The 57,671-nt window shown below is 67.0% G+C and carries 36 protein-coding genes and 1 pseudogene (1 of these 37 running past the window's edge); 18 read left to right on the top strand and 19 right to left on the bottom strand.

The annotated features are described in order from the left end of the window. The 6 genes from AC5P9N_RS10660 to baeS form a co-directional block, all read right to left on the bottom strand. Positions 1–244, bottom strand: the start of a protein-coding gene (locus AC5P9N_RS10660; protein WP_005414812.1) for a stage II sporulation protein M. 749 nt of this gene lie to the left of the window's left edge; the window shows 244 of its 993 coding nt (coding positions 1–244); it begins with the start codon at positions 242–244; its stop codon lies beyond the left edge, outside the window. Further along, positions 241–930: an RDD family protein gene (locus AC5P9N_RS10655; protein ID WP_005414811.1), complete on the bottom strand. Its 690-nt coding sequence runs from the start codon at positions 928–930 to the stop codon at positions 241–243. The genes AC5P9N_RS10660 and AC5P9N_RS10655 overlap by 4 nt, the downstream gene beginning before the upstream one ends. A 123-nt stretch (positions 931–1,053) precedes the next feature. Beyond that, a complete protein-coding gene (locus tag AC5P9N_RS10650) occupies positions 1,054–1,584 on the bottom strand; it encodes a gamma carbonic anhydrase family protein (RefSeq protein WP_099485122.1) in 531 nt (176 codons plus the stop codon). A gap of 140 nt (positions 1,585–1,724) precedes the next feature. Next, positions 1,725–2,546 carry a nucleotidyltransferase domain-containing protein gene (locus tag AC5P9N_RS10645; RefSeq protein ID WP_005414810.1) on the bottom strand — a complete coding sequence of 274 codons (822 nt, stop codon included), beginning with the start codon at positions 2,544–2,546 and terminating at the stop codon, positions 1,725–1,727. A gap of 88 nt (positions 2,547–2,634) precedes the next feature. Continuing rightward, positions 2,635–3,324 carry a response regulator gene (locus AC5P9N_RS10640; protein ID WP_005414809.1) on the bottom strand — a complete coding sequence of 230 codons (690 nt, stop codon included), beginning with the start codon at positions 3,322–3,324 and terminating at the stop codon, positions 2,635–2,637. Then, positions 3,321–4,724 carry a sensor histidine kinase efflux regulator BaeS gene (gene baeS, locus AC5P9N_RS10635; protein WP_099485121.1) on the bottom strand — a complete coding sequence of 468 codons (1,404 nt, stop codon included), beginning with the start codon at positions 4,722–4,724 and terminating at the stop codon, positions 3,321–3,323. The genes AC5P9N_RS10640 and baeS overlap by 4 nt, the downstream gene beginning before the upstream one ends. 117 nt (positions 4,725–4,841) lie before the next feature. Between baeS and smeA the strand changes: the two genes are divergently transcribed. The 3 genes from smeA to smeC are packed head-to-tail and all read left to right on the top strand — an operon-like array spanning position 4,842 to position 10,612. Next, a complete protein-coding gene (gene smeA, locus AC5P9N_RS10630) occupies positions 4,842–6,038 on the top strand; it encodes a multidrug efflux RND transporter periplasmic adaptor subunit SmeA (RefSeq protein ID WP_099485120.1) in 1,197 nt (398 codons plus the stop codon). A gap of 12 nt (positions 6,039–6,050) precedes the next feature. Beyond that, positions 6,051–9,200 carry a multidrug efflux RND transporter permease subunit SmeB gene (gene smeB, locus AC5P9N_RS10625; RefSeq protein WP_099485119.1) on the top strand — a complete coding sequence of 1,050 codons (3,150 nt, stop codon included), beginning with the start codon at positions 6,051–6,053 and terminating at the stop codon, positions 9,198–9,200. Beyond that, entirely contained in the window at positions 9,197–10,612 is a 1,416-nt protein-coding gene (gene smeC / locus AC5P9N_RS10620; RefSeq protein WP_099485118.1) for a multidrug efflux transporter outer membrane subunit SmeC, read from the top strand. Before smeB ends, smeC begins: the two co-directional genes overlap by 4 nt. A 132-nt stretch (positions 10,613–10,744) precedes the next feature. On the opposite strand, the gene mnmG is transcribed toward smeC, so the two are convergent. Together mnmG and AC5P9N_RS10610 are read right to left on the bottom strand one after the other, a co-directional pair. After that, complete coding sequence (gene mnmG / locus AC5P9N_RS10615) at positions 10,745–12,634, bottom strand: tRNA uridine-5-carboxymethylaminomethyl(34) synthesis enzyme MnmG (protein WP_099485117.1); 1,890 nt, start codon at positions 12,632–12,634, stop codon at positions 10,745–10,747. A 548-nt stretch (positions 12,635–13,182) separates the two neighbouring features. After that, positions 13,183–13,671 (bottom strand): hypothetical protein, encoded by a 489-nt coding sequence (locus AC5P9N_RS10610; RefSeq protein WP_024958802.1) that lies wholly within the window; start codon positions 13,669–13,671, stop codon positions 13,183–13,185. Between the two features lie 159 nt (positions 13,672–13,830). Here AC5P9N_RS10610 and AC5P9N_RS10605 point away from each other — a divergent pair, with 159 nt between their 5' ends. Beyond that, positions 13,831–14,793: a pyridoxal-phosphate dependent enzyme gene (locus tag AC5P9N_RS10605; RefSeq protein WP_099485115.1), complete on the top strand. Its 963-nt coding sequence runs from the start codon at positions 13,831–13,833 to the stop codon at positions 14,791–14,793. Further along, a complete protein-coding gene (locus tag AC5P9N_RS10600; protein ID WP_024958800.1) occupies positions 14,778–15,422 on the top strand; it encodes a YdcF family protein in 645 nt (214 codons plus the stop codon). Before AC5P9N_RS10605 ends, AC5P9N_RS10600 begins: the two co-directional genes overlap by 16 nt. A gap of 348 nt (positions 15,423–15,770) precedes the next feature. Here AC5P9N_RS10600 and bioC read toward each other — a convergent pair whose 3' ends face one another. The 5 genes from bioC to bioB all read right to left on the bottom strand — a co-directional run bounded on the left by bioC (position 15,771) and on the right by bioB (position 20,608). Next, positions 15,771–16,655 carry a malonyl-ACP O-methyltransferase BioC gene (gene bioC, locus AC5P9N_RS10595; RefSeq protein WP_005411519.1) on the bottom strand — a complete coding sequence of 295 codons (885 nt, stop codon included), beginning with the start codon at positions 16,653–16,655 and terminating at the stop codon, positions 15,771–15,773. A 12-nt stretch (positions 16,656–16,667) separates the two neighbouring features. After that, positions 16,668–17,447, bottom strand: coding sequence for an SDR family oxidoreductase (locus AC5P9N_RS10590; RefSeq protein ID WP_099485114.1), 780 nt, complete (start codon positions 17,445–17,447; stop codon positions 16,668–16,670). Between the two features lie 29 nt (positions 17,448–17,476). Then, entirely contained in the window at positions 17,477–18,256 is a 780-nt protein-coding gene (gene bioH / locus AC5P9N_RS10585) for a pimeloyl-ACP methyl ester esterase BioH (protein ID WP_012481536.1), read from the bottom strand. Between the two features lie 17 nt (positions 18,257–18,273). Further along, complete coding sequence (gene bioF / locus AC5P9N_RS10580; protein ID WP_024958354.1) at positions 18,274–19,497, bottom strand: 8-amino-7-oxononanoate synthase; 1,224 nt, start codon at positions 19,495–19,497, stop codon at positions 18,274–18,276. Between the two features lie 67 nt (positions 19,498–19,564). Continuing rightward, positions 19,565–20,608: a biotin synthase BioB gene (bioB, locus tag AC5P9N_RS10575; protein WP_164212724.1), complete on the bottom strand. Its 1,044-nt coding sequence runs from the start codon at positions 20,606–20,608 to the stop codon at positions 19,565–19,567. Positions 20,609–20,812: 204 nt separating this feature from the next. On the opposite strand from bioB, the gene AC5P9N_RS10570 reads away from it, so the two are divergent. From AC5P9N_RS10570 to AC5P9N_RS10530, 9 genes and pseudogenes are all read left to right on the top strand, one after another. Beyond that, on the top strand, positions 20,813–22,138 hold the full coding sequence (locus AC5P9N_RS10570; RefSeq protein ID WP_148239671.1) for a chloride channel protein: 1,326 nt from the start codon (positions 20,813–20,815) through the stop codon (positions 22,136–22,138). A gap of 149 nt (positions 22,139–22,287) precedes the next feature. Further along, a complete protein-coding gene (locus AC5P9N_RS10565; RefSeq protein WP_005411512.1) occupies positions 22,288–23,457 on the top strand; it encodes an L-dopachrome tautomerase-related protein in 1,170 nt (389 codons plus the stop codon). Between the two features lie 88 nt (positions 23,458–23,545). Beyond that, positions 23,546–24,235, top strand: a complete 690-nt coding sequence (locus AC5P9N_RS10560; RefSeq protein ID WP_099485111.1) for a ComF family protein — start codon at positions 23,546–23,548, stop codon at positions 24,233–24,235. A gap of 256 nt (positions 24,236–24,491) precedes the next feature. After that, entirely contained in the window at positions 24,492–26,174 is a 1,683-nt protein-coding gene (locus AC5P9N_RS10555; protein WP_239498940.1) for a ShlB/FhaC/HecB family hemolysin secretion/activation protein, read from the top strand. Positions 26,175–26,260: 86 nt separating this feature from the next. Continuing rightward, a complete protein-coding gene (locus AC5P9N_RS10550; RefSeq protein WP_099485109.1) occupies positions 26,261–36,550 on the top strand; it encodes a hemagglutinin repeat-containing protein in 10,290 nt (3,429 codons plus the stop codon). A gap of 3 nt (positions 36,551–36,553) precedes the next feature. Next, positions 36,554–36,946 carry a hypothetical protein gene (locus tag AC5P9N_RS10545; protein ID WP_143569551.1) on the top strand — a complete coding sequence of 131 codons (393 nt, stop codon included), beginning with the start codon at positions 36,554–36,556 and terminating at the stop codon, positions 36,944–36,946. Between the two features lie 169 nt (positions 36,947–37,115). Then, positions 37,116–37,355, top strand: a pseudogene (locus AC5P9N_RS10540) (hypothetical protein); the annotation flags it as partial. Between the two features lie 693 nt (positions 37,356–38,048). After that, positions 38,049–38,600: an HdeD family acid-resistance protein gene (locus AC5P9N_RS10535; protein WP_005414787.1), complete on the top strand. Its 552-nt coding sequence runs from the start codon at positions 38,049–38,051 to the stop codon at positions 38,598–38,600. Continuing rightward, complete coding sequence (locus tag AC5P9N_RS10530; RefSeq protein WP_062605438.1) at positions 38,597–39,067, top strand: SecDF P1 head subdomain-containing protein; 471 nt, start codon at positions 38,597–38,599, stop codon at positions 39,065–39,067. Before AC5P9N_RS10535 ends, AC5P9N_RS10530 begins: the two co-directional genes overlap by 4 nt. A 377-nt stretch (positions 39,068–39,444) precedes the next feature. On the opposite strand, the gene AC5P9N_RS10525 is transcribed toward AC5P9N_RS10530, so the two are convergent. From AC5P9N_RS10525 to AC5P9N_RS10500, 6 genes are all read right to left on the bottom strand, one after another. Further along, positions 39,445–41,232, bottom strand: a complete 1,788-nt coding sequence (locus AC5P9N_RS10525) for an MFS transporter (RefSeq protein WP_099485107.1) — start codon at positions 41,230–41,232, stop codon at positions 39,445–39,447. Positions 41,233–41,313: 81 nt separating this feature from the next. Further along, positions 41,314–42,441 (bottom strand): N-acetylglucosamine-6-phosphate deacetylase, encoded by a 1,128-nt coding sequence (gene nagA / locus AC5P9N_RS10520; protein WP_099485106.1) that lies wholly within the window; start codon positions 42,439–42,441, stop codon positions 41,314–41,316. Next, positions 42,438–43,214, bottom strand: a complete 777-nt coding sequence (locus AC5P9N_RS10515; protein WP_033833750.1) for a DeoR family transcriptional regulator — start codon at positions 43,212–43,214, stop codon at positions 42,438–42,440. Before AC5P9N_RS10515 ends, nagA begins: the two co-directional genes overlap by 4 nt. Positions 43,215–43,247: 33 nt before the next feature. Further along, positions 43,248–44,582 carry a D-tagatose-bisphosphate aldolase, class II, non-catalytic subunit gene (locus tag AC5P9N_RS10510; RefSeq protein WP_012481525.1) on the bottom strand — a complete coding sequence of 445 codons (1,335 nt, stop codon included), beginning with the start codon at positions 44,580–44,582 and terminating at the stop codon, positions 43,248–43,250. A gap of 16 nt (positions 44,583–44,598) precedes the next feature. Then, complete coding sequence (locus tag AC5P9N_RS10505) at positions 44,599–45,537, bottom strand: ROK family protein (RefSeq protein WP_495223829.1); 939 nt, start codon at positions 45,535–45,537, stop codon at positions 44,599–44,601. Further along, positions 45,530–46,684, bottom strand: a complete 1,155-nt coding sequence (locus AC5P9N_RS10500) for an SIS domain-containing protein (RefSeq protein ID WP_005411499.1) — start codon at positions 46,682–46,684, stop codon at positions 45,530–45,532. Before AC5P9N_RS10500 ends, AC5P9N_RS10505 begins: the two co-directional genes overlap by 8 nt. Positions 46,685–47,006: 322 nt before the next feature. Here AC5P9N_RS10500 and AC5P9N_RS10495 point away from each other — a divergent pair, with 322 nt between their 5' ends. The 4 genes from AC5P9N_RS10495 to AC5P9N_RS10480 all read left to right on the top strand — a co-directional run. Beyond that, positions 47,007–50,366, top strand: a complete 3,360-nt coding sequence (locus tag AC5P9N_RS10495; RefSeq protein WP_099485105.1) for a TIM-barrel domain-containing protein — start codon at positions 47,007–47,009, stop codon at positions 50,364–50,366. A 133-nt stretch (positions 50,367–50,499) separates the two neighbouring features. Further along, positions 50,500–53,475: a TonB-dependent receptor gene (locus AC5P9N_RS10490; RefSeq protein ID WP_005414779.1), complete on the top strand. Its 2,976-nt coding sequence runs from the start codon at positions 50,500–50,502 to the stop codon at positions 53,473–53,475. A 65-nt stretch (positions 53,476–53,540) separates the two neighbouring features. Continuing rightward, positions 53,541–54,896, top strand: coding sequence for a Gfo/Idh/MocA family protein (locus AC5P9N_RS10485; protein WP_099484140.1), 1,356 nt, complete (start codon positions 53,541–53,543; stop codon positions 54,894–54,896). A 312-nt stretch (positions 54,897–55,208) separates the two neighbouring features. After that, positions 55,209–57,671: DUF6531 domain-containing protein (locus AC5P9N_RS10480; RefSeq protein ID WP_495223828.1), on the top strand; the 2,463-nt coding region annotated here is incomplete at its 3' end.

Here is a 57,671-nt window from a genome sequence, read left to right as displayed (position 1 = left end):
CACTGTGGCCCTGCTGCATAAGCTGCTGCAGGCGCTGGACCAGCTGCGGGCTGTAACCGCGCTCGCGGGCCAGCGCCAGCTGCTGGCACAGGCGCCGGTAGCGCTGCGGGACGGCGGTATCGTCCAGTGCCAGGCCGCTGGCCTTGCGGCGCGCGCGGCGCGAGGCGCCGGCACGCAGCAGCAGCCACTGTTCCAGCTCCTGCCATTCCTGCTGGTAGCGGGCGACGAACTGTTCCTGTTTCATCGCCGCCCCAGCAGCCAGTTGGCCATGGCGTACAGGCGCAGCACGGCGACCTGGCCGTGGGTGCCGGTCAGGGGCTCGGCAATGCCGGCCAGCTCCTGCTGGCGTGCCGCCGACAGCCGTGGCGCGCGCTCGGCGAAGGCCATCAGCGCGGCCTGTTCCTCCGGTCGCAGTGGTTGCGGCGGGGCCAGCACGCTGTCGATGGTGGGTGGCGGCGGCAGGTACAGCACAGGCGCGTGCACCACCACGGTGCCGGCCACCAGGTCGCCGAGGCGGCGGCCGTGGGGATCGAACAGGCTGCTGACCAGGCCCAGTGCATAGCCGAACGGCAGCATGTCCACCGTGCGCAGCAGGTTGCGGGTGATCGCCGCCATCCAGCCCACGGGCGCGCCATCGCGGGACAGCACGCGCAGGCCCAGCGCGCGCTTGCCCAGTGTGCGGCCCCACAGCGCCTCGCACACGATCGGGTAGACCCAGTAGACCAGGAACATCAGCACCAGGTTGAGGCCGGAGCCGAATTCGTCCAGCACCGCCAGCGGAATCGCCATCAGCACCAGTACCGCGATGCGCACGCCAAGATCGACCAGCCAGGCCATGGCCCGCGGCAGCGGTCCGGCTACCGGCAACTGGAGCAGCACACCCTCCGGCGTCACCACCTCACGGTAGGTATCGAGCATCGGTGCGGCCATCAGCGCGGTGGCCTTCGTTGTGGGCGCCGGAGTCCTCTCCGGCTGGCAACCACAGGCATGGGGGTCTCGACAGGTCCTGGTCGGGCCCAGACTTTAGCAGAGCCGCGCGGCAGCGTTGGCTGCTCAGCCCCGGTATTCGTCCTTCAGCCGCACGTAGTGGTCGGCCGAGTAGTGCAGCGACTCGATCTCCTTGTCGCTCAGGGTGCGTGCCGGCCGGGCCGGATTGCCGACCCACAGCTCGCCTTCGCCCACCACCTTGCCGGGGCCGATCACCGCACCGGCGCCGACGAAGCCATGGCGCTCCACGCGGGCACCGTCGAGGATGCAGGCGCCCATGCCGATCAGGCTGTAATCGCTGATCGTGCAGGCGTGGATGATGCAGCCGTGGCCGACGGTCACGCCTTCGCCGATCAGGGTCGGGTAGCCGGCCTTGTTGTACGGGCTGTGGTGGCTGACGTGGATGATGGTGCCGTCCTGCACGTTGGTGCGTGCACCGATGCGTACGTAATTGACGTCACCGCGGATGACCGTGCCCGGCCACACCGACACGTCGTCGCCCAGTTCCACGTCGCCGATGATCGTGCACGACGGGTCGATGTACACGCGCTCGCCGAGGATGGGCATCTTGTCGCGGAAGGGGCGCAGCGGGTTCATCGGGGTCTCCGGAAATCAGGGCGTTCGCGACGATGATACCCGTGTGGTAGTGCCGGCCGCTGGCCGGCAACCGCGCGGCACGCCTGGATTTCCGTGGTTGCCGGCCAGCGGCCGGCACTACCAGCGGCAGGTGCGGCTCTTCATTCAGGCGCGTGCTCGGCCAGCATCTGCCGGAACAGCTCATCCAGCCACGCAGCATCACCTCGTCCGGCGGGCAGCTGTGGCGCCTGCGCAGTCCGGATGGCCAGTTCACGATCGATGTAGTCGCTGATCGCCGCAATGCGCGGCCCGGCGGCGACCTCGGCGCTGGCCCGCTTGACCGCCAGCAGGGCATCGATGACTTCACGCACCGCACCGTCTGGCAGCAGCCGGTCCAGCAGATCCTCGAAGGCCATCGGCGGGGGTGTCTGTTCGTGCTCTATCCACTGGCAGGCCAGCAGTGGGCGCAGCACGTACAGGTACTTCTTGGTGCGCACCGTTTCGCCACGCAGGTAGCCGCGATGGTTCGAGCGCGCCATGTTGAAGTAGTGCCACCAGGTGCCCAGCGGTGAATGGAACGCTTTCGCTGCTTCCCACAACTGTGACACCGCCGCCTGATCCTGCTGGTAGACGATCGGCGAGCGCAGCCACTCGATCAGGGTCGGATTGGATTTTGAAACCAGTCGCAGTGCCTTGCGCAGGTCCCAGCCGCTCACGTCGAGCTCATCGTCGATCGGCAGTTCGATCACATCGCGCTGCGCTTCGCCGGGACCGGTGCTCTCGTTGACGCTGAGATACCAAGGCTGGCGATGCACGTAGATGAAGCGCGCGTCGTAGTCGCTGTCGGGCGAGGAAAAGCCCCAGCCGCGGCTGCCCGACTCGCAGGCCAGCAGCACGCGTACGTCGTAGCGCTGTTCGATGTCAGCCAGGGTGGAAAGGATGGCGGCGCGCTTGTCCGGCGCGATCGGGTGGATGTCGTCCATGCCGTCGTGATTCGTTGATGTCGAGCGTTCTCGACTGTAGCGCAGATCGAACACGCTGCGTCTGCCGGGCCAAGCCCGGGGAACGCGATCAGGGCTCGTAGCTGTAGCCCATGCCGTACACCGAACGGATCGGCTCGCCTTCCATGCCGGCGTCGGCCAGCTTGCGGCGCAGGTTGCGCACATGGCTGTCGACGGTGCGGTCGACCACCACGCGATGGTCCAGGTACAGCCGGTCGAGCAGTTCATCGCGCGCCCAGATCCGGCCTGGGGTGGCCAGCAGCGTGCGCAGCAGGCGGTACTCCACCGGCGTCAGGTCCAGGCCCTTGCCGTTCCAGGTGGCGCGTGCGGCCGGCTCGTCGATGTGCAGGCCACCGTTGGCGCGCGCACCCGGGTCCGGGCGGTAGCGGCGCAGCACCGCCATTACCCGCGCGACCACTTCGCGCGGACTGAACGGCTTGCAGATGTAGTCGTCGGCGCCGATCTCCAGGCCCAGCAGGCGGTCGATCTCTTCCACCCGTGCGGTGACCATGATGACCGGTACATCGCTGCTGGCACGCAGTTCGCGGCACAGGTCCACGCCGTCGCGCTGCGGCAGCATCAGGTCCAGCAGCACCAGGTCGGGCTGGTAGCGCGCGAATGCGTCGATCACCTGGCCACCGTCGTCCACCCACTCGCTGGCCATGCCGGCGGCGGCCAGGTAGTCGCGCAGTACCGAGGCCAGGCGTGGCTCGTCCTCGACGATCAGGATCTTCGTGGACGTGGCGGGCGACGTGCTCATGCAGGCTCCGGCAGGGTGATGACCACGCGCAGCCCGCCCAGCGGCGAGGGCGCGGCGTGGATGACGCCGTGGTGGGCGAGGATGATGTTGTGGCTGATGGCCAGGCCCAGCCCGCTGCCGCCACTGGCGCGGTTGCGCGAACTTTCCACGCGGTAGAAGCGTTCGAACACCAGTGCACACTTGTCGGGCGGAACGCCCGGCGCGGTGTCTTCCACGACCAGCTGCACGCCGGCAGGCACGCGCGCCGCCTGCACGCGTACGCGGCCACCGGCATGGGTGTAGCGCAGTGCGTTTTCCAGCAGGTTGGCCAGCACCTGCTGCAGGCGCCGCTCGTCACCGGACACCTGCAACGGCGTGGCGGGCAGGTCTTCTTCCAACGCCAGGCCTGCATTGGCGAAGCGCACGCGCATGCCATTGAGTTCGCTGCGCAGCAGCGCCACCAGGTCCAGTGGCGCGAAGCGGTACGCCAGGCCGCCGGACTGGGTCATCGACAGGTCGTGCAGGTCGTCGATCAGCTTGCCCAGCTGGCGGATCTCGCCCTGCAGGCCCACCAGGTTGGCCCGGTCCAGCGGACGGATGCCATCTTCGATCGCCTCCAGCTCGGCCCGCACCACGGCCAATGGCGTGCGCAGCTCATGCGAGATGTCGGCAATGAAGGCGCGGCGGTTGCGTTCGGTATCGTCCAGCGCCTGCGCCATCCGGTTGAAGTCGTTGACCAGCGCGTCCAGCTCATCGTCACTGGTGCGCTCGATGCGGGTGGCGTAGTCACCGGCGGCCAACCGGTGGGTGGCAGCGGCCAGCTTGGCAAGGCGCTGGCGCAGCGCACGCGATACCAGCCAGGCCAGCAGTACCGTCACCAGCAGTAGCGCGATGCCGATCACCCACCAGGCGCGCACCTGGGTGTTGTAGAAATTCAGGTCGTTGGTGGCGATGACGGTCTGGAACGGCACCATGCCCAGCCAACCGACGGTCTGCCCGTCCACCTGCACCGCATGCGGCTCGTCATCGCTGGTGGCGTCGGGGTTGCCGGCCACGAAACGGTGCTGCGCGTCGAACAGGCCCAGGCGCGACGGCACGCCGGTCTGGTCGGACAGCGACGGCACCGGTCCTTCGTGCCCATGGGCCAGGTCCGGGCGCAGCAGCCGCGCCCAGCGGTCGCCATCACCGTGCAGATGCTCCCAGCCACCGTGCTCGCGGTACTCGCGCTGCAGGTGTGGCATCAGCCGCTGCATGCGCAGGTCGCCCTGGTCGTTGAGGTAGTCCAGGAAGCCGGTCTGGAAGGCCACGCGGCTGGCAATACCGTTCACTGCCAGCACCAGCAGGCAGGCGGTGAAGATCGCGAGGAAGGTCTTCGCGGTCAGGCCGAATTTGAGTTGGAACTTCGCCATCGCGAAGGCCATTAGCGGCGCATGCGGCGCCGAAAGCAAGCGCCAGCTGAGCCCGTCGCACAATCTCCATATTCTCTGCACAGTTTCACGGCAGCGTGCACGGGTCAACGCAAGGCCCCCACGCCCCCCATGTCTCTCCTGCGCCCGCTGTCCCGTTCCCCGCGTCCCCTGCTGTTGCCCCTGCTGCTGGCCCTGGCGGCCTGTTCGGCGGACAGGACCGACGCCCCGGCCATGCCCGAAGTGGGCGTCATCATCGCCAGCGCGCAGCCGCTGGCACTCCAGCAGACCTTGCCCGGCCGTGCCGTGCCGTTCGAGATCTCCGAGGTGCGGCCGCAGATCGGCGGCCTGATCCGCCAGCGGTTGTTCACCGAAGGCCAGCAGGTCAAGGCAGGGCAGCTGCTGTACCAGGTCGACCCGGCACCGTACCAGGCGGCCTTCGATACCGCCCGCGGGCAGCTGGCGCAGGCCGAGGCCACCGTGTTGTCGGCACAGCCGAAGGCCGAGCGTACCCGCGCGCTGGTGAGCATGGATGCAGCCAGCAAGCAGGACGCCGACGATGCCACCTCGGCGTTGAAGCAGGCGCAGGCCAACGTGATTGCCGCGCGCGCTGCATTGCAGGCTGCCCGCATCAACCTCGACTACACCCGGGTGACCGCCCCCATCGACGGTCGCATCGGCACCTCCAGCGTCACCGCCGGCGCGCTGGTCGCGGCCGGCCAGGATACGGCGTTGACCACCATCCAGCGGCTGGACCCGGTGTACCTGGATGTCACCCAGTCCAGCACGCAGATGCTGGCGCTGCGCAAGCGGCTCGATGCGGGCCTAGTGAAGGCCATCGATGGCAAGGCACAGGTTAAGGTGCTGCTGGAGGACGGCAGCACCTACGCGCATGAAGGCACGTTGGAGTTCGTCGGCAGCGCAGTGGATCCGGGCACCGGAAACGTGAAGCTGCGCGCGGTCATTCCGAACCCGGACGGCCTGCTGTTGCCGGGCATGTACCTGAAGGCGGTGCTGCCGATGGCCACCGACGCGCGTGCCCTGCTGGTGCCGCAGAAGGCAGTGGTGCGCAACGAACGCGGCGAACCGCTGCTGCGCCTGCTCGACGCCAAGGATCATGTGGTCGAGCGCCGCGTCAGCACCGGCCAGGTGGTCGGTAACCAGTGGCAGATCACCAGCGGCCTCAAGGCTGGCGAACGGGTGATCGTCAGCAACGGCAGCGCGGTATCGCTCGGTCAGCAGGTGAAAGCGGTGGCGGCCACGACGGCGCAGTTGGCGGCGATGCCGGCGGTCGATCCGAACGGCAACACCGACGAAAAGTCGCACTGAGGCCTGGCCCACATGGTTCGTTTCTTCATCGACCGGCCGATCTTCGCCTGGGTGATCGCCATCGCGGTCAGCCTGCTCGGCCTGCTCGCGATCCTGATCCTGCCGGTGGACCGCTACCCGCAGATCGCCCCGCCCACCATCACCATCCGCGCCACCTACACCGGCGCCTCGTCGCAGACCGTGGAAAACGCGGTCACCCAGGTCATCGAGCAGTCCCAGCAAAGCCTCGATCACCTGATGTACATGACCTCGACCAGTGCCTCCGACGGCTCGGCGCAGGTCAACCTGGTGTTCGCCACCGGTACCAATCCGGATACCGCGCAGGTGCAGGTGCAGAACCAGCTGCAGGCCGCCATGGCCACGCTGCCGCAGGCGGTGCAGCAGAACGGCCTGACCATCACCAAGTCCAGTGGTTCGATCTTCGAGGTGCTGTCGTTCACCAGCGAAGACGGCAGCATGGACAACTTCGATGTCGCCAACTTCATGGAAGCGCGCATCGATGACCAGATCAGCCGCGTCAGCGGTGTCGGCAACATCCAGCCGATCGGCCAGGAATACGCCATGCGCATCTGGCTGGATCCGGAGAAGATGCGCCAGTACGCGCTGATGCCCTCGGACATCGAGACCGCATTGCAGGCACAGAACACCGATGTCTCCGCCGGTGAGCTGGGTGGCCAGCCGGCGCTGAAGGGCCAGCAGCTCGACGCCACGGTAACCGCGCGCAGCCGCCTGCACACGCCCGAGCAGTTCGCGCAGGTGGTGCTCAAGGCCGATGCCAACGGCAGCGTGGTGCGTCTGGGCGACGTGGCAAAGATCGGCCTCGGGCCGGAAAGCTACGACAGCATCAGCACCTTCAATGGCAAGCCGTCGGCGTCGCTGGGCATTGAACTCAATGCCGGTGCCAACGCGATCGCCGTCTCCAAGGCCATCGATGCACGGCTTCAGCAGCTGCAGAAGTACTGGCCGCATGGCTACACCGCCCACGTGGCCTTCACCACCACCCCATTCGTGACCATTTCGCTGAAGGAAGTGGTGATCACCCTGATCGAAGCGATCATCCTGGTGGTGCTGGTGATGTACCTGTTCCTGCAGAACTGGCGCGCCACGCTGATCCCGACCATCGCGGTGCCGGTGGTGCTGCTGGGCACGTTCGGCGTGCTGGCTGCATTCGGGTATTCGATCAACACCCTGACCATGTTCGCACTGGTGCTGGCCATCGGCCTGCTGGTGGACGATGCCATCGTGGTGGTGGAGAACGTAGAGCGGGTGATGACCTTCGAAGGGCTGGCGCCGAAGCCGGCCACGCTGAAGGCGATGGGCCAGATCACCGGCGCGCTGGTCGGCATCGTGCTGGTGCTGACCGCGGTGTTCCTGCCGATGGCGTTCTTCAGCGGTGTAACCGGGGTGATCTATCGCCAGTTCTCGGTGACGATCGCCGCCGCGATGATCCTGTCGGTGCTGGTGGCGATGACCATCACCCCGGCACTGTGTGGCAGCATCCTGCACCAGATTCCCAAGGGCGGCCATCCGCATGGCGACCACGGTGGCGAGCCGAGCCTGCTGGGCAAGTTCTTCATCTGGTTCAACCACCGCTTCGAGCGCACCTCCAACGGCCTGCGCCATCGCGTGGATCGTTTCCTCGGCCGCCGCACGCTCGGCGTGCTGTTCTACCTGGTGCTGAGCGTGGCCACCGGCCTGTTGCTGTGGCACCTGCCGGGCGCGTTCCTGCCCGATGAAGACCAGGGCATGCTCAACGCGCTGGTGAAGCTGCCGGCCGGTTCCACGCTGGAGCAGACGCGGGCGGTGATGGATCGTCTGAGTGCCGTCGCGGTGAAGGACGACGGCGTGCTCTCGATCCAGGCCACCGCCGGTTTCAGTGTTACCGGCAGCGGCCAGAACGTCGGCCAGGCCTTCATCCGGCTGAAGGACTGGGATGACCGCAAGGACGACGCCGATACCATCGCCGCACGCTTGACGCGGGCGATGGCCAGCGTGCCCGATGCGCAGGTGTTCATCACCTCGCCACCGGCCATCCTGGGCCTCGGCGATGCGGGTGGCTTCACCCTGGAACTGCAGGACGAAGGCGGTGCAGGCCATGCCGCCGCCGTGGCCGCGCGCAACACGCTGCTGAAGGAAGCCGCCAAGGACCCGAAGCTGGTCAACGTGCGCTACGCCAGCCTGGAAGACGCGCCGGTATACGCGGTGAAGGTGGACGACGCCAAGGCGCAGGCGATGGGCGTGAACCCGCAGGACGTCAATGACACCTTGAACGCGGCGTTGGGCGGCGACTTCGTCAACAACTTCATCTACAAGGGCCGCATCAAGAAGGTGTTCATCCAGGGCACCGCCGAAGCACGCATGCAGCCGCAGGACATCGAGCGCTGGAGCGTGCGCAACCAGGCCGGGCAGATGGTGCCGCTGTCGTCGTTGATCAGCACGCATTGGACCAGCGCGCCGGCCGCAGTGCAGCGCTACAACGGCATCTCGGCGATGGAAATCACCGGCCAGCCGGCACCGGGCGTCAGCTCCGGCGAGGCGATGGCCGAGATCGCGCGCCTGGCCGACACGCTGCCGGAAGGCTTCAGCCATGCCTGGTCGGACATGGCCTACCAGGAACAGCTGTCGGGCAACCAGGCGCCGATGCTGTACGCCATCTCGCTGCTGTTCGTGTTCCTGTGCCTGGCCGCGCTGTATGAAAGCTGGGCGGTGCCGTTCGCGGTGATGCTGGCGGTGCCGGTGGGCATGTTCGGCGCCGTGCTGATGATGAACCTGCGTGGCCTCAACAACGACGTGTACTTCCAGGTCGGCCTGCTGACCACGATTGGTCTGGCAGCGAAGAACGGCATCCTGATCGTCGAGTTCGCGCGCATCCTCGAACAGCAGGGCAAGAGCACCCGCGAAGCGATCCTGCAGGCGGTCTACCTGCGGCTGCGGCCGATCGTAATGACCTCGCTGGCGTTCCTGATGGGCGTACTGCCGCTGGTGTTCGCCACCGGCGCCGGTTCGGCTGCGCGCCGTTCGCTGGGTACCGGCGTGGCCGGTGGTACGGTTGCCTCGATGGTGCTGGGCATGTTCTTCGTGCCGTTGTTCTACCTGCTGGTGCGCCGCCTGTTCCCGGGCCGCGCGCCGGCCGACGCCACTGTCCCGGAGACAAGCCCATGAAGCCGATGCTGCTGCGCGCCCTGGCGGCCGCAACGATGACCACCGTGCTGGGCGGCTGCGTGAGCATGGCCCCGCACTACCAGCGTCCCGAGGCACCGGTGCCGGCGCAGTTCGGCAATGCTGCCATCGGCGCGGCCGAACCGGCACTGGCGATGCCGGCCTGGCGCGACGTGTTCCTGGAACCGCGCCTGCAGCAGGTCATCGCGCTGGCGCTGCAGAACAACCGCGATCTGCGCGTGGCGGTGCTGCAGGTGGAGAAGGAGCGCGCGCAGTACCGCATCCAGCGCGCGGCACTGCTGCCGTCGGTGGATGCCAGCGGCAGTGTCACCCGTTCGCGGGTGAGCGATGCCAACAGCGAGACCGGCGTCACCCAGGTGACCGAATCCGATGCCGTGCAGGTGGGCATCAGCAGCTGGGAGCTGGACCTGTTCGGGCGTATCCGCAGCTTGAAGAACGAGGCGCTGCAGAACTGGCTGGCCAGCGCCGAGAACCAGCGCGCCGTGCGCACCAGCCTGGTGGCTGAAGTGGCGACGGCGTGGCTGGCGCTGGCGGCCGACGAGCAGTCGCTGGCATTCACGCAACAGACGCTGGACAGCCAGCAGCAGACCCTGCAGCGCACCGAGGCCCGCCATGCACAGGGGCTGGCCTCGGGCCTGGACCTGTCGCAGGTGCAGACCAGCGTGGAAGCCGCGCGCGGGGCGCTGGCGAAGCTGCAGGCCCAGCAGGCGCAGGATCGCGATGCATTGCAGCTGTTGGTGGGGGCACCGCTGGATCCGGCCCTGCTGCCAACCGCGCAGGCGCTGGATGGCAGCGTCGCATTGGCGCCGCTGCCCGCCAACCTGCCGTCCAGCGTGTTGCTGCAGCGCCCGGACGTGCTGTCCGCCGAGCATGCATTGCAGGCAGCCAACGCCGATATCGGTGCCGCGCGCGCCGCATTCTTTCCGACGCTGGCGTTGACCGCCAACTACGGCCACAGTTCCACCGCGTTGTCGACGCTGTTCTCGGCCGGCACCCGTGGCTGGTCGTTCGCGCCCAGCATCACCGCGCCGATCTTCCATGCCGGTGCACTGAAGGCCTCGCTGGATGCCTCGAAGATCGGCAAGGACATCGGCATCGCGCAGTACGAGAAGGCGATCCAGCAGGCCTTCAGTGAGGTGGCCGATGCGCTGGCCACGCGCGATCACCTGACCGCGCAGCTGGACGCGCAACGCGCGTTGGTGGCTGACAGCCAGCGCAGCTACACCTTGGCCGATGCGCGCTACCGCACCGGACTGGATGGCTACCTGCAGTCGTTGGATGCGCAGCGCAGCCTGTATGCCGCGCAGCAGGACCTGATCGCCCTGCAGCAGCAGGAGGCGGGCAACCGGGTGACGTTGTTCAAGGTGCTGGGTGGTGGCGCGGACGCGCGGTAACGCGCCCGCCAATGTGGGTGTGTCTTCCGCTCCGGTAGGTGCCGACCTTGGTCGGCACAAATGCATGCAGCATCGCGATCTGATGATTCGTGCCGACCCAGGTCGGCACCCACCAGAAGCAGGTGCGACCGCTTACGCCACGCGGCCGCGGCGCGCCCGCTCCAGGTGCACCAGCAGCAGCGAGATCGCCGCCGGGGTCATGCCCGGGATACGCTGCGCCTGGCCTATGGTCTGCGGGCGCACACGTTCCAGTTTCTGCAGTGCCTCAGCCGACAGCCCGCGCACGGTCGCATAGTCGAACGCCTCGGCGATCGGCGTGGCCTCATGCCGCTGCTGGCGCTCGATTTCCTCGCGCTGGCGATCCAGGTAGCCGGCGTACTTCACGCCGATCTCCACCTGCTCGGCCACCTTGACGTCGGCCACGGCCGGGCCCAGCGACGGCACCTGCATCAGCTGCGCGTAATCCAGCTCGGGGCGCTTGATCAGGTCCAGCACATTGGTTTCGCGGCTGACCGCCACGCCCAGCGTGTCCTGTACCTCGCGGCCCAGCGCATTGGCCGGGGTCGCCCACAGTGCGCCTAGGCGCGCGCGCTCGGCGGCGACGGCGGCCTGCTTGGTCTCGAACGCGCTCCAGCGATGGTCATCCACCAGGCCCATTTCGCGGCCGGCGGGGGTCAGGCGCTGGTCGGCATTGTCCTCGCGCAGCTGCAGGCGGTATTCGGCGCGGCTGGTGAACATGCGGTAGGGCTCGTTGGTGCCGTGGGTGATCAGGTCATCCACCAGCACGCCCAGGTACGCCTCGTCGCGGCGCGGGCACCAGCCATCCAGTCCACGTACCTGGCGTGCGGCGTTGAGGCCGGCCAGCAGGCCCTGCGCGGCCGCTTCTTCATAGCCGGTGGTGCCGTTGATCTGGCCGGCGAAGAACAGGCCGTTGATCAGCTTGGTTTCCAGGGAGGCCTTCAGCCCGCGCGGATCGAAGAAGTCGTACTCGATCGCGTAGCCGGGGCGGGTGATGTGCGCGTTCTCGAAACCACGGATGCTGCGCACCATCTCCAGCTGCACGTCGAACGGCAGCGAGGTGGAGATGCCGTTGGGGTAGATCTCGACGATGCCCAGGCCTTCGGGTTCGACGAAGATCTGGTGGCTGGCCTTCTCGGCGAAGCGCACCACCTTGTCTTCGATGGACGGGCAGTAGCGCGGACCGATGCCCTCGATCTGGCCGCTGTACAGCGGCGAGCGATGCAGCGCGTCGCGGATGATCTGGTGGGTCTGTTCGGTGGTGTGGGTGATCCAGCAGCTGACCTGCTGCGGATGCTCGTCCACCGAGCCGAGGAAGGACATCACCGGGCGCGGCGAATCACCGGGCTGTTCGTCCATCACGCTGTAGTCCAGCGAGCGGCCATCGATGCGCGGCGGCGTGCCGGTCTTCAGGCGGTCCACCTGGAACGGGCGCTCGCGCAGGCGCGCGGCCAGCGTGGTGGCCGGCGGGTCGCCCATGCGGCCGGCGGCGTACTGGGTGGGGCCCACATGGATCTTGCCGGCGAGGAAGGTACCGGCCGTCAGCACCACGGCCCCGGCGTCGAAACGCAGGCCGGTCTGGGTGATGACCCCTCGCACGGCGTCGCCTTCGATGACCAGGTCATCGACCGCAGCCTGGAACACGGTCAGGTTGTCCTGCCCTTCGACGATGGCGCGGATCGCCATGCGGTACAGGTTGCGATCGGCCTGGCAACGGGTGGCACGCACGGCCGGGCCCTTGGAGGCGTTCAACGTGCGCCACTGGATGCCGGCGCGGTCGGCGGCATGCGCCATCGCACCGCCCAGGGCGTCGATCTCCTTGACCAGGTGGCCCTTGCCGATGCCGCCGATGGCCGGGTTGCAGCTCATCGCGCCCACCGTTTCGATGTTGTGGGTCAGCAGCAGGGTGCGCACGCCGGTGCGGGCCGCGGCCAGCGCGGCTTCGGTGCCAGCGTGGCCACCGCCGATGACGATGACGTCGTAACGATGGAAGGACGGATTCATGGGGCTGTTCAGCTGGGGGCGGGCGCGGCCGGGGGGCGGCGCCGGGGTGGCGATTTTAGCGCCATTCGGGGCCGGGACGTCGGTACCGGCCGGCCGGCGCCGAAATCAGCCCTAAAGTTGGCAGGATTTTTGCAGATAACCCAATAGCACCCACCGTGGCTGGCGCCGTAGGCGCCCGTGACCGGAATTGGAACAGGGGCCGGTACAGGCGCACGGTGGGGGAGCAGAGGGCCGGCAGTCGGGGGACTGTCCGGCCCTGTTTTTTTGGGGTGCCGGGAAAGGCCCCGTCCACGCATGGCGTGGATCTACTGACGCTGGGGCTCTCGCCGGTTGGCGGCCCGGCAAAACAAACGGCCCCGCATTGCGGGGCCGTCTGCCTTCAGAGGTGCCGACATCCGACAGGGCCGGAACAGGGGGGATCCAGATGTTCCTGTCGGATATCGACGTAGAGCTTCTTGCGGCGGCTCGTGTCGTTTTTGTCACTTTGTGACGCGGGCCGTCACTGTCCGCGTAGATTGCGGCTTAGACCGTGTGAAATGCAAGACGGTTCAGCGCTCAACTGTGCGCTGCGTCGCACGATCCATGTTGCGCCAGGGGGAACCGTTCATCCTCGGCGCACTCGGTGCCGGGGCCGGGCGGGCCTGCGGTGCGGGCGCCGGCGGCTGCATGTTCGACTGCGGCGGGCGACGCATCGAATCCATGTTCCGCCACGGGGAACCGCCGTTGTACGACGGCCTCGGCGGCGGCGGACGGTTCTCGCCACCGTTGCCGGGCGGGCGCGGCGGCGGGCGGTGGTTGTGCGGCGGGCGGTAGATCGGGCGCGAGTAGTACGGGTTGCCATAGCCGCCGTAATAGCCGCCATAGCCACCGTAGTACGGGTAGCCGTAGTTGTAGGGATAGCCGGCCGGGTAGCGGTACTCCACCGACGGCGCGCCGTGGTAGTAGCCGCCACCGCGGCCACCGCCTACATAGTCGTAGGTGGTGCAGCCAGTCAGGCCCAACAACAGGCCACCGGCAAGCAACAGGCGCATTTTCATGGTGGGTCCCCCCAGAGGACGGATGTGCAGCCAGCTTCGTGCGCGGGCATTGAATCGGCCCTTAATTCGGCTGGCCAGGATGAATGGAGGCGTAGGCCTGCATGCTGGCATGACCTGTGCCCCGGTCGCCAGCGCGGGGGCATACGTTAATCTTGCGTCATGAGCGATTCACTGTTGCCCCGCGCCGATGATGTCCTGCTTGCTGCTGCGAGGATTGCCCCGCATGCCAGCGTGACCCCGGTGCTGCGCTCGCGCACGCTCGATGCGATGACCGGCGCACAGCTGGCGTTCAAGGCCGAGCACCTGCAGCGCGGTGGCGCATTCAAGTTCCGTGGTGCCTGCAATGCGGTGTGGTCGCTCGATGCCGATCGTGCCAGTACCGGCGTGGTGACCCATTCCTCCGGCAACCACGGTGCCGCGCTGGCCCTGGCCGCACGCACCCGGGGCATCCCCTGCCATGTGGTGGTGCCGGAAGGGGCGGTGGCCGCCAAGCTGGCCAACATCGCCCGCCACGGCGCCACCCTCTGGCGCTGCCCGCCGACCATCGCCGACCGCGAGGCCACCTGCGCCAAGGTGCAGGCCGATACCGGCGCAACCCTGGTGCATCCCTATACGAACCTGGCGGTGATGGCCGGGCAGGGCACCGCGGCCCTGGAACTGCTGCACAGCGACGGCCCGTTCGACGCGCTGGTGGTGCCGGTGGGCGGCGGTGGCCTGGCCAGCGGTACCGCGCTGGCCCTGCAGCACGCCAGTCCGCAGACCCGGCTGATCCTGGCCGAGCCGGCCGGCGCCGATGACACCGCGCGCTCGCTGGCCATCGGCGAGCGCCAGGGCGCGTTCACCCCGGACACCATCTGCGATGGCCTGCGTACCCTGATCGGCGCACCCAATTTCGAGTTGCTGCGCGCCGCCGGTGTCGAGGTGATCGTGATCGATGACGCCGCGACGCTGGCGGCGATGCGCCTGCTGTGGGACGTGCTCAAGCAGGTGGTGGAACCCTCTTCGGCCACCGTGCTGGCTGCGGTGCTGGCGCAGCCGCAGCGCTTCGCCGGCCTGCGCGTGGGCCTGGTGTTGTCCGGCGGCAACGTCGACCTGCCAGCGCTGCGCTGGGGGGCGGCGTGAGCCGCGGGCGGCACCGCGAACGCACCGGCCTGCTGGGCTGGTTGTGGCGGCTGTTCGTGCTGCTGGTGATCTGGCTGCTGGGCGTGACCGCCTGGATCGTCTGGGTGGGTGAACGCGACCAGGCCGCCAAGGCCGACGCCATCATCGTGCTGGGTGCGGCCGCCTATGACGCCAAGCCGTCACCGGTGTTCGAAGAACGCATCCGCCACGGGCTGGATCTGTATGAAGCACGCTATGCGCCGCTGCTGATCTTCACCGGTGGCTATGGCGGCACCGGTGCGCGCTTCTCCGAGTCGCAGGTGGCGCGGCGTTACGCGCTGAAGCATGGCGTGCCGGACGATGCGATCCTGATCGAAACCGCTTCGCGCAATACCGTGCAGAACCTGGTTGAAGCCAAGCGGCTGATGGACCAGCGCGGCCTGCACCGGGTGATCGTCGTCAGCGATCCGCTGCACATGGCGCGCGCGCTGCGCCTGAGCAAGGCGCTCGGCATCGATGCGCTGGCCTCGTCCACGCCCAGCACGCGCTTCCGCAGCTTCCACACCAGCTGGCGCTTCCTGGTGCAGGAAATCTATTTCTTCCACCGCGACCTGGTGCGCCCGCCGTTGAGTTCGCCGGCCAATACCTGAGGGCGGAAGCCTGCGTTGCGCACGGCGTCGCATTGGGTAGTGCCGGCCGTTGGCCGGCAGATGCCCCCCATGGAATCGTGAGGTTGCCGGCCAGCGGCCGGCACTACCAGACGATCAGGTCTGTTTGCGGCGGATCGGAATCGCCGACACCGCCCGAATTTGGTGGGTGCCGACCTTGGTTGGTACAACCTGTCAGATCGCGATGTCGCCGGCACTGTGCCGACCAAGGTCGGCACCTACCAGAGCGATTCGCGTATGGCGTCGCATTGGGTAGTGCCGGCCGCTGGCCGGCAGATGGCCATCATGGAATCGTGAGGTTGCCGGCCAGCGGCCGGCACTACCAGACGATCAGGTCTGCTTGCGGCGGATCGGAATCGCCGACACCGGCACCGAGGCGACGTCATGCCCGCCTTCGCGGATCGGCGCGCCCGGGTCCGGTGCCCAGGCGTGGGCATAGATCACTTCCCAGCTGCTGGGCAGCTTGCCGTCGGCGCGCCGCATCGGCTCGTACGCCGCCGCCGCCGCCGCGAAACGGCCACGCCCGGTCAGTGTGTGGCGGCGGTCCACCCGCGCGTTGGTCGCGCCCATCGCGCGCAGTTCGCGCATCAGCGAGGGCAGGTCGTCGTAGGTCAGGGTGAACAGATCGCGGTCCAGCACCGGGTCGCGGAAGCCGGCCATCATCAGCGCGTCGCCGAACTGGGCGATCTGCGCGAAGCGGCTCACGTGCGGACGATCATCGGCGGCGGCGAACGCTTCGTTGAGTTCCAACAGGGTTTCCGGGCCGAAGGTCGAGCACAGCAGCAGGCCCCCGGGCTTGAGCACGCGACGGAATCCGGCGAACACCGCCGGCAGGTCGTCCACCCACTGCAGGCACAGGTTGCTGAAGATCACATCCACGCTGTTGTCGGCCAGCGGCAGCGCGGCGGCATCGCCGCACAGGCGCTGGAACGGCTTCCACCACCCGGCCTGGCGCTTGGCCTGGTCCAGCATCGGCAGCGCCACATCCAGCGCGATCACCTGCGCCTTCGGCCAGCGCTTTTTCATCAACGCACTGGCATGGCCGGTACCCGCGCCGATGTCCAGCACCACCTCGGGCTTGCGTGCCTCCAGGTAGTCCAGCGATTCGATCAGTCGCGACTGCACCTCGCGCTGCAGGGCGGCGGCGGCGTCGTAGCTGCTGGCGGCACGCGCGAACGCGCGGCGGACGTGGCGGGCATCGAAGTGGGACGGCATTGCGAAAGTCTCTTAGAACGTACCGGGGTAGGCGCCGCCGTCGATCAGCAGGTTCTGCCCGGTGAGGTAACCGGCCCGCGCACTGCACAGGAAGGCGCAGGCGGCGCCGAACTCGTCCGGCGTGCCGAAGCGGCCGGCGGGAATCTGCTGGCGGCGGCGCTCGGCCACTTCGCCAGCATCGCCGTCCTTGCCCGCGCTGTGGGCGAAGTTGGCGCGCAGGCGGTCGGTGTCGAACTGGCCGGGCAGCAGGTTGTTGATGGTGACGTTGTGGGCCACGGTGCGGCGCGACAGGCCGGCGACGAAACCGGTCAGGCCGCTGCGCGCGCCGTTGGACAGCGCCAGGATGTCGATCGGGGCCTTCACCGCCGACGACGTGATGTTGACGATGCGGCCGAAGCCGCGCTCGATCATCGCGTCGACGGTGGCGCGGATCAGCGCGATCGGCGCCAGCATGTTGGCGTCCAGCGCGGCGATCCAGTCGTCGCGCTCGAAACTGCGGAAATCACCGGGCGGCGGACCACCGGCGTTGTTGACCAGGATGTCCACCTGCGGGCATGCGGCCAGTGCCGCAGCACGGCCGGCCTCGGTGGTGACATCGGCGGCAACCGCGCGCACCTCGGCAGCGCCGGGCATGGCACGCAGTTCTTCAGCGGCGGCCTGCAGCGCAGCGTCACCACGGGCCACGATCACCACGTTGACGCCCTCGCGCACCAGCGCACGCGCGCAACCCAGGCCCAATCCCTTGCTGGCGCCGCAGACCAGTGCCCAGCGGCCGTTGATGCCCAGATCCATGCGTCAGTCCTGCGGAATTTGGAAGGTGCTCATTGTCCGCCATCAGCCGGCGACAGGGCGGCAACGAAGTGTTGCAGGGCGGCGGCCACTTCGTCGGCATGGCCAAGGAACGGCGCGTGGCCGCCGTGGGCGATGGTCAGCGCCTGCGCACCCGGGGCCAGTGCTGCGGCGGCCTGCATCGCCACCGGAGACACCAGCCGGTCACGCTGGCCGGCGATCCACAGGCTGGGCTTGCCCAGCGTTGGCAGTGCGCCGCGCAGGTCAGTGCTTTCGAGCAGGCGCAGGCCTTCCAGCAGGGCGCGTTCGGTGGGCGCACCGCGCTCGACCAGGCGCTGGCGCAGCGTGCGCAGCTCCTCGCGGGCGTGCGCCGAACCCATCACGTCCAGCGCGAGGAAGCGTTCGAGCGTGCCGCCGAAGTCGGTCGCCAGCTCGCGGCCGAACTGCTCGAACACCGCCGGCTCCACCGCGTGCGGCCAGTCTTCGCCTCGCACGAAGCGCGGCGTGGCGGCGATCATCGCCAGCCCGCGCACCTTTGGCAGCGTGGCCGCCGCGTGCAATGCGAACAGGCCGCCCAGTGACCAGCCGCACCACACCGCCGGCGGCGTAGCCGCGGCAATGGCACCGACCACGAACGGCAGGCGCAGCGGCGTGGTGTCCTCGCGGCTGTGCCCATGGCCGGGCAGGTCGACAAGGTGCAGGGTGAACTGGTCCGCAAGCCGCTGCACCAGCGGCGCGAACACGCCGCCCTGCAGGGCCCAACCGTGGATCAGCACCAGGTCCGGCCCACGGCCGGTGACGTCAATATGCATGGGCAACGACACGGAACTCAGGCAAAGACAGGCAGCGGCGGTGGCGCGGCTTCACGCACGGCCAGGGCCACGCGTTCACGCGCGCTGGCGATGGCCTCGACCAGCCCCCGCACCTGTTCCGGCGTGTGCAGCGCGGACAGTGTCACCCGCAGGCGCGCCTTGCCTTCCGGCACGGTCGGCGGGCGGATCGCACCGACCAGCCAGCCGGCCTGTTCCAGCGCCGTGGACATGGCCACGGCGGTGTGGTCATCGCCGCACAGCAGCGGTTGGATCGGCGTGTCCGAAGCCATCAGGTCCAGCCCGTGGCGGCGTGCTTCGCTGCGGAACAGCGCGATCAGGTCTGCCAGTTTGGAACGGCGCCAGTTGTCCCTGCGCGCCAGGCGCACCGCTTCAAGCGCAGCGGCGGCCATCGCCGGTGGCACGGCGGTGGTGTAGATGTACGGGCGCGCGGTTTCGGCCAGATGCTCGATCAGGTCGTCGCGGCCCAGCACCAGTGCACCGGAACCGCCCAGTGCCTTGCCCAGCGTGACCAGCTGCAGCGGCACATCGTCCACGCCCAGTCCGGCGGCGGCCACGGCACCCCGGCCATCACCGACCACGCCTACACCGTGCGCATCATCCACATAGAACAGCGCTTGCTGCAGGCGTGCCACAAGCGACAATGCACGCAGCGGTGCGATGTCGCCATCCATGCTGAAAACACCATCGGTGGCCAGCATTGCCGCGCCATCGGGCGCATGCTTGAGCTGACGCATTGCGCCTTCCGCATCCAGATGCGGATAACGGCGCAGGCGTGCACCGGCCAACCGGGTGGCATCGAGCAGGCTGGCGTGGTTGAGCTTGTCCTGTACGCAGACATCGTTCTCTTCGCTCAGCAGCGCCTGCTGCACCGCCAGGTTGGCGGCGAAGCCACTGCCGAACAGCAGCGCACGCGGATAGCCAAGCCATTCGGCCACCTCGCGTTCCAGCGCCTCATGCAGGGCATGATGGCCGCAGACCAGGTGCGAGGCACCGGCGCCAGCGCCTTCGCGTGCGGCGGCGTCCTGCAGCGCGTTGACCACGCTGAACTGCTGGGCCAGGCCGAGGTAGTCGTTGCTGCAGAAGCCGGTCAGCCACTGGCCGTCCACTTCCAGGCGCACGCCATCGCGACGGGTGACCGTGCGTCGCGGGCGGCGACGGCCTTGGGCATCGCGCAGGGCGCGCTGGGCGTGGAGGCGGGCGGTCAGGTCGGGGCGGGCCATGGTGGCTGAATGCGTCGACGGGGCGGCTAGGGTAGCGCGTTGCCGCGGCGCCTGCTTGCGGCCCGTCTCAGGCCGCGTGAGCGCAGCCGCAGCCGGGCGTATCGGCACTGATATCGGCGTGCACGGTGCCGCCGTGGTCGTGGCCCTCGGCATCCACCTGCACCGCCATCGGCTGCAGGCCCAGCCGGGCGAACAAAGCCAGGTCGCGCTCGCTCTCCGGGTTGCCGGTGGTCAGCAGTTTGTCGCCGTAGAAGATCGAGTTGGCACCGGCCAGGAAACACAGCGCCTGCAGTTCGTCGCTCATGGCTTCGCGCCCGGCCGACAGCCGCACCATCGAGCGCGGCATGGCGATGCGTGCCACCGCGATCATGCGCACGAACTCGAACGGGTCCAGCTCGGCACTGCCATGCAGCGGCGTGCCCGCCACCTGCACCAGCTTGTTGATCGGCACCGAATCGGGATGTGCCGGCAGCGAGGCCAGCGCCAGCAGCAGGCCGATGCGCTGCGCGCGCGTCTCGCCCATGCCGACGATGCCACCGCAGCAGGTCTTCAGGCCGGCATCGCGCACGTGCTCCAGCGTATCCAGACGGTCCTGGTACTGGCGCGTGTGGATGATCGAATCGTAGTAGTCAGGCGCGGTGTCGAGGTTGTGGTTGTAGTAGTCCAGGCCCGCATCCTTCAGCGCACGCGCCTGCTCGCCGCTGAGCATGCCCAGCGTGGCGCAGGTCTCCAGCCCCAGTGCCTTCACCCCGGCGATCATCGCCGCCACCTTCGGGATGTCGCGGTCCTTCGGCGATCGCCACGCGGCGCCCATGCAGAAGCGCGATGCACCGGCGGCCTTGGCCTGGCGCGCCTTGGCCAGCACCGCGTCGGTCTCCATCAGCTTCTGCGCGTCCACCCCGGTGCTGTAGCGCTGCGCCTGCGGGCAGTACGCGCAGTCTTCCGGGCAGCCTCCGGTCTTCACCGACAACAGCGTGGACACCTGCACCTGCGCCGGATCGAAGTGCTCGCGATGCACCGCGGCGGCGCGGAACAGCAGCTCGGGAAACGGCAGATCGAACAGCGCCTGCAGTTCGTCGTGTTGCCAGTCGTGGCGGATGGCAGCAGCCATGGCGGGACCTTGGATACGTGTGGAGCGAGGGCGGCAGTGTGGGTGGGCGCGGGGAGGCTGTCAACCATATGTATTTTAATTTGGTTTACGGATCGTTGGTGCAATAGAGCATCGAGCGAAGCGCCGCATTTCACCGCATGCTGCAAGGCGTCCAGCCACAGTGCCTGCTGCACAACGTAAGTGCTGGCGCGCAGACTCTTTCCCATGTTTGATCTTTACCGCCTTCGTGGCCGCATCACCGCGCTGGTCCTCAGCGAGGCCTGGCGCCGCCGCGCCGCGCTGTGGGGCGGCGCGGTGGCCGTGGCACTGGTGGCGATCCTGTTTGCCAAGGCCAGCGATGCGGCCTTCCATGTGTTCCAGCGCATCACCTCGCACTCGCCGTGGTGGGCCCTGCTGCTCACGCCGGGCATCTTCGCGCTGCTGGCCTGGCTCACTTCCGGCGTGCTGAAGCCCACGCGGGGCAGCGGCATTCCGCAGGTCATCGCTGCGCTGGACAAGGCCGATGAGCCGTTCCGGAAAACCAACCTTTCCCCAGCGGTTTCGGCCGGCAAGCTGCTGCTGACCTCGCTGTCGCTGCTGGGGGGCGCATCGGTCGGGCGCGAGGGGCCCACCGTGCACGTAGGCGCAAGCCTGATGTATCTGTTCGGCCGCTGGTTCGGCTTCAAGGATCCCCGCGAACTCTCGCATTTCCTGCTGGCCGGGGGTGCGGCGGGTATCGCGGCGGCGTTCAACACGCCGCTGGCCGGCATCGTTTTCGCCATCGAGGAGCTCAGCGGCCGCTTCGAGCATCGCTTCTCAGGCACATTGCTGACCGCGGTGATCGTCGGTGGCGTGGTGTCGCTGGGCCTGCTGGGCAACTACACCTACTTCGGCCATGTGAGCGCACGCCTGCCGCTCGGCCAGGGCTGGTTGGCGATCCTGCTGTGCGGCGTGGTGGCGGGCCTGCTGGGCGGGCTGTTCGCACGTGCGGTACTGGCCAGCGCGGCGGGCCGTCCGCGTTGGCTGGGGCAGCTGCGGCAGCGGCATCCGGTACTGCTGGCCGCGGGCTGCGGCCTGGTGGTGGTCGTGCTGGCCCTGGTGTTCGGCGAAGGCGCGTTCGGCACCGGTTACGAACAAGCGCGCAGCTTGGTGCAGGGCCTGGCGCTGGTCGGCCATGAGTTCGGGTTGATGAAGCTGCTGGCCAACCTGGCCTCGTACGTGGCGGGCATTCCCGGTGGCCTGTTCTCACCTGCGTTGGCGGTCGGCGCGGGACTCGGCCACAACCTGTCAGTGCTGATGCCGGGCGTGGACCCGCGCGCGTTCGTGTTGCTGGGCATGTGCGCCTACCTGACCGGTGTGACCCAAGCGCCACTGACCTCGGCGGTGATCTCGCTGGAGCTGACCGACAGCGGCGATCTGCTGCTGCCGATCCTGGCGACGGTGCTGATCGCGCGTGGTGTGTCCGGGCTGGTGTGCCGCGTGCCGATCTACCGCGGGCTGGCGGAGTTGTTGATGGCGCCGCAAGCAGAATCAGCTGATAGGCATCGCTGATTACCTTGATCGACAGGATCAATCAGGCCGCAATCTTCACTTTTGCAGTGAAGCTGATTCCGCGTTGCACCGTCTACCCGATGCCACGCGCGACGCAGAAGATGCGTCCACGCCGGGGCTGCCCCCGGACCTGCATCGAGAGCGCGACCATGATCAACTGCCGTATCCGCCGCCTGGCGGCCGCCGTCCTGGCGCTGGCCAGTTCCCCCGCGCTGGCGATGTCCGGCGCGCCCCTGCTGCCCAGCGAGCGCAGCATCGGTACCCTTGAACCGGTGGCGCGTTTCGAAGGTGCCATGCCTACCAGCGTGGCGGTATCTGAAACCGGGCGGATCTTCGTCAATTTCCCGCGCTGGGGCGATGAGGTGGCCTACAGCGTGGCCGAATGGCGCGACGGCCGCGCCGTTCCCTATCCGGATGCGCGCATCAACCGCAAGGACGGCCCCGATCCGGCGGCCCATTTCATCAGCGTGCAGAGCGTGGTGGCCGATGGTCAGGGCCGGTTGTGGGTGCTGGATACCGCCGCGCCCGGGTTCTCTGCGCCACAGGCCGGCGGTGCCAAACTGGTGGCGATCGACCTGGCCACCAACACCGTGGCCAGGACGCTGGTGTTCCCGGCCAACGTCATCGACGCGCGCACCTATGTCAACGATGTGCGCTTCGATTTCCGGGTTGGCCGCGAGGGCGTGGCCTACGTGACCGACTCGTCGCTGAGCGGTATCGGCGGCATCATCGTGATCGACCTCGCCACTGGCGCCGCGTCCAAGCGCCTGGTCGGCCACGTATCCACCTCGGCCGATGCCGCCTTCGTGCCGATCGTGGAAGGGCGGCAGATGCGACTGCGTAACGCCGATGGTTCGTCGGCGCCGTTCACCGTGGCCGCCGATGGCATCGCCCTGTCGCCCGATGGTGGCACCCTGTTCTACACGCCCTTGTCCAGCCGTCATCTGTACAGCGTGCCGACCGCGCTGCTGCGCGACCCGAAGCTGAGTGAAGCGGAACTGGCGGCGGCGGTGGTCGACCTGGGCGACAAGGGCGCCTCCGATGGCATGGAGATGGACGCCAACGGGCGGCTGTATGCCAGCGACTACGAGCACAACGCCATCCATGCCCGCGACGCGCAGGGGCGATGGACGACGGTGGTGCACGACCCGCGCATCCTGTGGCCGGATACGCTGTCGATGGGGCCGGACGGCTATCTGTATTTCACCGCCAACCAGCTGCATCGACAGGCCGGCTTCAATGGTGGCGTGGATCGCCGGCAGACGCCGTACATGGTGTATCGCACGCGTGTGGATGCGAAGCCTGCGCCAACGCGGTGAAGTGCTCCGTAAACGGGTAAAGATGCCTACGGGTCAAGGAGCGTGCGTCTGATGGCCTCGGGGCAGCGGCGCGGTCACGCTGTAGCGCATGCCGACCCTGTTCAAGTCCACTCGCCTCCTGCAGGCGGCACTTCGCGTGCTGCTGCCACTGCGCTGCCTGGTCTGTGGCGAGCCGGGCCACGATGAACTTGACCTGTGTCGCGCCTGCTTTGCCGAACTGCCCTGGGCCGGTCGTGCCTGCCTGCGCTGCGCACTCCCGCTACCCGGGAACGCCCTGATCGTCTGCGGTATATGCCGCGACGAGGTACCGCCGCAGTCCGCCACGCATGCCAGCCTGCTGTACCTTCCACCCGTCGATCAGCTGCTGGTGCGCTACAAGTTCCATCAGGATCTGGCGGCAGGTCGCCTGCTCGCGCAGCTGATGCAGCGCGCACCACCCCCCTGGTCGTGCGCGTCGCTGGTGCCGGTGCCGCTGCATGGGCGGCGCCTGCGCCAGCGCGGCTACAACCAGGCCGCCGAACTGTGCCGGTTGCTGCCGATGCCGGTCTGGCAGGGCCTCTACCGGCGCCGCCACACCGCGCCGCAGTCCGAGCGCAGCGCAGAACAGCGCAGGGACAACCTCTTTGACGCATTCGGCACGCGCTTGTCGCCGCCGACACGGCTGACCGTGGTGGACGATGTGATGACCACCGGCAGCACAGTGATGGAAATCGCCGAGACGTTGCGGCTGGCCGGTGCCAGGGACGTGCGGGCATGGGTGTGCGCACGGGTGCCGTAACGGCCGCAGCGATTGACGACGTATGACGGCTGCTGAAGGATGCCCATCCTTCAGCGTGTGATGCTCGACTGCGTCGTCGCAATGGGTACACGGATGCAAAGACCCTAAAGTTCCGCGCACTCCCGCCGATAGCGGTTGGCGGTCGAGTCGGTGCTGGCCGCATGTTCTCTCTGCACGATGTCTGTTCACAGCCCCAGGTCTGTACCAATGCTGGACAAGGAAGTCGTTGATGGGTAACAGAAAAGCAGGATGCGGCGTGCGTGCCGTTCTGGGCACCGCGGGACTGTTGTGGATCGGCGTCGTGCATGCACAGTCGGCCAGTCCCTCGTTCGCCGAGCAGCAGGAACTGCGCGAACGCGCCGAGCGCGAGGCGCGCGAGCGTGAGCAGCGGCAGGCATTGCCGGATGTATCACGCGAACAGCCGGCCGCTGCCACCGATCTGCATTCGCTGGCGCTGCCGGACGAAGAACCGTGCTTCACCCTGCTGCAGCTGCAGCTTGACGGCGCGCATCTGGGGCAGTTCGCGTTCCTGCAGCGCTATCTCGACCGCTACCGTGGCCGCTGCGTGGGCCAGCAGGGCATCGCGCTGATCGTGCGGCGTGCCTCGGATCTGGCGCTGGCCAAGGGCTACGTGACCACCCGCATCGGCCTGCCTGAGCAGAGCCTGGGCAGCGGAACCCTGCGCCTGCAGCTGGTGCCGGGCGTGATCCGGCAGATCCGCTTCAACGCGGAAGAGGTACCCGATTCGATGTGGAAGAGTGCGTTTCCCGCGCGGCCGGGGGACGTACTCAATCTGCGCGCGTTGGAACAGGGCCTGGAGCAGCTCAAGCGCGTTCCGTCGCAGGACGTGAACATGGAACTGGTGCCGGGCGAGGCGCCCGGCGAGTCGGACGTGGTCATCAGCATCCGCCACGGCAAGCGATGGCGTGCTTCGGTGTCGCTGGATGATGCCGGCAGCCGTGCGACCGGAAAGCAGCAGGTCGGCGCGACCGCGTGGGTAGATAACCTGGCTCGCGTCAACGACCTGCTAAGCATTGGCGTCAGCAGCGACGGCAGTGCCGACAAGGGCCGGGGTACCCACGGCTTCAATGCATCGTGGTCGGTTCCGCTGGGCAACTGGCGTTTCAGCACCAGCACCTACAGCTCGCGCTACAAACAGACCATCGCCAGCAACGCCGACACGTTCGCCAGCACCGGCACCTCCAGCAACGTCGACCTGGCCGTGGAACGGCTGCTGGTGCGTGGCCAGAGCTATCGCAGCGGCATCGAGCTGCGCGTGGCGCAACGGTCGTCGCACAGCTACGTGGAAGGCGTGGAGATCGAAGGCCAGCGCCGGCGTACCACCTCGGTCGAGCTGGCGCTGCTGCACCGCCAGTACCTGGGGCGGGTCCAGGCCGATATCCGCCTGGCGCACCGCCGCGGCGTGCCGTGGCTGGGAGGCGATGATGACGCCGTGGGCCGTGATGACCTGGCGCCGACGTTCCGCTATGGGCTGACCACGCTGGATATCGGCGCCGGTGGCGCCCTGACATCCGGGCCGCGTCCGCTGGCATGGAACACCGCGCTCCGCTACCAGTGGAGCGAGGACGCCCTGTACGGCTCGGAGTTCATCAGCGTCGGTGGCCGCTATACCGTCAACGGCTTCGATGGCGAGGTGCCACTCGGCGGCAGCCGTGGCGGCTACTGGCGCAACAGCATCAGCTGGATGGCACATCGCGCCATCGCGCCCTATGCGGGCATCGATATCGGCCACATCCAGCGCGACGACCGCCAGGGTATCGGCGGCGGAACCCTCAGCGGCGCCCACCTGGGTGCACGTGGCGAGCTGGGCGGATTGGCGTGGGATGGCTTCGTCGGCGTACCGATGAGCCGCCCGGCGTGGCTCAAGCATGAGGCACGAGGTCACGTGATCGGATTCCGCGCGTCCTGGCAGTTCTGATTCGACTGGAAGCACCGTCGCCGCGTGGCGACGTGATCGGGTTGTTGTGTGTGCAGTTCCCCCCTGGGTTGATGGAAGCACCTGGCATGAAGAACGTATTCCGCAGTCTGTCCCTGTCCGCTTCGGGCGCCGGTTGGGCCACGCGCCTGCGCACCGCGATGGCGAGCGCCACCCTGGCATTGGCGTTCCTGGCCCCGGGCAGCTCGTTTGCCCAGGTGCAGGTACAGGCCGGCGAGCAGGCGCGGGCCGACCAGGCGGCGAACGGCGTGCCGGTCATCCAGATCAACCGGCCCAACGCGGGCGGTGTATCGCACAACCGCTTCCAGGACTACAACGTCGGGCGCGAGGGGCAGATCCTCAACAACAGCGCGAGCACCGTGCAGACCCAACTGGGTGGCTACATCCAGGGCAACGGCAACCTGCAGCCGGGCCAGTCGGCACGATTGATCCTCAATGAGGTGACATCCACCAACGCGTCGCGCTTGCAGGGCCACATCGAGGTGGCGGGGCGCTCGGCGGCGGTGATCGTCGCCAACCCCAATGGCATCACCTGCGATGGCTGCGGCTTCATCAATACCACCCGTGGCACGCTGACCACCGGCACCCCGGTGTTCGGCAACGATGGCAGCCTGTCTGCGTTCCGGGTGTCGCGCGGAACGATCCGCCTGGAAGGCAACGGCCTGGATGCCGGCAACCTGGAAGGCGTCGACCTGCTGGCCCGCGCGGTGCAGCTCAACGCGGGCCTTTGGGCGCGCGAGGTGAACGTGGTCACCGGCGCCAACCAGATCGATGCCCAGACCCTGGCGACGCAGGCGATCACCGGAGAAGGCGAACGCCCGCAGTTCGGCCTGGATGTTGCCGCCCTCGGGGGCATGTATGCAGGCAAGATCCGGTTGGTCGGTACCGAGGCCGGCGTGGGCGTGCGCAGCACGGGCCAGATGGTGGCCGACGCAGGCGACTTCATCCTGACCCAGGCCGGCGATGTCCGCCTGAGCGGACGCACGGCGGCCGCAGGCCGCCTGCAGATCGAAACCGACGGTGACCTGAAGGCCGACGGTACCCAGTACGCGCAGGGGGATCTTCAGATCCGTGCCCGGCAGGCGTCGCTTGCCGGTTCCACGTCGGCGGGCGCTGCGATGGCCGTACGCGCCATCCAGAATCTGGACCTGGCCGGCAGCGCGCAGGCCGCACAGATGCAGCTGGACGCCGGTGGCACGCTGACCTTGGCTGACACGGTGAAGAGCGCGGGCAGCATCGCGCTGGCTGCCGCACAGGTGCAGAACCATGCACAGGTAACCGCAGGTGCCGGGCTTGCCGTGCGCGCCGACACGCTGGCGCAGGACAAGGGCGCGCGCCTGGGCGCACAGGTGCTGGACGTGCAGGCCCGCCAGGTGGACAACGCCGGCCTGCTGCTGGGCAACCAGGGCGTACGGATGCAGGCCGCGCAGCTGCACAACGCCGGCCAGCTGTACAGCGACGCCGACGTCGAACTCGATGCGGTCAGCATCGACAACGGGGGCATCATCGGTGCCGGTGCCAACCTGCGTGCAGCGGCCGACCGCATCACCCTGCTGAAGGGTGCCGAGCTGTCTGCGGGCGGGCTGCTGAAGATCCAGGCGCGCCAGCAGCTGGACAACGCCGGACGCGTCCTCTCCGAGCAGGCGCTGGAACTGTCTGCCGGCGGCGTGGACAACCAAGGCACCCTTGAGGCCCGCCAGGCCACGCTGACGGTCGATCGTCTGCGCAACAGCGGCACGCTGCAGGCGGTGGACCTGCTGGCATTGAAGTCCAACGCACGCATCGACAATGACACCACCGGCAGCATCCAGGGGGGCAAGGGCCTGCAGGTCGACGCCGATGTGCTGGACAACGCCGGCATCATCGGCAGCGCAGCCGATGCCCGTCTGTCCGTTGCCACGCTCGACAACCGCAACCGGCTTGAAGCCGGCGGCACCCTGACCCTGCAGGGCGGCGTCCTGCGCCAGCAGGCGGCCGCCACGGCGCTGGCACGCGTGCTGGCCGTGGACGTGCAGAAGGTCATCAACGACGGTCGCCTGCATGGCCAGCAGGCAATGGATCTGCGCGCCACTGAGCTGAGCAACAGTGGTGTGATCTACGGTCGCGACCGCTCACAGCTGCGCACCACCACATTGGACAATGCCGGCGTGATCGCCAGCGATGGCGCGCTTGACGCGCGTACCGACGCGCTGCACAACCGCGCCGGCGGCAACCTGTCCAGTGCGCAGTCGCTGCAGCTGGATGCGGTGACGCTGGACAACGCAGGCAACGTGTTCGCCAAGGGAGCACTGACGGCCAAGGCGGATGTGATCGACAACCGTGGCGACCTCTATGGCGCCGGCGATGTCGATGTCACCGTGCGCGATTCGCTGGACAACCAGGGCAGCCTGGTGGCCGGCCAGACGTTGCAGGTGCGGGGCCGGACCCTGCGCAGCGAGGGTGAACTGGGCAGCGAGCGCGGCAACGTGCAGCTCAGCAGTGACCAGGCCCTGGTGCTGGGCGGGCGCACGTTGGCCGCCGGCACACTGACCGCGCACGCGGGCGGCAGCCTGGAGCAGTCGGGCAAGGTCTTTGCGCAGCAGGGCGTCGTGCTGTCCGCCGATGCCGGCGTGACGCTGAAGGGAACGATCGACAGCGCCGCTGATCTGCAGGTGCGCAGCGATGGCGACCTGGACAACCAGGCGGCGTTGTTCGCCAGCGGCGCGCTGTCGCTGCAGGCTGCGCAGGCACTGCGCACTGCGGCCGACGTTCAGGCGCGCACGGTCACGCTGCAGGCCGCCCAGGCCAGCAATCGCGGGCGCGTGCTGGCCTCGGGTGACATCGAATTGCGGGCGGGGCAGATCGACAACAGCGGCGTGATCGTGGCGGGCCTGCTGGCCGACGGCAAGGTCGGCAGCACCGGCAGCGTCACCCTTGATGCGCGTCAGCAGCTGCGCAACGCCGGCCAGATCAACGCCGGCCAGCAGGTTCACCTGCTGGGCGACAGCCTGCTGCTGGAGGGTGGCCAGGTCTGGTCCGGTGGCACCCTGCTGGCGCAGGCGCGCAGCGGTGAGTGGCGCAATATCGGCGGCAGCCTGACCGCCATCGGTCTGCTCGACCTGCGTGCCACCGACCTGCTGCGCAATGCGGGCAGCCTGCAGGGCACGCGCATCGGCCTGTTGGCGGCCGCGCTGGACAACAGCGCCGGCGAACTGCTGCAGACCGGCACCGATCCCTTTGAACTTGGCCTGACAGGTGCCCTGCGCAACACCGGCGGGCGCATCGCCGCCAATGCCGGCAGTGTCCACCTGAAGGCTGCGCAGCTGCTGAACCAGGGTGGCCGCATCGAGCATGCGGGCACGGGTGTGCTGAAGATCGAGACCGGCACGCTGGACAACAGCACTGCCGGCCTGATCGTCGGCAACGGCGAGGCGGACGTGGCCGTTGCCGGGCGCCTCGACAACAGCGGCGGTACGCTCACCGCAGGCAGCGGGGCACGCGTAACCGGCACGGAGATCGTCAACACCGGTGGCAGGCTCGATGCTGGCGGCAACCTTACCGTGGACGCTGCCGGGGCGTTGGACAACCGCACTGGCACCATCGTGCAGCGCGGCTCCGGCCAGCTGCAGGTGCTGGCCTCCCAGCTGGATAACAGCAATGGCCTGCTGGGGGCCGAGGGCAATGCGCGCGTGACCAGCCGCACGGGCGACCTGCGCAACGTGGATGGCAACCTGTACGCCCGCCAGGAACTCGCGCTCGACGTGGCCGGTGCGCTGGCCAACCAGCGTGGCCTGGTCCACGGCGGCACCTCGCTGGATCTGCAGATCCGCCAGGCACTGGACAACAGCCAGGGCAACATCGAAGCACAGGGCGCTGCGAACATCCGCGCTGCCTCAGTGGGCAACCGTGGCGGCCGCATCGTGGCCAACGGCACCGGGCAGCTGACGCTGGAATCAGCCGGTGCGCTGGACAACCGTGGCGGCACCCTGGGCAGCACCGGTGGTGCGCTGACGCTGACCGCAGGCAGCGTGGACAACCGCGCCGAAGGCGGCCAGGCCAAGCTGGTGGCCGGAACCGACCTGCGCCTGCAGACCGCATCGCTGGACAACGCAGGCAGCATGGTCCACGCCGCCAATACCCTGTACCTGGAGCGCGCAGGCGCGCAGGTATTCAACGTTGGTGGCCAGCTCAGCGCAGGCAACCTGCTGCGCCTGGATCTTGCCGCGCTGGACAACAGCAACGGCCGGCTGCTCAGTCGCCAGAGCCAGCTGACGCTGGGCAGCCTGGCCAATGGTGGCGGCGAAATCAGCGCCTATGAAGCACTCGGCGCACGCCTGCAGGCCTTCAGCGGCATCGGCCGCCTGTTCGGCGGCAGCGAGCTGCGCCTGACGCTGGCGGGCGATTACGTGCATGGCAATGGCCAGCGCCTGGAGAGCAACGGGCTGCTGAAGCTGGACGTGGCCGGCGCACTGGTCAACCAGGGGCGCCTGGAGAGCAAGGGCACGCTTGAAGTCTCGGCGGCGCGGATCGAGAACACCGCTGGCGGGCAGTTCAACGCCACGGCAGGCAATGGCAGTGGTCGTGTCGCGCTGAGTACGGCCGGCGATTTCAGCAATGCCGGTCGCGTGGATGGCGATACGGTGGAGGTGTCGGCTGCCAACATCACCAACACCGGCACCGTGATGGGCAACGCGCTGGAACTGCGCGCCTCGCGCATCACCAACGGCCGCGACCTGGGCAACACGCTGGTCGCACGCGATTACAACGAAGGGCTGATGGCGGCCACCGGCCGCATCAACCTGTATGCCAACTACATCGACAACCTCGACGGCGAGCTCTTCAGCCTGGGCGACATCCGCCTGCAGGGCTGGAACGGCGGCAACGCCCAGCAGATCCGCAACCGTTCCGGGCGCATCCAGGCCGAGAACGATCTGATCCTGGCTGCACTGGGCGTGGCCAACGAGCGTCGTGTGCTGGTCACCCAGCACAAGGTCTACAGCGGCAACGAAGGCGCTGCCGACCCGGACAGCGGGACGTTCAGGGTCGACGGCATCGACGGCCCGGCGCCGCCGGGCAAGCTGTGCCCGGGCGACTGCGCCGTGCTGGAAGTCTGGACCGAGCACAAGGACCTGGTGCTGGAAGGCACCACCGTCATCGCCGCCAGCGCGGCATCGCAGCTGATTTCCGGTCGCGACATGCAGATGTCCGGCGGCTCGGTCGACAACCGGAACTCAGCCATCGCCGCCGGTCGCAACCTCTCGATCAACGGCCGCGGCTCATCCAACAGCGAAGACCCCAACGACTGGGCCGGCGTGGTCAACAACGAGGCGCTGGCCGGCTACAAGGTGGTCCAGCGCACGTCGACCATCGACTACACCTACCGCCCTTGCCCCAGCCGCTGCGACTTCGAGATCTATGGCGGCAGCCGCGCGCTGGGCACCAGCACGGTCACCAAGCAGGTCACGCTGGCCGGCGGCAATGCCAGCATCACCGCCGGCCGCAAGGTGCAGATCGAAGCGCGCGAGGTCAACAACGCCGTGGTCACCGCGCACAGCGGTGGCACACCGCTGGACGTTGCCGGTTGGCAGGGCAACAACGCCTACGCACCCGAACTGGGCCAGCAGCAGGGCGCCGGCGCGGTCGGCGGCAATGCTGGCGCACCGGGTGCACAGCAGGGCGTGGCCACCGGGCCTGCCAGCGCGCAGGCGCAGGGTGCGGGCACGGCCGGTGATACCGGCTTCCCGGGCCCTGGCCGTGTCACCACGGTGCCGCCGCCGCAGGTGGTGGGCAGCCCGCAGAATCCGCTGCCGGGCCTGTCGCTGCCCAGTGGCGGCCTGTACACGGTCAATCCGGGCAACCAGCGCTGGCTGGTGGAAACCGATCCGCGCTTCGCCAATTTCGGGCAGTGGATCGGCTCGGACTACATGTTCCAGCGCCTGAACCTGGACCCCGACAAGCAGCTGCGTCGGATGGGTGACGACTTCTACGAGCAGCGCCTGGTGATGGAACAGATCACCGGCCTGACCGGGCGTCGCTACCTGGATGCCGACCAGGGCGATGGCATGGGCCAGTACCGCGCCATGATGGATGCCGGCGTGACCGAAGCCGCGCGCCAGCAGCTGAGCGTGGGCGTGGCGCTGTCGGCCGAACAGGTGGCCGCGCTCAACGAAGACATCGTGTGGATGGTCGCCCAGGAAGTGGACGGCCAGAAGGTGCTGGTGCCGGTGGTGTACCTGTCCCAGGCCACCGCCAACCGCCTGCAGCTGGGGGGCGCCGCCATCGCTGGCGAGTCGGTGGAGATCCGCGCCGGCAATGTGTCCAACCAGGGCATGATCCGCGCCGATGATCGATTGACCATCGATACCGGCAGCCTGCTCAACGATCGCGGTGGCATTTCCGCGGGCGGCAATGCCCGCATCACCGCCGTGGAGGACATCCTCAACAACAGCGGCCTGATCCAGGGCGGCAACGTGGCCCTGGTGGCCGGCCGCGACCTGAAGAGTGTCAGCGGCATCGACGTGGCCAGCATCCGCAGCGGCGGCAGCCTGGCGCTGGAAGCCGGACGTGACCTGGCACTGGTCGGTTCGCAGACCCGTGCCCGCGGCAACGCGGCGCTGGAGGCCGGCCGCGACCTCAACCTCACCACGCAGATGCAGGGCGATGGCAGCCTGCGTCGCACCACGCTGGACGTGGGCGGCGGCCTGTCGCTGGACGCCGGCCACGATCTGAACCTGACGGCAGTGACCGCCAAGGCCGGCGGCAGCGTCCATGCCACGGCCGGCAACGACATCAACCTCAACGCACTGACCACCACCGAACAGGGCGGCTGGGCCAGCAACCGCTACACGCGCGAAACCCTCAACGCCAGCGGCATCGAGGCTGGTGGCTCGCTGGGCATGCAGGCCGGGCAGGACGTGAACCTGCAGGCCGCGCAGCTGAAGGCCGGCGACGGCCTGGCCGTGGTGGCCGGGCGCGATCTCAACCTGCAGGCCGAAACCACCACCAACACCAGCCAGCAGCAGAGCCGTGGCAAGCGTTTCTCGCAGACCACGCAGAGCATGGACGAGACCGTGCACGGCACTTCGCTGCAGGCCGGCGGTGACATTGCGCTGGTGGCCGGGCGCGATGCCAACCTCACTGCCACGCAGGTCGGCAGCACCGACGGCGGCATCAGCATTGCCGCTACGCGCGACGTGAACCTGCTGGCGGCGCAGGAGGACCACAGCTGGGAGCAGGAAACCACGCGCAGGAAGAAGGGCCTGCTGTCGAGCAAGACCACCACCACTTACGACGCAACCCGGGACAGTCTGGTGGTGGGCACCACGCTCAGCGGCGAGACGGTGACCATCGGCGCCGGACGTGACGTCGTCGCGCAGGCGGCGCAGGTGGCTGCCACCGGTGATGTGGTGGTGGCAGCCACCCGCGACCTCACCATCGGCACGGCCACCTCCACGCACAGCGAAGAGCATGACAAGACCGTCAAGCGCTCGGGCGTGTTCGGCGGCGGTGGCTTCAACCTGACCATCGGCCAGAGCAAGCTGGAAAAGGGCCTGGAGATCGAGCAGAGCGCGCCACAGGGCAGCCTGATCGGCTCAACCGATGGCCGGGTCAACCTGAGCGCCGGCAACACGCTGCACATCACCGGTTCGGACGTGCTGTCGAAGACCGGTACGCAGCTGGTGGGCGGGCAGGTGGTGATCGACGCGGCACAGGGCACCACTGACGTACACCAGAGCACCAAGCAGAAGAGTGCCGGTATCAACGTCGGGCTGACCGGCGGTGTGGTGGATGCCGCCCTGGCCGCCTACGGTGCGGCCAAGGCGGCCGGCAATGCGCAGGATGATCGCCTGAAGGCGCTGTACGCGGTGCAGGCGGCCAATGCCGCCGCTGGCGTCGGTGGCGCCATGCAGCAAGGCGCTTCCGGCGCCACCGACGGCGTGAGCCTGCGCATCGGCATCGGCGCCTCCAGCTCCAGTGCCAGCCAGACCAGCCACGACCAGTCGGCGGTGGGCAGCACCATCCGCAGCCAGGGCGACGTCAGCATCGTCGCCACCGCCGGTGACCTGAACATCATCGGCAGCCAGGTGAGGGGTGACAACGTGGCGCTGGCCGCGCGGGACAACATCACCCTGCGCAGCGAAGCGGAAGACCACACGCAGTCGTCGAAGAACAAGAGCGGCAGCGGTGAGATCGGTTTCAGCATCGGCGCGCAGACCGGTTGGTACGTGTCGGCCAGCACCGCCAAGGGCAAGGGCAGCGGCAACGGCACCACGCACGTCGAAACCGTGGTGGACGCCGACCGCAACCTGACCGTCATCAGCGGCAAGGACACCACGCTGCAGGGTGCCCAGCTGAGCGGCGACAAGGTGGTGGCCAGCATCGGCGGCAACCTGTCCATCATCAGCGAGCAGGACACCGACGACTACGCCAGCAAGCAGACCCAGGCTGGCGGCACCTTCGTGTATGGCAGCGGCGGCAGCGTCAACATCGGCCAGCAGAAGGTCGAGAGCCACCTGCGCAGCGTGCAGGAACAGAGTGGCATCGTTGCCGGCAACGGTGGCTTCGACATCACCGTGGGTGGCAACACGCACCTGGAAGGCGGCGTGATCGGCAGTACTGCTGATGCGTCGAAGAACCGCCTGGATACCGGCAGCCTGACCGTTGTCGACATCGAGAACGAATCCCGCGCCAAGACCAGTGGCGGTGGCATCGGCACCGGTATGAGCAGCGGCGGTGGCATCAGTAACCCGCTGGGGAGCGCGGCCGGCGCGGGGCTGAGCCTGATGGGCGGCACCAAGAAGAACGACAGCAGTACCACGCGCTCGGACATCGCCGCCGGCACCGTGGTGGTGCGCGATGGCAATGAGAGCGCTTTGGCAGGTCTTGATCGGACCGCGACCGGCTTTGATACCGACAGCGCACTGTCGGCCGTTGACCTGCGCAAGATGCAGGAGCGTGCCGAGGTGATGCAGCTGGGTGGGCAGCTGCTGTTCAAGGGCGTGGGCGACCTGGGCGGCTACCTGAGCCAGAAGGCGGAGACCGAAGAAGGCAAGGCGTTCTGGGCCGACGGCGGCAACGGCCGCGCACTGCTGCACGGCATGGCCGGTGCGGCGATGGCCGCATTGGGTGGTGCGGATGCGCTGAACGGCGCGGTGAGTGCTGCTGGTGCGGAGAAGGCCAAGATCGCGATCTCGGAATTCCTCGAGAGCAACAAGGGCAACCTGAGCTGGGAGGACTACCAGTCGCTGATGGAAGTTGGCAGCGCGATGGTGGGCGGGGCTCTGGGTGGAAGCACGGGCGCCAACATTGCGGTGACCGGGGATCGGTTCAATCGGCAGCTGCATCCGGATGAGGTGAAGTGGATCAACATGAATGCTGCCGCGTTCGCCGCCCAGGAAGGCATCAGCGAAGCAGAGGCGGTACGCAGGCTGACCACGGAAGGTGCTGCGCTTGTTGATGCAAAGGTCGCCCGATTGGTGGGCATCGAGAACGTTGATTTGGAAGCCACTGACTTCCTGAGCAAGATGGGCGGGGCATACGGGTTCGGCGCGACGGAGGCGGAATACAAAAACTTCAACCTCTATGGCAACGATCTGCTCAACGACGATGCACTGTACAGGCAGGTCATCGGATCCCTGCTGTCCTCCGGCGTATCCAAGGACGACATGCAGCTCAAATTCTATGATCTGAACAACCTGCGCGGAACGAAGATCCGGGGAGGTGACGGCTGGACGATGATGGGGACCTTCAGTGGCGACATTGGCGCCGCTGGTACCGTGATCGCCAGCGTAGCCAAGGGCGACGGCAACGGTGCTGCCATCGGCGCAGCGTCGTTCCTGATCCCGGTGCGGTTGCCTGGAGCGAAGATCGTTGGTGAAGTGGGCGCGGAGATCGCCGGGGCCGCGACCAAGCAGGGTGTGCTCAAATCTGAGGAGATCCTGAAGTCGGTGCAGAATGCAGCGGCTGAGACGACTGAGCGAGCAGTTAAGAGTAGTCCGAGCTGGAAGGGATCTGGCCCGGTAGATGGTGTTCTAGCCTTGGAGCCGGGCTCTGTATCGTCTACAGCAATCCAAAACTATTTCCCTGGCACAAGAAGTAAGGCGATCGAGTTTGTTTTCGATCCGAAAACAAACAAATTTGCAGTGGGTAAGCCTAAGGCGAATCTGGGCGGCTCCCCTCATGAGCAGCTGGGCGCTAGTATTGGTGGGAACCCCCAGGAACTAGTAGGGGGCATGTTCTCCAGGGGGAAGAATGGCGAGATAATAACCAACGAGCATAGCGGGCACTACTGGATGAACTGGAGTCCGGAGGTTCGCGCTCAGTTTGAACAGGCAATGAAAAATTATGGGATTGAGATTAAGCATGGTGCTGGAATGTAATTTATGAATATTCCGCCGGAGAGAAAATTCCTGGGTAACGGTCTCGTCATTTTTAGTGACGGGATGGGGGTGTGGCGACTTGAGGGGCCATCAGTATCATTTTCCCTTGAGGGAAAGGAGGCGCTCAGGCGTGCGATTACTCTTCTTGAGTTTCCATTTGAAAAGGTAATTTCGGATTTGGGTCGGAATTTCCCATATCCTCTTTTGGTTCAAATTGGCTTGAATCATGACTCTGACTACTGGATAGGGTTGGCGCTTTCTTGGGTTCCATTCTTGGCTAAGCAAGACGTTGAACTAATTATCGATGACTTGAATTCTGTTGCCTTCGACAAAAAAGTTTCACAGAAAAATAGGGTCATGGCTAAGAGGGAAATAACAAGGGTGAGAAACATGTAGAAGCTAGGGATCCTCTGAACAATTCCGCCCCTGGTCTGGCGCGATCACTTTTGCGGCCCGCTGCGCATCTGACGGGACGGAAAATCAATGACGTACAGCGCAGCGACACCCGTCCATCAGCTTTCAATGGCCCGTCTCGGGATTTGTTCAGGGCATCCCTAGCGGCCGCGGCAGCGTCAACATCGACCAGCAGAAGGTCGAGAGCCACCTGCGCAGCGTGCAGGAACAGAGCGGCATCGTTGCCGGCAGTGGTGGCTTCAACATCACCGTAGGCGGCAATACGCACCTGGAAGGCGGTGTGATCGGCAGCACCGCCGATGCCTCGAAGAACCGCCTGGATACCGGCAGCCTGACCGTTGTCGACATCGAGAACGAATCCCGCGCCAAGACCAGTGGCGGTGGCATCGGCAAGATGGTCGGATGGTATATATTCAAGAGAGTACAGGTACCGTTGTCTTTAGAAATCCAAACGGTGGAGAAGGAATCGCGTTCCAGCCTGAGAACTGGAAAGGCTATATCTCCACTCTCCCGACTCAATCAGTTCCATACTGAGAGTTCAATGAAATTAGATAGAATTAACGATGCGGACCTTATTCTGTACCTAAACTCCCGAGAGCTCGAGCTGGTTCTATCATGCATTCGAGAGTCATTTGCAACATTGAATGGGAAGGAGTATGAACTGAGGGTTGGAGTTCCAATTGATGAGGCTGTAAAGATGGCCGTTGAGCTAAAGGATATTATGGAGCGTGAGGGGTTGGGTGGGTAATTGAGATAATTTGGTCCTTCGGGTCATGCGGTGAATGTAGCGGTGCAGGACACACCGGGGGCGACCCGCAAAGCAGACTTGCATCGCAGGACTGAGCTGGCCTGGACAGTGCGAAGAGGAATGACAGCAGCACCACCAGTACTCACATTGCCGCCGGCCGGGTGGTTGCGGAGTCCAAATGAAGGTCGAAGCAGGCCTTGATCTAACGACCGCGGTACTTGACGCTCATATCCCTGGGCACATCGATCCAAGACTAAGCCGATCCAGAACCACCGTGATCCCCCTCTTCATCACAACGGGCTACGATGAACCCGATTCCGGATCGATGGAGTAGCCATGAATTCCCCCTTGTCTCCCCTGTTGTCGGCAATCGGCCGTAGCTGGTGGATCCTCCTGCTGTATGGCCTGGTCGCTCTCGGCTTCGGCATCATCGCCATCGGCTGGCCCTTGTCGGCGGCCATGGCATTGGCCTGGACGCTGGGCGTGATGGCCATCATCGAGGGCGTCATCAGCCTGTTCGCATTGATCAATGGCGGCAGCGGCGCGTCCCGCGGCTGGCTGGCGCTGTACGCCCTCGCCTCGCTGGGCTTCGGTATCCTGGCGGTGATCAACCCGTTGGCCACCGCCAGCGTGCTGGTGCTGTTCTTGGCGGCGTGGCTGCTGGTGGCTGGCATCTATCGCATCGTGTTCGCGATCCGCGTGCGCAAGCAGATCCAGGGCGAATGGTTGCTGATCCTCAGCGGCGTGCTGGCCGTGGTGCTGGGCCTGTTGTTTGCGGCCAACCCGTATGCCGGCGTGGCGGTCACCACGCTGTGGATCGGTATCGGCAGCCTGCTGTACGGCCTGCTGCAGGTGCTGGTGGCATTCAAGCTGCGGAAGCTGAAGTGAGAACGGCGCTTCCGCTGTTGGTGGGCGTGGCCTTGACCCTGGCCGGCTGCATGCTGGGCGCCACGCCCGCAGTGCAGACAGTCGAGCGCCATGCACCGCGCCCCGGTGTGGACGTGCGCCTGAGCGCGGTCGATGCGGATGGCAAGGGCACGCAAGCGCAGTGGCAGGGCGAGACCCTGGCGCTGCGCGAGCCGCCGATTGCCGACAGTGCAGATATCGCCGATGTGCGCTATGTGCTGGACGCGGGCCAGGAGCCCGGCCTGCAGATCCGGTATCGGCCAGAAGCACGCCAACGCATCCACGATGGCACGGCAGCGCTGGTGGGGCAACGAGCGGCGATCAGCGTGGATGGTCGCGTGCTGATGGTGGCGACGGTGAAAGGCCCGTTCGGTGAATCGATGATGTTGAGCGGGCTGCCGAGCGTTGCCGAGGCGCAGGCGTTGGCCAGGCATATCACCGGGAAGTGATGGCAGCGGTAGAGTCGACTGTTAGTAGACTCACGCGCGTAGCGCGGCGTTCCTGGTGTTGGAGCGAAGAGCAGTCGACTAACAGTCGACTCTACCCGGTCTGCGTACCGTACCCATCGACGTGCCACAGCCTCAGCGACCTGAGGCGCAGGCGTTGGCCAGGCATATCACCGGGAAGTGATGGCAGCGGTAGAGTCGACTGTTAGTCGACTCACGCGCGTGGAGCGGCGTTCTTGGTGTTGGAGCGAAGATCAGTCGACCAACAGTCGACTCTACCCGGTCTGCGTGCCACACCCATCGGCGTGCCATACCGTCATCGGCGGGCCATACCCCGTTGGCATGTCATGGGGTATGGCCGACGCCAGGTGCAGGCGCTGTCAGCCCCGCTTTCCCGCGAACCGTGCCTCGATCTCCTCCAGCGACTTGCCCTTGGTCTCCGGCAGCCAGAACGCGGCTACCAGGAAGAACACGAAGGTGCACGCCGCCCAGAACACGAACATGCTGGCGTAGCCGTAGTGGCCCACCGTGGGCAGGAAGATGGCGGCGATGGTGGTGGACACGAACTGGTTGATCAGCAGCGCGATGCTCATGCCATTGGAACGGATGCGGTTCGGCATCAGCTCCGACAGTGCCAGCCACACGCACACGCCGGGGCCGACCGCGAAGAACGCGACGAACACCAGGATGCAGGCGGCCACGGCCCAGCCGTGTGCCGGTGGCGGCACCGGGCCGATGCGCGCCTGTTCGATGCGCAGCGGCGCCTGCGCGGCACTGGCCGGGTCGGCGAACGGGTTCAGATGCAGCTTGCGGAAGAACGCACCAATCACACTGTCGGGCTGCACGGTGCCGGCGCGCTCGATGCGCAGCTCGCGATCGGTCAGGTTGTCGCTGCGCAGGGCGCGCACGTTGGTAAAGTCACCATACGCGTACGACACGGTCAGCTGCATCGGTCGGCCCTGGCTGTCGATGCCATTGCTCAGGCGCTGCCACTGCGCGTCATCCAGAACCAGTTGCAGGCCATCGCCGCTGACCGCCGCCTGCAGCTGCGGTTGCACATCGGCGCGGCCACGCTCGGCCTGGAAGAACAGCGCGGCCGCGGCCAGCAGGGCCACGCAGATGCCACCACTGCCGAGCATCAGCAGGAACTTGCGGCCCTTGCGGTCGACCAGCAGCAACGCGACCACGGTCATCACCGCATTGAGCAGCTTGATCGCCACGTCGGCGCCGTTGGCCACTGAACCGGACAGGCCGGCCTGGTTGAGGATGTTGACCGCGTAGGCCAGCACCGAATTGATGCCGGTAGCCTGGGTGCAGGCCAGCACCACGCAGGCGAGCAGGAACGGCACCACGTAGCGGCGGCTGAGCAGTGGATCGCGCTTGCCGTCCCTGCTGCTCGATTCCGGCGCCTGGATCTGGGCCAGCGTGGGCTCGACATCTGCGGCGGGCAGGACGCGCTGGAGGCTGCGGCGGGCTTCATCGATGCGACCCCGCCGCACCAGCCAGCGTGGTGACTCGGACAGCCAGAAGATGCCGGCGCAGAACAGCAGGCCCGGCGCCAGGCAGGTCCAGAAGATGGTGCGCCAGGCGTGGTCCTTCACCGTGAACAGTTCCTGCGCCTGCTGCGCGACCGGCAGCGAACGCACGGCTTCGGCGGCGGCATCGACGGCGTGGGCGTGGTACAGGCCGATCAGGGCTGCCAGCACCAGGCCAACGGTCAGCAGCAGCTGGAACATGGCCGCGCCGCGCCCACGCCGCTCGGGGCTGAGCACTTCGGCCAGGTACAGCGGAATCACTACGCCGATCAAACCGCCACTGATGCCCTGCAGGAGGCGCCCCAGCAGCAGCGGCGTGTAGCCGGAGGCCAGTGCCATGATCGGAATCGAGGCGGTGAACAGCAGGCCGGCCAGCAGCATCGCGCCGCGACGGCCGATCAGGTCGGCAACCATGCCGGCGAACAGCGAGGACAGCACGCTGCCCAGCAGTACCGCTGCCACCACGAAGCCGAGCTGCTGGCTGCTGAGCTGCCAGGCGTGGCTGGCAGTTGCTTCAAGATAGGGCAGGGCGCCGGCGATGATGCCGATGTCGATGCCGTACAGCAGGCCACCCAGGCCGCCGATGAAGAGCAGGTAGCGTACGGGCCAGCGCGGAGCGGTGCGTGCAGTCATCGGCATATCCCAGAAGGTGTTTCGGTGCGGATCGCTTTCTGTAGAGTCGAGCCATGCTCGACTCTACGAAGGCACGGTGCGTCAGGCTGGTGTTGCGTTCAAATCGACCATGCGCCCACCCACCACCACCTGCTGCAGGCGCAGTTCGGCGTCCAGCGCTACCAGGTCGGCGCGGGCGTCGGGCGCGATGCGGCCGCGATCGCCCAGGCCCAGGTAGTCGGCCGGGAAGGTGGAGACACGTTGCGAGGCATCGGCCAGCTCCAGGCCCACCTGCACCAGGTTGCGCAGCGCCTGGTCCATGGTCAGCGCGCTGCCGGCCAGTGAACCGGTAGCCAGGCGCACGCAGCCGCCGCACTTGTGCACGCGCTGCTCGCCCAGTGCGTACTCGCCGTCGGGCATGCCGGTGGCGGCAGTCGCGTCGGTCACTGCGTACAGGCGCGGGATCGCACGCGCGGCCAGGCGGATCACGCCGGGATGGATGTGCTGCAGGTCGGGAATGATTTCGGCGTACTGCGCATGCGCGAGTGCCGCCGCCGCGATGCCCGGGCGATAGTGATCGACGCCGGTCATGCCGTTGAACAGATGGGTGAAGCCGGAGGCACCGGCCTGCAGCGCAGCAACACCTTCTTCGTAGGTACCGGCGCTGTGGCCGAGCTGCACGCGGATGCCCAATGCCGAAAGCGCGGGAATCAGCGCGGTGTGCTCGCCGATCTCCGGCGCCAGCGTCATCACACGGATCGGCGCCAGCGCGTGCAGCCGCTGTACCAGCGCCAGCGTCGCCTCGATGGTGCGGTTGGGCTGCGCGCCCAGCCGCTGCGGGCTGATGAACGGCCCTTCCAGATGTACGCCGACGATGCTGGCGGCGTCTGCATCGGGTGCGGCCATGGTGGCGGCCACGCCGTGCAGCGCGTGCTCGATCTCATCCAGGCCGGCGGTCATGGTGGTCGCCAGCAGCGTGGTGGTACCGAAGCGCAGATGGGTGCGGGCGATGGTGCGCGCCACGTCGCCGCCCTGCATCAGGTCCACCCCTGCAGCGCCGTGCACATGCAGGTCGATGAAGCCGGGCAGGATCACCGGCAGCTGCAGATCGTCAGCGCCGCTGTGGTCGTCCACCTGCAGCTGGCGCACGTGCGAATCGAAGTGGACGTGGCCACGCCGCCAACCCAGCGGGGTGAGGATGCGGCCATGCAGGGAACGGGTGTCGCTCATGCGGTGGGCTCGGCGATGATCACCTCGATGCCCAACCGCTGCAGTCCCTCGCGGGACGCGTCGTCGATGCCGGCATCGGTGATGATGGTGTGGATCTGATCCAGCAGGGCGATGCGGTGCAGGCTGACGCGCCCGAACTTGGAGGCGTCGGTCAGCACCACGATACGGCGTGCACGCTCGACCATGCGATGGTTGAGGCGGGCTTCGGCTTCGTCATGGGTGGTCAACCCGAACTGCAGGTCCAGGCCATCCACGCCCAGGAACAGCGTGTCGAAGCTGTAGGAGTTGAGGCTGGCTTCGGCCTGGCTGCCCTGCAGCGACAGCGACTGCTGGCGCAACAGGCCGCCGGTCAGCAGCACGTTGATGCCGGCCGCGTTGGCCAGTTCCCAGGCGATGTTCAGCCCGTTGGTCATCACCGTCACGTCGCGCTGCGTGCGCAGGTGGCGGGCCAGGGTCATCGTGGTCGAGCCGGAGTCGATGATGATGTTGTCACCAGGCCGTACCAGGCGCGCGGCACACGCGCCGATCGATTCCTTCAGCGGCAGGTTCAGTGCGTCCTTTTCGTGGATGTCCTGTTCCTGCGGCGGCGTGCGCACCAGCGTGGCGCCACCGTGGGTACGGTTGGCCAGGCCCTGCGATTCGAAATGGGTCAGGTCGGCACGGATGGTCACCGCCGACACGCCGAAGCGCTCGACCAGATCGGCCACCTGCACCGAGCCGTGCTCGATCAGCAGCTGCAGGATCTGTTGCCGGCGGGAGCGGGTGTTGCGCATGGCCATTCTCGGTGTCGCGGGGAAAGGTAGAGATTAGCCGTTCGCAGCAACGGCGGCAGCCGAACCTGCGTGGTGAGTGCGGGTTCCGGCCTGGTTGGCGCTGCAGGCACGGGCGTACTCACCCAGGCACAGGCCGATACGGTGCTGCACCAGTGCGGTGGGGGTGTTGGCCAGGGTGCCTTCGCGCACGGCGCGGTACTGTTCCGGCAGGTACTGGCTGAGCAGCACCAGCGGCGGCGCGTGCTGTTCCAGGTTGGCGAACAGGGTCTGCACCGCCTGTACCAGCGCCGGCTCGCCCCAGTAGTAGCGGCAGCGGTCGCTGAAGGAGTAACTGCGCAGCAGGCGCAGCGCTGCCTCATCGCCCTGGTAGTAGGACTGCCAGTACTTCGGCTGCGCCACCATCACCTCGTCCAGCACCTGCGGCAGGCGCGAGCATTGTGCGGCCGGCAGCAGTTCTGCCTCGATCGCGGCCAGCGCGAACAGCGCTTCGCGGTAGGCGAAGGTCGCCGCCGGGCCGACCTTGAGGATGGCGAAGTGGTCGCGCACCAGCGCGTGCAGGCCGCTTTCGCGCTGGTAGTCGGTGGAGTGCGCCTCGAACACGATGCGTGGCTGCTGTTCCAGGAAGTCGGCCAGCGTGCTGGCGGCGGCCGGGTCGTATTCGTGCACGCTGCTGTGGTCGAAGTCGACGCCCGGCTGCACCACCATCGCGATCACGCGCTGCCACGCATCACGCAGCTGCGGCGTGTCGAACGCCTGCTGGTGGATGGCCAGGGTCTGCGCGGCGGCGGCCGGCGTGGTCACCTGCAGTCCCTCGGCAAGCGAGGCTTCTCCACCGGGAATCGGCACCTCGGTACCGATCACGTAGACCGGCGGCGGCAGGCCGTGTTCGGCGGCGGTGCGTTCGGCGATCTCGGCCAGCTCGGCCGAGCGTGCGGCAACGATGGCATCGGGCAGCGGCACCGGGTCATCGGCGCAGGACATGCTGCAGTCGAGATGGATCTTGTGGAAACCGGCGGCGACGTAGGCTTCGATCAGCACGCGCGCGTGGGTCATCGCTTCGGCAGCCGGGCGCTTCTGCCAGGCATTCGGGCCAAGGTGGTCACCGCCGAGGATCAGCCGCTCGCGCGGGAAGCCTTCCTCATCGGCCAGGGTACCGACGTAGTCGCGGTACTGCGGCGGGGTCATGCCGGTATAGCCGCCGAACTGGTCGACCTGGTTGGAGGTGGCCTCGACCAGCAGCACGGTGCCGTGTGCCAGCGCCACGTGCATGGCCGCGCGCAGCACCTGCTCGTTGCTGCAGCAGACGCTGTACAGGCCGACGTTGGCACCGGCGCGGTGGGAGGCAAGCAGGGTCTGCAACGGGGACATGGTCAGGCTCCGGACATCAGGAAAACGAGGGTTGGCAGGCGAGCAGGGCGGCACCACGTGCGCCACCGGCATCGCCGAAGCGCGGCGGCACGATCGGCGGTACCTGCACGCCGTTGAACAGATGGGCAGCGATGGCCGACGGCAGCTGCTGGTACAGCGGCGCGTACTGCGAGAGACCACCGCCGAGCACGATCACGTGCGGGTCCAGCGCCAGCACCAGCGCGGCCAGGCTGTGGCCAAGCAGATCGCGGTGGATGTCCAGCGCCTTGCGCGCACGTGCATCGCCGGCTTCGGCCAGGGCGATCACGGCGCTGGCGTCGGCGGCGCTGCCACCGAGGTGGCGCTCGATCATCGCCACACCGCTGCCGGACACATAGCGCTCCACGCAGCCCTGCAGGCCGCAGCCGCAGTCCAGCAGCGGCAGGCCATGGCGCTGCAGCAGATGGCCGGGCACGCTCCAGTGGCCCCATTCGCCGGCCAGGCCGTTGAAGCCGGACAGCAGCCGGCCGTGCAGGCAGAAGCCGCCGCCGGCACCAGTGCCGAGGATGGCGCCGAACATGCTGGGGTAGCCGTCAGCCGCGCCGCCGTGCGCTTCAGGCAGGGCAAAGCACTGCAGATCGTTGCCGAAGTGGAGCGGGCGCTGCAGGCGTGCCTGCAGATCCTGCGCCACGCATTGGCCGGTCAGTGCAGGCACGTTCGCGCTGAGCTGGCGACCGCTGCGGCGGTCACGCACGCCGGGCAGGGCGATACCGATGGCCGCATCGCTGCGGCCGAGGGCGGCGTCCGCCTCGGCCACCAGCGCCACCACCGCCTGCAGGAAGCCGTCGTAGTCACCCTGTGGGGTGGCCACGCGGCGGCGCCAGGTGACCTGCATCGCCGCATCGCACGCCACCAGCTCGATCTTGGTGCCGCCGATGTCGATGCCGTAGCAGGCGTGGGCGATCAGCTCAGCCATGGTGGATGGTGACGCCCTTGACGACGCGGTTGACGGTGCCATCCGGGAACGGGTTGTCCGGGGTCAGGCCAAGCGCGGCCGAGCGCTGCAGCGCGAACAGCTGCGCGAAGCCCAGCCACACCGGCGCCAGCCACGGGTCGTCCAGTGCCGGCACGGTGAGGGTGTATTCGTCATCGGCGCCGATGTCCGAATGCGGGCCGATCGCCAGCACCTGGCCGGCCACGCCGTCGCGGCGCAGTTCTTCCAGCAGGTCCTGTTCGTAGCGGCGCGCCAGCGGCTGCACGCTGCGCAGCACCACCACCAGGGTGTTGCCATCCAGCGTCGACTTCGGCCCATGACGGAAGCCCAGCGGGGTGTTGGCCAGCGCCAGCACGCGGCCGGCGGTCAGTTCCAGCACCTTCAGCGCGCACTCGCGTGCCAGCGCTTCCAGCGGGCCGCTGCCGAGGTAGATGATGCGGTTGAACGGGCGCTGCGCCAGCGCCGCCACCGGTGCGTCCCACTGCGCCTGGCCTTCGCGGGCCAGCGCGGCGATCTGCTTCAGGCGCGCCACGCGCGCATCCCACGGCGAACGATCGAACACGGTCAGCGCGGCCAGCAGCATGCAGGTCAGGCTGCTGGTCATGGCGAAGGCGCGGTCGCAGCTGGCCGACGGCATCAGCAGGGTGCAGGTATCGGCACGGCCGGCCCCACGGCGGGCCAGTTCGCCATCGGCGTTGCAGGTGATGTCGAGGAAGCGCGCGTCATCCACGTCGCTGCGCACGCGGTCAACCGCCGCCACGCTTTCCGGGCTGGAACCGCTGCGGCCGAACGAGACCAGCAGGGTCGGGCGGTCGCGCTGCAGGTACAGCGCCGGGTGGGTCAGCAGGCTGGTGGTGTGCACCACGCGCACATCGGCTGGCCACTGCGCGTTGATCGCGTCGGCCACCATTTCGGCGATGAAGCCGGAGCTGCCGGCGCCGGTGAACAGCACGCGCTGGTTGGGATCGTTGAGGCTGTCGCCGAGGAAGGCCTGCAGGCGGTCGCGGGCACGCGACAGGTCCTGTGCAAGGGCTTCCCACAGCGCAGGCTGCTGGGCGATTTCGGTAGCGGTATCGGCTCCGCCAAGGCGCTGCCAGGCGGACACATCGGAAAGCAGGGTGACGTCCATTCGGAGGTTCCAGTTGGGCCAGCGCACCATCTGCGTTTTCTTTCGAAATGTCAAATAGCGAAAGTAAAAAGAAAGAAAATGTGACGCCGACTTCGCTCTGCCCAGAGCACGTCGGAAAACGCAAGAATCCGCCGGATGCCGTATCGCACAATGCTTAACAGGCGTGTGCAAGCGATTACACAAAGTATTGCGGCGCAACAACTTTCGTTTCAATGGAATATATCTTCCTTTTTCCTTTCAATTTGTTGACAGCTTTCGAATCGCTGCCCTAGAGTCGGCCCAATCGCTTTCGAAACGCCCGGTGAACGGGTTGGGAGTCCGCGTGGAAAACTGCGTTCGTCGCTCGCCGCTGATGCTGGCCCTGTTGCCGGCATTGATGCTGGCGTCCATGCCGGCCCAGGCCGAGCCGGTCGGCAACCTGCGTTCGGTTGCCGCCAGCGCCAGCGGCGACGGCGTGCAGGGCTGGGACCTGCAGACCGACAAGGGCGCGCGCATCCGCATCGAACTGCCGGCCACCGACATCATCCGCGTGCAGGCCGGCCGCAACGGCACGCTGACCGGTGCCGGCGACAAGGCCGCACCGATCGTGCTGCCGCAGCCCAAGGCGAACGTGAAGGCGCAGCTGGAAGAAGACGCACAGGAAATCCGCGTGCGCACCGATGCACTGGTCCTGCATGTACAGCGGCAGCCGCTGCGCATGCGCCTGGAACGCCTGGACAACGGCCAGCCCACCGCGCTGTGGCAGGAACTGCAGCCGCTGGACCTGGATGCCACGCAGAGCGTGCAGGTGCTGTCCTCGCAGGCTGATGAGGGCTACTTCGGTGGCGGCCAGCAGAACGGCCGTTACCAGTTCAAGGGCCGCGAGCTGGACGTGTCCTACTCCGGCGGCTGGGAAGAGGGCGACCGCCCCAGCCCTGCACCGATGCTGCTTAGCAGCCGTGGCTGGGGCATGCTGCGCAACACCTGGAGCGATGGCAGCTACGATCTGCGCGAGGCCGACCAGGCCACGCTGCTGCACCGCGAAGACCGCTTCGATGCCTATTACTTCGTCGGCGCCGACCTGCCTAAACTGATCGAGCGCTACACCCAGCTGACCGGCCGCCCGAACATGGTCGCGCGCTGGGCGCTGTCCTACGGCGATGCCGATTGCTACAACGACGGTGACAATGCCAAGAAGCCCGGCACCGTGCCCGAAGGCTGGAGTGACGGCCCGACCGGCACCACGCCGGATGTGATCGACTCGGTGGCCAAGCAGTACCGCGCCCACGACATGCCCGGTGGCTGGATCCTGCCCAACGATGGCTACGGCTGCGGTTACAAGAAGCTGCCGGAAACCGTGCAGGGCTTGGCCAAGTACGGCTTCCGCACCGGTCTGTGGACCGAGAACGGCGTCGACAAGATCGCCTGGGAAGTGGGCAAGGCCGGCAGCCGCGTGCAGAAGCTGGACGTGGCCTGGACCGGCAAGGGCTACCAGTTCGCGATGGACGCCAACCGTCAGGCGTTCAACGGCATCCTCGACAATTCCGATTCGCGCCCGTTCCTGTGGACGGTGATGGGCTGGGCCGGCATCCAGCGCTATGCCGTGGCCTGGACCGGCGACCAGAGCAGCAGCTGGGATTACATCCGCTGGCACGTGCCGACCCTGGTCGGTTCGGGCCTGTCCGGTATGGCCTACGCCAGTGGCGATGTGGATGCGATCTTCGGCGGCAGCGCCGAAACCTTCACCCGCGACCTGCAGTGGAAAGCCTTCACCCCGGTGCTGATGGGCATGAGCGGCTGGTCGTCGAACGCACGCAAGCACCCGTGGTGGTACGACGAGCCCTATCGCAGCATCAACCGCGATTACCTGAAGTTGAAGATGCGCCTGACCCCGTACATGTACGGGCTGGTGCACGAGGCCGCGCAGACCGGTGCACCGCCGGTGCGCGGCCTGATGTGGGACAACCCGCGCGACCCGCATGCGCAGGATGAAACCTACAAGTACCAGTTCCTGCTTGGCCGCGACCTGCTGGTGGCGCCGGTGTACCGCAGCCAGGCCGCCAGCCGTGGCTGGCGCCGCGACATCCACCTGCCGGCCGGCGGCTGGATCGACTACTGGGATGGCCGCCGCGTGCAGGCCGGCGCCGACGGCCGCCAGCTCGACCGCCAGGTGGACCTGGCCACGTTGCCGGTGTTCGTGCGTGCCGGTGCGATCCTGCCGATGTACCCGTCGATGCTGTTCGACGGCGAGAAGCCGCTGGATGAAGTGACGTTCGACCTGTACCCGCAGGGCGAGTCGCAGTACACGCTGTACGAAGACGATGGCAACACGCGCCGCTACCAGCAGGGTGAGTCGAGCACGCAGGTAATCCGCGTGCAGGCGCCGGCGCAGGGCAGTGGCCCGGTGCAGGTGCAGATCGATCCGGTGCAGGGCCAGTACAACGGCCAGCTGGCGCAGCGTCGTTATGGCCTGCGCGTGCTCAGCCGCCAGGCGCCGCGTGCGGTGCAGGCCGGTGGCCGCGCGTTGCCGGCGCTGGCCGATGCGGCGGCGTTCAACGGTGCGGCTGAAGGCTGGTACTTCGATGCCAAGGAGCGCCGTGGCACGCTGCACGTGCGTACCGCTACCCAGGACATCCGCCAGCCGCTGCAACTGCAGCTGGACTTCGCGGTGGTCGCTGCGGCCGCCGACGATGCCTATCCGGCCGCGCCGGTGCTGGGCCGCGAACTGCCGGCCGACAGCCTGCTGGTGGTCAACCGCCCGGCCGAAGAGCCTGGCCATGCGCTGGAAAATGCCTTCGACGACGATCCGGCCACCTGGTTCCGCAGTGTGCGCAACCAGGCCGTGCGCACCGGTGCGCATGAGTGGGTGATCGGCTTCGGCGAGCGCAGGATGATCGACGGCATCGACATCGCGCCGCGCAACGACAAGAACTGGAAGCACGGCCAGGTGCGCGACTACGAGGTGTACCTGGGCGACAGCAATGGCGAGTGGGGCGAGCCGATCGCACGTGGCCGCCTGCAGTTGAAGGAGGGCGTGCAGCGCATCGCGTTCCCGGCCCATGCCGGGCGCCTGCTGCGCTTCCGCGTGCTGAGCGTGCAGAACCCCGAAGGCGACGGCGCCAGCAGCACCGACCCGATGGTCACCGCCGCACAGGGCAGCGCCCGCGCATTCGATGCACTGCAGCCACGCGACGTCGGCCCGATCGCCCTGTCCACCTTCCACATCCTCGAACACCAGGAACCGGAGCGACCGGCCCGGCAGCGCTATCTCTCCGAGCTGCCGGTGCCGGCCGCGCTGGCCAGCCAGGTGCGCACCGACCAGTCCTTCCGTGGCGACGCCGGCATGCGCATGAACGGCCTGCAGTTCCGCCGTGGCCTGGGCGTCGGCGCCAACAGCCGCATCGACCTGCGCCTGCAGGGTGGCTGGCACCTGCTGCGTGCCGACCTCGGCATCGACGACGCCTGCCGCACCGCCGGTGGCCTGCAGTTCCAGGTCTGGGGTGACAACCGCCTGTTGTATGACAGCGGCCTGGTGAAGGCACCCGGCGTGGTCAAGCCGGAGCTGGACATCCGAGGCCTTTCCACCCTGAGCCTGCGCACGCTGGGTGCGCAGGGCAGTCAACCCGCCCAGGTCTGCGCCAACTGGGCCAATGCCGTACTGATCGGCCAGGAGGGCGACTCCGCCAGCATCGTCGCCCCATGACCCCCTCGTAACACCGCTCCTCCCCCCGCCCATTCCGACTACGGCCCTCGTGGCCGTGGCCCGGGAGCGTTTTGCCCGCCGAACGCCCACGCGCTCACTTATTGCGCTGCACCCCTGCCAGGAGAGAACCCCGATGTTGCCCGCCCGCCACCACCGCCCCCCCTGTCGTTCGATCGCTCCGCTGTCGCTGGCCATCGCCGGCGTGCTGCTGTCGGTCGCCGTTCCTGCCTTCGCCCAGGAGAGCAAGGACAAGGCCACCGACCTGGCCCGCATCGAGGTCACCGGCTCCAACATCCGCCGCACCGACGTGGAAACCGCCTCGCCGGTGCAGGTGATCAGCAAGCAGGACATCCAGAACATGGGTGCGCGCACGCTGCTGCAGGTGCTCGACAACCTGCCGGCCGCCCGCCCGGCGCAGCAGGACGCGCGTTCGCTGTTCACCGGTTCCGATGGTGCCTCGCAGGCCAATCTGCGTGGTCTCGGTGCCCAGGGCACGCTGGTGCTGCTGAACGGTCGCCGCCTGTCGTACTACGGTGCACCGGCCGGCTTCCAGACCCAGTTCGTCAACATCGATGCGATTCCGGCCGCGGCCATCGAGCGCATGGAAGTGCTGACCGACGGCGCCTCGGCGGTGTACGGCACCGACGCGGTGGCCGGCGTGATCAACGTGATCACCAAGCGCAACTTCCAGGGGGCCGAGGTCAGCTTCACCAACGACACCTCTTCGCGCATCGACTCCTACGGCGAACGCCAGGCCAGCATCACCGCCGGCTTCGGTGACCTGGCCGAGAACCGCTTCAACATCTACGGCGCGGTGAACATGTACCGCCGCGACGCGATCCCGCTGAGCGATTTCTACGACAAGCGGCCCGACCAGTACTACGTCAACAATCCGAACTACCTCAACAACCTGCGCCTGGGCGTGGGCAGCAAGCCGGGTGAATTCAATCCGGGCACTTACTTCGCCTTCGATCCGGTCACCGGCCGCCGCGTGCAGGAAGCTGCACCGGGTTGCAGGAACGTGCTGACCAGTGAAGCGGCCGGTCCGCGTTGCGTCTGGGAAACCTGGATGAACAACGAGATCGACGCCGGTGCCAAGTCCGAGCGCAACACCGCCTACCTCAACGGCACCTTCCTGGTCGGTGACAGCACCGAGATCTTCGCCGAGGCGACCTACACCGACATCGACCTGCGCGCCAACGGCGGCACGCCGCGCACCTACGGCACCACCACCGGCAACCCGACCAGCTGGTTCTCGCGCAATACCGGCAACACCGTCAACCAGTTCCTGTACCCGTTCCTGGGCCCGAACAACGAGTACAACCACGCCAGCCCGCAGATGAAGGCGATGATGGGCGGTGTGGTCGGCCTGAATTACCTGCTGCAGGATGCCGGCCCGAACTATTTCGGCCAGCGCAATACCGACAAGAGCTACCGCGTGCTGGCCGGTGCGCGTGGCAACCGGGGTGACTGGAACTGGGAAACCGCGTTCGCCAGCGCCGGCACCCACTCCACCACCTACCAGACGATCAACGTCAACACCAAGGGCTTCGAGAAGGCCTTCGGCCCGTACACGATCGATCCGGGCACCGGCCGAGTGATCATCTCCGACCATCCGGCGTACAAGTTCGGCGAGATCAGCGAAGCCAACGCCGCGCTGATCCGTGAAGCGTTCCCGACCTTCGACATCCAGTCGTGGACCCGCCTGCACACCCTCGACGGCAAGATCGAAGGCCCGCTGTTCCAGCTGCCGGCCGGTGAGATGCGGGCGGCATTCGGCTTCAACGCCAGCCGCGAAACCTTCTACACTCCTGGCAACGCCGACGCCGCCAACGGTCTGATCACCCAGCAGGGCGGTTCCTGGTTCGACGGCAAGCGCAACACCTACGCGCTGTTCGCCGAAACCGTGGCGCCGATCACCGACAAGCTGGAACTGGATGCGGCGGTGCGCGTGGACAAGTACCCGAACTTCAGCGCCAACGTGGCACCGAAGATCGGCTTCAAGTACCAGGCGTTCGACCAGCTGATGCTGCGCGGTACCTACTCCACCGGCTTCCGTGCACCGAGCCTGGCCGAGTCCGGCAATGGCGGCGTGTTCGCCCAGCTGGGCGGCTTCCGCGACGAGCTGCGCTGCAACGAGACCAACGCCATCGCCAACCTGTTGCTGAAGTCGCAGCGGCCGGGTGATGTCGACCTCGGCAAGAACATGCTGAACGTCGACTGCAGCCGCACCGTGGCCCGCATGACACAGCCGAACAAGGACCTGAAGCCGGAGAAGGCGAAGATCGCCACCCTCGGCTTCGTCTACGAGCCGGCGAGCTGGCTGTCGGTGTCGGCCGACTACTGGTTCATCTACCGCAACAACGAAATCGTCGCGCCGGACTATCGCCGCATGGAAGACATCATCTCGATGTCGCGCTCGCCGATCACCGACAGCGACCGCGCCAACCTGGCGCAGCTGGCGGCCATGTGTGCCGACCCGGCCAGTGGCGTGAGCTGCCCGTCGGTGCTGCCGGGCTATTCGGCCGGCAACGTGGCCAGCGTGGTGGGCCAGTACAAGAACCGTGGCAAGACCCTGATCGACGGCTTCGACATCGATGCGCGCAGCCGCTTCTCGCTGGGCGACTGGGGCAACCTGAATATCGGCCTGGCCGCCACCATCGCCAACCGCAACCGCTTCTACATGGACGCGGAGAACGGCTGGTACTACGGCGACGTGGTCGGCTACTACAACAACCCGCGCCTGCGTGCCACGCTCAATGCCGACTGGACCTACAAGCAGGTCACCACCAGCATGTTCGTCAACTACGTGGGCGGCACCAAGTGGGCCACCGACCAGGTTGATGAGGTGAGCAACAACAAGGAAACCTGCACCGGCGGCTACCTGGCCCTGCAGAAGAGCAAGTGCGATGGTGCGCCGTCGTGGTGGACTGCCAACATGAGCGTCACCTGGCGCCCGGATGACGCGTGGAACCTGAGCTTCACCGTCAAGAACCTGTTCAACCGCCTGCCGTTCTACGATCCGAACAGCTTCCTGGGTGACTCCAGTGACTACGCCACCATCTTCGGTCGTGGTTACAGTGTGACCATCGGCTACCGTTTCAAGTAATTCCGTTTGCGTGACCCGGCGGGCCGGCTACGGCCGGCTCGCTGCCAAGAGGAGAGATGTTTGCCATGAAGCGTAGGGAATTCATCGCGGCCAGTGCCGCTGTCGCCGCCAGCAGCCTGCTGCCGCAGACCCCGGCGTGGGCACGCGGGCGCAAGGTGCGCCTGGCCATGATCGGTACCGGCATGCGTGGCCTTGTGCTGCTGAAGGAGCTGGTGCGCCGCGACGATGTCGAGGTGGTCGCGCTGTGCGACATCGAACCGATAATGCTCGGTCGCGCCATGGACATGGTGGCCAAGGCCGGCAAGCCGGCCCCGAAGACCTACGGCCAGGACCGCGATACCAACGCCTGGAAGCGCCTGCTGGAACAGAAGGGCATCGATGGCGTGATCATCGCCACGCCGTGGGAGTACCACGCACCGATGGCGATCGCCGCCATGCAGGCCGGCGTGGCCGTGGGCTGCGAAGTGGTGGCCGGCATCACCCTGCAGGACCACTGGGACGTGCTGAAGACCCAGCTGAGCACGGGCACCCCGTACATGCTGCTGGAGAACGTCTGCTACCGTCGCGACGTGATGGCGGCCTTGCAGATGGTGCGCCAGGGCCTGTTCGGCGAACTGGTGCATCTGCAGGCCGGCTATCAGCACGACCTGCGCGGGGTGAAGTTCAATTCCGGCGACCCGAACCAGCCCTACGACAGCGGCGTGGAGTTCGGCCCCAAGGGCTGGAGCGAAGCACGCTGGCGCACCGAGCATTCGGTGCAGCGCAACGGCGAGCTGTACCCCAGCCACGGCATCGGCCCGTGCGCGATGTATACCGGCATCAACCGTGGCAACCGCTTCACCCATATCAATGCCTTCGCGACCAAGGCGCGTGGCCTGCACGAGTACACCGTTGCCAAGAGTGGTGGCACCACCCACCCCAGCACCAAGGTGAAGTTCAAGCTGGGCGACATCGTCACCACCACGCTGGCCTGCGAGAACGGTGAGACCATCCTGCTGCAGCACGACACTTCGCTGCCGCGCCCGTACTCGATGGGCTTCCGCGTGCAGGGCACCAAGGGCCTGTGGATGGACGTGAACCATTCGATCCACATCGAAGGCCGCAGCCCGCCGCACCAGTGGGAAGAGTTCAAGAAGTACCAGGACGAGTACGAGCATCCGCTGTGGAAACAGAATGCCGACACCGCTGCGAGTGCAGGGCATGGTGGTATGGACTGGTTCGTCATCCATGCCTTTGTTGAAGCGCTGAAGGCCAAGGCGCCGATGCCGATCGACATCTACGACGCAGTGACCTGGAGCGCGATCACCCCGCTGAGCGAGCAGTCGATCGCCAACAGCTTCCAGACCCTGGAGTTCCCGGACTTTACTGCTGGTGCGTGGAAGCAGCGCAAGCCGATCTTTGGGTTTGATGGGAAGTACTGAGATTTACCCCTTCCATGCGGTGACGGAAACGCCGGGCGATGCCCGGCGTTTCTGTTTCTGGGGCATTCGCCTTGTAGAGCCGAGCCCACGCTCGGCTGCATTTCCGACACGCCCCCCCTGCATCAGAAAGTTCTGAAATTCGACTCATTCCACAGTTTTTGACTTGAATGTGTAAACCACATCGGAGATAACGTCCCCATGCGGCCACGCCGCATTCCGGACCAGGGACGATCCGAAGCATGACGTGAAGAGGCTGCTGCCCCACGTTCTCGTTCCCGCCGGCGCTGTGCCCGTCCAGGAAGGAGAACAGGGATGTTGAAGGCAAACTCTGGCACTTCGCTCATCAGTCTGGCGCTGTTCGTGCTGGCGTGCTCGACGTCCAGCGTGCAGGCGCAGGAGATCGAGAAGAAATGGGAAAGCTACTTCTCGATGGGAGAGCCCCGTTCCACGGAGGCGGCTGTCCAGAAAGACATACGGGCCTTCTTCGCCGAGTATGAGGTCGATAAGCCTTTCGTTTGGGAGGTCAAGCGCCAGAGGGCCCTTCCGAACAAGACGATCTATGACTATCGCGTCAAGCCCGAGAAGATCGTAACCACGGATTGGGTGTATGAGCAGAACCATCAGAAGTACGCCACGGAGGATGCCGTCCGCAGCATGTTCCTGTCGAAGAATGCGAGCGATCCGCGGTGCGCTGCCACCGTCATGACTGAAGAGGCCTGGGAGGAGGTTGGCGGGCTTGGAGTGGGAGATGACGGCAGCGTCATCAACGAGAGCAAACGCTATAAATTCGTCAAAAACAGTTACTACGAGGGGACCAAGGCCTGCTCGGAGCTGGTCTTTTGGGAACACGCCTATCGGAGTAGAACCGCAAAATGCATGAATCGCCCCATGATGATGTGGGACGATAACCTGGGCATGTGCGCCTTGGCCCAGCAGGACGAGCCAAACATGGCAATGCTGCTGGCGTACTGGACTTCTCCTCTGCCGCCGCAGGAGTGCAAAGTCGGTAATCCGTGCGACCCCACCACCGGCGACAAGTCTCAGCCGGAAGCGGACCTTGATCTCGGGTGGGTCCGCTTCGATCGCCAGTATCATTCCTTGACCGGCACCAGCGGCGGAGCCATGGGCCAAGGATGGACGCACTCGCACAACATTCGCCTGACGCTCGGCGTTGACGACACGGACTTTCCACCGAGTTCGGAAGTCCAGGTGGGTTTGATTGACGCTGAGGGTGGCCAGCTCGCCTTCAAGAAGGTGGGAGCGGTGTATGAGGCAATGGATGGCAGTGGGGACCGCGTGGCTCAACAGGGGAGCCTATGGTTGTTGTCGCGGGCTCAGGAGCGCATTCAGTTCGATGCCGGCGGCCTGATGCAGCGCCGCGATTTCGAAGACGGAACCTCGCTAACCTATGCACACGACAGCCGTGGCCGCCTGCTCAGCATCACCCATTCAACCGGCCGGCGCGTGGACGTCCAGTATCTCGCGCCGGGTGACGATTCGCTGATCTCGGCCCTGGTGATTGCCGGCCAGCCCGTGGTGAGCTACGCCTATTCCCCGGCCGGGGAATTGATCAGTGCGACCTACGCAGACGGTGCCAGCCGCACGTATCACTATGAGGACGCCCGCCTCCCGGGCTACCTGACCGGCATTACCGCCGAGGGCAACCAGCGCTACAGTTGGTACGGCTACGACGCCGAGGGGCGGGTCACCTGCAGCCGCCATTCCGGTGACTGCAGTCAGGCCGACGTAGGCATTGATGGCGTGCGCCTGGAGTACACCCCGGCAGGAACCACCATCGTCACCGACGCACTGGGCAAGCAGAGCACCTACGCCTTGACCGCCATCGGCTCCAGTGGACTTCCTCGCAAGGTCAATGGCATCACCGAGAGCAACGGCAGCATAAGCCGCACCTATCTGCCCGAGGGCACCGATTTCCGGCGCCGGCTGCAGTCGGTGACCGATCGCCGTGGTGTCGTCACCAGCTACGCCTATGCCGAGGCCAGCGATGCTGCCGTAGGCGCCGTCAGCGTGACCACCACCACCGAAGCGGCCGGTACTCAGGATCAGCGCATCAGCGAAACGCGCGTGGCCATGGACAGCAATCGGCTGGTGCAGCAGACCGTCGGTAACCGTGAGATCCGCATCACACGCAATGCGCGCCTTCAGCCAACCACCATTACCGTGCGCGACATGGTGACCGGTAACACCCGCGTCACCACGCAGGTCTACTGTGAGGCAGAGGGCCCGGAGTGCCCGCTGGTGGGACTGCTGAAGAGCGTGGATGGCCCGCGAAGCGATGTGGCGGATGTCTCCACCTATGCCTACTACACCGCGGACGACGCGGGATGCGCGACCAGTGGTGCCTGCAGCTATCGCAAGGGCGACCTGCGCAGTGTGACCAATGCGCTCGGCCAGACGGTCGAGACCTTGGCCTACGACGCGTTCGGGCGGCCGTTGTCGGTCAAGGACGCCAACGGCGTGGTGACTGATTACACCTACCATCCCCGCGGCTGGCCGACCTCGATCACCGTGCGCGGTGCCACCACACCCGAGGACCGGGCTACCCAGATCAGCTACTGGCCGACCGGCCAAGTGCAGCAGGTCACCGAGCCCGACGGCAGCAGCGTCACCTACGTCTACGACGCCGCGCAGCGGCTGACGGACATCGCCGACAGCGCTGGCAACACCATCCACTACACGCTGGACAATGCCGGCAATCGCCTCAAGGAAGACACGCTCGATGCAGGCGGGACGCTGCGCCGTACCCTGGCACGG

The sequence above is a fragment of the Stenotrophomonas sp. YJH_SMC_6 genome (assembly GCF_059371335.1).
The sequence above is the reverse complement of the archived record's forward strand: the minus strand, read 5'-3'. Positions and strand labels throughout refer to the sequence as shown.

Coding starts and splice junctions, on each gene's coding strand:
- AC5P9N_RS10655 (WP_005414811.1), bottom strand. CDS start 930: ATGGCCGCACCGATGCTCGATACCTACCGTGAGGTGGTGACGCCGGAG.
- AC5P9N_RS10650 (WP_099485122.1), bottom strand. CDS start 1,584: ATGAACCCGCTGCGCCCCTTCCGCGACAAGATGCCCATCCTCGGCGAG.
- AC5P9N_RS10645 (WP_005414810.1), bottom strand. CDS start 2,546: ATGGACGACATCCACCCGATCGCGCCGGACAAGCGCGCCGCCATCCTT.
- AC5P9N_RS10640 (WP_005414809.1), bottom strand. CDS start 3,324: ATGAGCACGTCGCCCGCCACGTCCACGAAGATCCTGATCGTCGAGGAC.
- baeS (WP_099485121.1), bottom strand. CDS start 4,724: ATGGCCTTCGCGATGGCGAAGTTCCAACTCAAATTCGGCCTGACCGCG.
- smeA (WP_099485120.1), top strand. CDS start 4,842: ATGTCTCTCCTGCGCCCGCTGTCCCGTTCCCCGCGTCCCCTGCTGTTG.
- smeB (WP_099485119.1), top strand. CDS start 6,051: ATGGTTCGTTTCTTCATCGACCGGCCGATCTTCGCCTGGGTGATCGCC.
- smeC (WP_099485118.1), top strand. CDS start 9,197: ATGAAGCCGATGCTGCTGCGCGCCCTGGCGGCCGCAACGATGACCACC.
- mnmG (WP_099485117.1), bottom strand. CDS start 12,634: ATGAATCCGTCCTTCCATCGTTACGACGTCATCGTCATCGGCGGTGGC.
- AC5P9N_RS10610 (WP_024958802.1), bottom strand. CDS start 13,671: ATGAAAATGCGCCTGTTGCTTGCCGGTGGCCTGTTGTTGGGCCTGACT.
- AC5P9N_RS10605 (WP_099485115.1), top strand. CDS start 13,831: ATGAGCGATTCACTGTTGCCCCGCGCCGATGATGTCCTGCTTGCTGCT.
- bioC (WP_005411519.1), bottom strand. CDS start 16,655: ATGCCGTCCCACTTCGATGCCCGCCACGTCCGCCGCGCGTTCGCGCGT.
- AC5P9N_RS10590 (WP_099485114.1), bottom strand. CDS start 17,447: ATGGATCTGGGCATCAACGGCCGCTGGGCACTGGTCTGCGGCGCCAGC.
- bioH (WP_012481536.1), bottom strand. CDS start 18,256: ATGCATATTGACGTCACCGGCCGTGGGCCGGACCTGGTGCTGATCCAC.
- bioF (WP_024958354.1), bottom strand. CDS start 19,497: ATGGCCCGCCCCGACCTGACCGCCCGCCTCCACGCCCAGCGCGCCCTG.
- bioB (WP_164212724.1), bottom strand. CDS start 20,608: ATGGCTGCTGCCATCCGCCACGACTGGCAACACGACGAACTGCAGGCG.
- AC5P9N_RS10570 (WP_148239671.1), top strand. CDS start 20,813: ATGTTTGATCTTTACCGCCTTCGTGGCCGCATCACCGCGCTGGTCCTC.
- AC5P9N_RS10565 (WP_005411512.1), top strand. CDS start 22,288: ATGATCAACTGCCGTATCCGCCGCCTGGCGGCCGCCGTCCTGGCGCTG.
- AC5P9N_RS10560 (WP_099485111.1), top strand. CDS start 23,546: ATGCCGACCCTGTTCAAGTCCACTCGCCTCCTGCAGGCGGCACTTCGC.
- AC5P9N_RS10550 (WP_099485109.1), top strand. CDS start 26,261: ATGAAGAACGTATTCCGCAGTCTGTCCCTGTCCGCTTCGGGCGCCGGT.
- AC5P9N_RS10545 (WP_143569551.1), top strand. CDS start 36,554: ATGAATATTCCGCCGGAGAGAAAATTCCTGGGTAACGGTCTCGTCATT.
- AC5P9N_RS10535 (WP_005414787.1), top strand. CDS start 38,049: ATGAATTCCCCCTTGTCTCCCCTGTTGTCGGCAATCGGCCGTAGCTGG.
- AC5P9N_RS10525 (WP_099485107.1), bottom strand. CDS start 41,232: ATGACTGCACGCACCGCTCCGCGCTGGCCCGTACGCTACCTGCTCTTC.
- nagA (WP_099485106.1), bottom strand. CDS start 42,441: ATGAGCGACACCCGTTCCCTGCATGGCCGCATCCTCACCCCGCTGGGT.
- AC5P9N_RS10515 (WP_033833750.1), bottom strand. CDS start 43,214: ATGCGCAACACCCGCTCCCGCCGGCAACAGATCCTGCAGCTGCTGATC.
- AC5P9N_RS10510 (WP_012481525.1), bottom strand. CDS start 44,582: ATGTCCCCGTTGCAGACCCTGCTTGCCTCCCACCGCGCCGGTGCCAAC.
- AC5P9N_RS10505 (WP_495223829.1), bottom strand. CDS start 45,537: ATGGCTGAGCTGATCGCCCACGCCTGCTACGGCATCGACATCGGCGGC.
- AC5P9N_RS10500 (WP_005411499.1), bottom strand. CDS start 46,684: ATGGACGTCACCCTGCTTTCCGATGTGTCCGCCTGGCAGCGCCTTGGC.
- AC5P9N_RS10490 (WP_005414779.1), top strand. CDS start 50,500: ATGTTGCCCGCCCGCCACCACCGCCCCCCCTGTCGTTCGATCGCTCCG.
- AC5P9N_RS10485 (WP_099484140.1), top strand. CDS start 53,541: ATGAAGCGTAGGGAATTCATCGCGGCCAGTGCCGCTGTCGCCGCCAGC.